The organism is Ahrensia marina (assembly GCF_042140245.1).
In the GTDB taxonomy this organism is placed as follows: Bacteria; Pseudomonadota; Alphaproteobacteria; order Rhizobiales; family MH13; genus MH13.
The window spans coordinates 1,683,037-1,740,171 of the sequence record NZ_CP159483.1 but is presented as its reverse complement, the minus strand read 5'-3'; the positions used below and the strand labels follow the sequence as shown (position 1 = coordinate 1,740,171).

The window sequence follows — 57,135 nt, the reverse complement described above, 5'->3', positions numbered from 1 at the left end:
GGCCACCGCGAGAGCGGCGATCGTGCCGAGGATCAAGAAGGGGCGTAAAAGACTTTCCGGCAATTGCGCTTTGGGTTGCTTGTGAAAGCCGGTCAGCACACCGGCCGAAAAAGCCAACACAGCCCCAGCAATCGCAACAATGGATGTTGCCAACAAAAGTGGACCACTGAGATCCAGGCCGATCACGGATAAGACACCCAACCACTCTGCGATCAGCAGCAGTCCTACCAAGATGATTGTCAGTCCGAGGCAGGCCAAGCCTCCAGCCAGCACAAAACCGCGAAGATAGCCGTGTTGCTCAGTTTTGTTGTACTCAGCGATAAGGATCGGAGAGAACGCTTGCAGCCCCGCAAGACTGATCGTTGTGATGGTGGCGGCCAACGCCATACAAACGGCAAATCCAGCAGCAATCTCAGCGCCAAAATGGCGTGTCAGAATCAACGTCAAGACCAGCGTTGCCATAGCACCTAAAAGGCGGGCGCCTGTGAGCAACGATGATACAGAGACAAGCCGCAACATCGGCGATCAGGCTCTGTTGCTTTGTGTCAACCGAGCAACGATGTCGAGATCAACGTCTTGCCACCACCACCGCAATCGAGCAACGGAGGTTCCAACCAGCGCTGCATATGCTGATCCGGCTCGGACAAAAGCCTCCGGCTCATCAATCGTCAGACCGGTCTTGCCGGTCAAACCACGCTTAAACTGATGAAGACTGCAACTGGATGATGAGCCGCCGCCCAGCCCATACCAGTGGATATCTGGCATGCGTGAAAGGTGCTCGACCACTTTCCACTGCATGAAGTAGCCGGCGTTGAGTGGAAGGGCTTTATCATCGGTTGCACCGTAGAGATAGTTGGCCTGCTCTCCCGAGACATCGATCACAGCGCCCGCCACCTCATCGCCGCCGTGGCTGACAATGAAGACAAGCGGTCGCAGACTTGGTTGCTCAGCGGCCATCACATCAGACAATGTGTCGATGGGCCCAGTTTCAGTGAAGCGCTTTCGCTCCATCATGGCGGTGTGCATTGCTTTGAATTGCCCTAAGGCGCTTTCGTCAGCTAAAACCTCTACGGAAAGATCGTTCTTTTCTGATTTCCGCAAATTGTAACGCCACTTCTGTGAGAGGCTGGATCGCAGCGCATCCGACCCTTGGGACACGTCCACGAAGTAGCGCGTTTTGGAGGACCGGCTTTGCAGCAGTTTAAACCCTAGTCGAGAAAGGCGAGTGGGTGCTTCGTCATTCGCAACAGGATCACAGCGCGGCGTCAGTAAAAGACAGTCACGTGCTCCACTAGCATAGCGTTGAACAAGGTGCCGATAAACGTCATCCAAGGTTTCAGCCGATGCGGTTTGGCCTGTTGGGCGCCAAAGAGGCCCCCAACGCACCATGGTCAGATGAACACCAGTGCCGCGTACAGAAAGACGTCGCAAGGTTGTGGCCGCGGCCAGGCGCGTGTCATCCCAGTAGGCCAACCGTTGGATCTGGTCTTCCGGCCATCGGCTTTTGCTGAAGCATTGTGTCTGCTCGTAGACGATATCATCAAACCGCAAAACAAGATCGTCCCACGCATCCATGGGCACAGTCTCCGAACGCAGCCGAGATTGGCTGTTCAGAGCTTCCTTGCCTCTTTGATCGGCAAAAACAGCGGCGTTGGCCGCAATCGACGTCATGGCTTGAACAGCTCCGTTGAAGATGAGGTGTGCACAGTGGGGTTGTGATCAAGGGCTGCAAGCTGATGCTTGCGACCAGCACGGCTATGGCGCAACCGGCTGAGATGGCCAACGATAGGAATGACGTCGCAGAGATTGGCGAGTCCTGGCAGCGGATCATCCCACCGAAACATCACATCGAGGTCAGAACGAAACGCTGTTCGTGGAATATCCCACATCCATCGCAAGGCTGCGCAAGGACCAATCATACGCCCCTTGAGCGAACACTTCAGCCCATCAACGTCACCCGCCACCCACGAGTAGCGCACACCGCCACGCCCGTAGGGCAATGGCTGCAGGCCGGTTTCCCGGTTTTGCGCCAAAGCGATGAGAAACCCGGCAAGATCCAAACCGCAATGCTCAGGAACAGCGTGATTGCCAGCAATCCGTGGGTTTATCTCCAAGAAACAAATTGAGCCTGTTTGTTCGTCAACAAGAAACTGAGCACAACCGATGCCGCTGTAGTTAAGGCGCTGAAGGAGTGATGCAGTATGACGAACCAAGTCGTCACTTGCTTCAACGGTTCGCCCTTCAACAGCCAATCCAGATCCATCAGGTCGATCAGTCCTAAGGATAATGGCGTGCAAAAGCCGCCGGATTTCACCATCTTTCGCGGCGAAATAGACATTGTGCCGCTTACCGGCGGCTTGTTTCTGCAGGATGAGGCCACCCCATGCATCATCCCACTCGGTGAAACACTCCTCGAGATCTGCCCCATCGGTAATCGCTACAGTTTTTTCGCCGTCAATCCGCGCAGTGGAAACCATTGGCCTCACAACAAGTGGAAATCCGATGCCAGACGCTTTTCGTGTAAGGTCTTGGACCTTTTGAGCGGTTGTGTAAGGCGCAATTGGTACATCGGCCTCCTGCGCCAATGCCATCATGTGAGGCTTGTTGAGACAGGCATTGACGAGCGAGCGATCCATAGTCGCAAGAGTGACATGGTCTCCTAGACTGGGTGGATTTTCCGCAACAACGCGCACAAACTCTTCAGCAACGGGCATGACGATGCTGATACGCTTATCACTCGCGACAAAGGCCTCTAAAGCGCGAATGAAAACGGTCGGGTTGCCGTCAATGGGCGGACTATCCCAGATATCTGTAACGTACCGTGACAGCTCAGCACCCCGGTCACACCCTTCGCGCACAGCAATTACACGAGCGCCTTGGTGAGCCAGCTGCCGTGCTATCGCCAGTGTCGGACGATAGTTTCCAAGCAGAAGAACAGTTTGATCGCTAAAGGCTTTGCTCATCAACCCAAGCCTCACCGAGCCGCCAAAACAGCATTGCCTTTGAAAGTTAGACTGTCTTTGGCGCCCTCGCCGCAAGAACTAAACAATCCTTTCATCGCCGACAGATGGAAGCATGTCCAACAAACGATACCGACAAACTTGGCGCCATCTTCAGCAAGAAAATGCAGATCTGTCGCGCTGGCATGAAAAACGTCAATGCCAACGCTCGCGGCCAGAAAAAAGCCAGCCAAACCAAACATCAGTGCATCATGAGAGAGTATGATGCGCCAGCAGCGCAGCGCATAAACGATCGCAAAAGCGACGATGAGCAAGAGCATGACCGTTTGTGGGATACCAAGCTTGGGCGCGATGTTTTCATGGATTAAGAACCCATCATCCAAAGCCAACCAAGCGGTCAATAGACCCGCCATGGCAGCGAACTCCCAAAATGAGCGCCGGACTAATTGAGAGTACAACACAAGAGCCGTGAACAAACAGACCGATGCGGTCGCAACCCAAAGAATGATGCCGAACGTTGAGACGATACCCAGATAGGTCTTGCAGCATGCGTCGGTTTCAAGCGCTGCAACAAGTGGGTCCAGAAAAAGAAGTCTAGGCGCAACAAAAGGCTGCAAGTACGCGACCAGACTTACTGCAACTGGAATCGCAACTGCCAAAACGTGCGAGTATTTCAATTTCAGGACAAGCACGACAGGTCTCGCCAGTTTGGTTTTCACAAACCCAAAAACTATCAGCCCTGCAGTTTAGGCTGTCTTAATGTGTCATGTTTGGCCAAGCACACTTGAGAACGTCAGTTAACCAAAGGTTATCTGCGGTCGGCGAAGTCCACAGGATACCTTTTCCGAAGGGCAAAGGTTCAAGGCCCACTGAAAACCCTGAAATCCGTTACGTCACCTTAGAGCGTGTCTGAAAACGCTCCTCGCGCCAGATCTCGTTCTTCAAGATGCTTTCCATAGCATCGACGGCCTTGGAGATGTCATCCTCACCAATGAACAGCGGCGTGATTCCAAACCGCATCACATCAGGCGCGCGGAAGTCACCAATCACCTTCTGCGCGATCAAAGCTTGCATGCAGGCATACCCATGCTCGAAACGGAACGAGACATGGCTGCCACGCGCCTTCGGGTCACGGGGCCCTGCGAAAGTGACACCGGGGCAACGCGCTTCAACCTCGCCGATAAACAACTCGCTAAGCTCGATGGATTTCCGGTGAAGGTCCGCCATGTCGACATCCTCCCAGATGTCCAGCGCAGCCTCCAGCAAAGCAAAGGCTGCAATAGAAGGCGTGCCGATCCGCATCCGCTCAATGGCACCAGGCATGGCTCGGAAATCAGTGTCAAATGCGAACGGTGCCTCATGGGCGTACCAGCCCGATAAGGCGGGCTCCACAACATCCAGAAGTCGGGGGGCAACATGGATGAAGGCCGGGGAGCCTGGTCCGCCATTGAAGTACTTATAGGTGCACCCAACCGCAAAATCGGTATCTAGACCGCCAACATCCACAGGGATCGCGCCAGCCGAATGCGCCAGATCCCAAACAACCACTGCACCATGACGATGGGCCTTCTCGATCACGGCTTGCATGTCGTGTCTGCGGCCGGTGCGATAATCGACCTCCGTCAGCATCACCACGGCGATGTCATCATTGATCTGATCAAGCACCGCTTCCGGGTCCGGGATACGCAGCTCATAGCCGTCATTTTTCAGCTTCATCAGCCCTTCGACCATGTAAAGGTCGGTTGGGAAGTTGCCATTGTCGGAGAGAATAACTTTCCTGTCTGGCACCAGCGAAAGCCCGGCGGCAACGGCCTGAAAGACTCTGATCGACAGCGTGTCACCAACCACCGTGCTGCCAGCCGGCGCGCCGATCAGGCGGCCAACCCGGTCACCCAGCGTGTTGGTCTGCATGAACCAGTTCTTAGTGTTCCAACCCTTGATCAGCTCAGTGCGCCATTCATCGTTGAGAAAGCGCTCCATGGCCTGCGGCGCAGCTTTGGGCATGGGTCCCAGCGAGTTTCCGTTCAAATAGACCATACCCTCCGGGATATCGAACATCGCGCGGGTCTTGGTGAAATCAGTCATTGGATCTCCATGTGCGCAACAGCCGTGCTAGCGGCACGTTTCTGTTCACGCGATGCTGGCAGAGTGCCAAACATTCTTGATGGTCATATAGCTCTCCAGCCCTTCGGTGCCGCCTTCGCGGCCGTAGCCGCTCGATTTGACACCACCAAAAGGCGTTTCGGGCAAAGAGGCTTCCAAGGTATTGATGGAGAAATTGCCCACTTCGACCTCGTCAATCATCCGGTCGATATAGTCGGCACGATTGGTAAAACCGTAGCCAGCAAGACCGTAGGGCACCGCATTGGCCTCTGCGATAGCTTCTTCCAGATTTTTCACAGGGTTGAGAACGGCGATAGGACCGAAAGGTTCCTCCCGCATGATTCTCGCTGCACTGGGCACGTTGGTCATAACCGTCGGTTGGAAGAAGTAGCCTTTCTCACCATGCCGCTGACCGCCAGTGCGAAGCTCGGCGCCGTGTGAAAGGGCATCCTTCACCAAATCCGCTAGAACGGGCACGCGGCGGTCATTGGCCAATGGCCCCATCTCAACACCGTCTTCCACGCCATTGCCGACGACAGTGGCAGCAGCACGCTCAGTGAACCTGTCGGCAAACTCATCGAAAATGCTTTCATGAACGAGGAAGCGCGTTGGCGAGGTGCAGACTTGCCCAGCATTGCGCATCTTGCGCGTTGCGCCGCTCACCGCCGCTTTGCCCACATCGGTGTCCTCGCAGACAATGACCGGTGCATGACCGCCAAGCTCCATCAGCACGCGGGTATCACTTTGCGCGGCGAGCTCTGTCAGATGGCGCCCAACACGTGTTGAACCGGTCAAAGCCACCAGCCGGACGGAAGGTTGCGGGATAAGGAACTGCGAAATCTCCGAAGGCGTGCCGAAAACAAGATTCAACACACCTGCCGGCAACCCAGCTTCCTCAAAAGCACGTGCAATGTGGATCGCACCAGCGGGAGTTTCTTCGGCAGCTTTGAGAATAATCGAACAGCCTGAAGCAAGTGCCCCGGAGATCTTACGAGCCGGTTGGCTCATCGGGAAGTTCCAAGGCGAAAACGCCGCAACCACCCCGATGGGATGATGATGCACGGAGATCTTACTGCCGGGCGCCGAAGGGATCACGCGGCCATACATGCGCATGGCTTCACCAGCATCCCATTCAAAGAACTCAGCCCCGCGGATCACCTCAAGCCTGGCCTGAGCGAGCGGCTTGCCATGCTCGGCCGTGATCGATCGGGCGATTTCTTCCTGCCGCTCGCGCATGATGCTCGCAGCGCGCAGGATAATATCAGCGCGTTCGCGCGGCGGCGTCTTGCTCCAAACCTTGAAGCCTCTCTCCGCCGCGCTCAATGCGTCTTCCAGATCAGAAATCCGCGCGTGAGGAAGCCGTCCAAGCTCCTCCTCGGTGGCCGGATTCACAACGGGCGAGGTTTCAGCGTTTTCGCGCCAACCGCCATCGATGAAGAGTTTCAAGTCTGGGTAGGTGCCCATTGCGGTCTCTTTGCCGTTCATTGAATTGCGCAAAGTGTCCTGCGAGCACGGCATTACGACAACCGAATTGAACAAATACTGGTATCAGAAACTACGATATCAACGGGCTGAGTGCGAGCTATCAATCTGTGATGCGGCGGCGCGCAATGCATCAAGAAACGCACCACCCGCAGGCGATAGGCTTTGTTTGCCTCGGTACGACACACCCACCGGACCTGCTCCAAATGGCGCTGCCCAATCGATACCGGCCAATAGTCCACCCTGTATGTCCAGCGCCGCCACGTGTGCTGGCATAAGCCCTATAAAATCATGCGCCATCAGAAGTGATCGATTGGCCAGATAGGACACCGACTCAATGGCCACCTGCGGCACATACTGTCCCTGCCGAATAAAAAACTGGTCCGTCTGACGGCGCAACGTGGTCTCAACCGGCGGCAATATCCAGCCATAAGGCCGGAGCTGCTTAAACGACACGTTGACCTGTTTGGACAGCGGATGCTGCGTGCCAACAACGGCCAGAACACGCTCATCAAAGAACTTTTCTTGGCTGATGTTTTCGCGATGCCGGTGGCTGGGTAGGCGACCCACCACCATGTCGATTTCACCAGAAAGAAGCGCGGGCATCAGCACCTCATTGGTGCCTTCAACAATCTTGATCGCGACGTTGGGGCGATCCTTCAGCAGCTGTTCCACGGCCATGGGGAGCAAGGAGGGGGACGCGGCGAGCAGGGTTCCCACCACGACACGGCCACTGCTCCCTTCATTGAGATCATCAAGCTCCTGCGCAGCATTGGAAACCTGGGCAAAAATCAGTTTGCCATGACGGATAAGCGACTCGCCAAAAACCGTCGGCACGACACCACGATTGGTCCGGTCGAACAGTTTGACCTCAAAGTCTAATTCAAGATCCTGGATCATCTTGGTCGCCGCTGGCTGCGATATGCTCAGATCATGGGCGGCATTTTGGATACTGCCATGCTGACCAACGGCAACCAGCAGACGCAGTTGCCGCAACTTCAACCGTGTCAGCGCACGTTCAACGATGCGCGTGTGGCGAGTGGCCATGGCAGTTCCTCAGATCGTGATGGGGTCAAGTTCACGCTCAATCGCTGATATAGCGCTCATGGCCGCAAGTGCTGAACTGCGAGGATTGTCGGGTAAGGCCTGCCCCTCAATCTGGAAGGAAAACCGACCAAAGGCGCCGGATGCGTGAATTTCATGAACATTTGCGGTGATGGAAGGATCAGCCACCAGCTTAACCCTCGTTGCATCAAAACCCAAACCGGCCAGCGCAACCGCTGCTGCAACGTTGGCATTTTTTGGATAGGCCAACGCAGCATCCCTAGCGGTTCCTTCAAAGTGCGTTGTCGCGGTCTGCAACCCACCAAGATCGAGTTCTTGTTCTGCCGGCGACCCTTGCCAACTGGGCGGTGGCTTGCGGCCAATATAGGTCACCTCGCTAAGCCCTCCGACCTTTGCAGCCTGCAAACAGTCAAGCGCGCCGATAGCGCCACTGGCCAAATGAAGTTGCGAGCCGCCGCCGCGGGCCGCATCAGCAAGTTTCTGCGCCAAACTTGGCTCGGCCAACGCGCCCAGAGAAATGGTGATTAGATCTATACCGCGCTCAAGGATGGCACAGCCGTGCTCGGCCAGTGCTTCGTGCCCGGCACAATCAACCATCAAGGTCACATCTGGCGGCAACTCCACAACCGATCCGACATGGGGGACGCTGTCACCAAAGCCTTCTGTAAGAGAATGAGATCGCGTTACAATCACGTGCGGCCCCAATCCACGCTCATCGAGAGTCCGCGCCACATATCGCCCGACGGCACCCTCTCCAATGATGCCAATCTTCATCGCATCCTCCTGACTTGAAGACAGTTTATCGGAAATCAACCACGCGTTGATATCAAATTATTGGATATCCAGTTTCCGTCAATGTGATTGGTTTTTCTGCGCTAGACTTGCCTTAGTGCCAGCCAAAGCGCAGCACCTTACGTGCCTTTGGCACCTCCGTTTTCACCGGAACCCAAGCCTATGAAGTACACCAAGAACGAAGCCAAAACCTATGCCCGCGAAACCATGCATGGGATCTGGGCAGCTGCTCTCAATCCGTTTGACAACAACCTGGAACTTGATGAAGTCGGCTTGCGGAGCAATATCCGGCACTGGATTGATGATCTGGAGATTCAAGGGCTTTTCATCGCCGGAAAGCAGGGCGAGTTCTGGTCGATGTCACTGGACGAGCGCAAACGCAACATGACCATTGCCGTAGAAGAGTGCGGCGACAAGGCTGGCACGATCATGTCGATCTCCGACCAGAACGTCGACACCGTGCTGGATTTAGGTCGCCACGCCCAGGAATGTGGCGCGGACTATGTGGTGGTCCACGCGCCGATGCTCAGCTTCTGCCACGACCGCGACGAGGTGCTTTACAGTTACTACAAGCATCTCTGCGACCGGCTGGATATTGGCATCGCGATGTGGAGCCATCCTGATAGCGGCTATCTGATGGAGCCAGAAACCTGCGCCCGCATCGCGGACCTGCCCAACATCATGGCGATCAAATACTCCGTGCCACGGGAGATGTATGCCCGCCTCACCCAGATGGTAGGCGACAAAATCCTGGTCTCGACTTCGGCGGAAGATGATTGGCTTGACAACATCGAGGAACTCGGCTGGCAGCTTTATCTGTGCTCCTCGCCCCCTTACCAGCTGCAGACCAAGAATGATCGTCGGATGCATGAGTACACCCAGCTGGCTTTTGCCGGTGATTTTGCTGCGGCCCGGCGCGTCCGCGATAGCTTGCAGCCCGTACGCGATGCAATCCGCAACACCAAGCCAGGTGGCAAACCAACCGCCCATGGCAAACACTGGCAAGAGCTTTTAGGCCAGGTCGGCGGCCGCGTGCGCCATCCTATGCTCGAGCTTACCGAGGCAGAGAAAGCCGCCACAAGAGCTGCCTTTGAGACCTGTGGCCTTCAACTTTAACAGAATGCCCTTTGTTTGAGGGAAGCGACAGCTCGTTGGCTTTTGCCAGCTCTTTTTGCCGCGCGCGAGTGTCCGCCATGCGGCTGGAGAAGGTACTTATCAGCATAGCTTTGATATCAAGAATACCGATATCCACTTTCCCGGAAACAAATATTGCTTTGCTTCAATTTCTCCTACGCTTCCCCTTCAAACAGCACCTATAGTGGACGAAACAACGCGCTAGGCGGGAGAAACCAATGACCCATCATCCCACATTGAAGCCCTTCAACTTCAAGAAATGGGTGGAGGATCACGCCGACAAGCTGCGCCCACCTGTTGGTAATCAGTTGCTCCACAAAGAGGGTGATATGATCGTCATGGTTGTAGGTGGACCCAATACGCGCGTTGATTTCCACGATGATCCGGTAGAAGAATGGTTCTTTCAGCAGAAGGGCGACATGATGCTGAAAATCGCCGATGGCGGCAAAATCTATGATGTACCGGTGCGTGAGGGTGAGGTTTTCTTGCTTCCGCCGCATGTGCGTCATGCGCCACAGCGGCCACAAGAGGGGTCGGTTGGCATTGTGGTGGAAGCACCGCGTCAACCGGGGATGAAAGAGGGTTTTGAGTGGTACTGCTTCAACTGCCAAGGACGGGTTCATCGCGAGGAAGTTGCGCTGGACGGGCCGGAAGGCATCGTGACGGCATTGCCCAAAATCTATGACGCCTTCCACAACAGCACCGAGGCCCGAACCTGCCCGCATTGCGGCACACTTCATCCGGGCAAAGGCAAGCCGCCTGAGGGCTGGGTGCAGCTCTGAGACCAAGCAAACAGAACAAGGATCAGACCAATGAATGCTCTCACAAAAGCACTGACAGGGGCAGCGCTTGCGTTGGCCTCAACCGGGCCAGCCTTCGCTGAGGAATTCCGTCTCGGCCTTATCACACCGCCACCGCACATCTGGACAGTTGCAGCCGAAGCTTTTGGTGCTGAGTTGGCCGAAGCCAGCGGCGGCGCTCACACTGTAACAGTCTTTCCTGCACGACAGCTCGGCAACGAGGCTGAGATGCTGCAGCAATTGCAAACCGGTGCGCTTGATATGGCCTTTATGACGGTGGCTGAAGTGTCCAATCGTGCCCCTGACTTTGGTGCCCTCTACGCACCGTATCTTGCCAATGATATCGCACATGCTGGGCGCATCCTGCGCAGTGAAACAGCACAGGCGATGCTCGAGCAGCTACCAGCGCAGGTTGGTGTTGTTGGGACGGGTTATGGCATGGCTGGCCTGCGTCAGATTGTAAGCCGAGGCGATATCACGTCGGCAGATGATCTGGCAGGGCTTAAGCTTCGCATCACGCCGTTTGAGCCAATCCTTGATTTCTACAACGCCGTGGGAGCCGCGCCAACGCCAATGCCCCTCCCCTCCGTCTATGACGCGCTGGCCAACGGCCAGGTCGATGCGATTGATATGGATGCTGAGTTGATTTGGGTGCTCAAATACTACGAGCACGCCGACACCATCGTGCAATCAGATCATATGATGTTCCCCATGGTCGGCTTGGTTTCGGCACGGGTCTGGGCAGGTCTATCGGAAGAGGACCGGGCAATGATTGGCGATTTGATGGCCCATCACGTCGACAGCACCATCGACACCTATGTTGCCAGAGAGCAAGATTGGCTTGATCAGATCCGTGAGACAGGACGCACCTATGTTGAAGTCGATGAGAGTTTTTTCAACGACGCCATCGACGCTTGGAACGACATTTGGTCGGAACGCTCACAGTCCCTGGATGCGTTGCGAGACGTTGCCACAGCAACGGCTGAGTGATCGCCTTAATCTAATATGCAGGGCACGCGCTTTGGTGCGCGCCCTGCACATGGTGGGCATATGATCGGACGCCTCTCCGCGCGTTGGGCGCGTGTTGAACTCACAGTCGCGGCGCTCCTGGCGCTCTCGATCACAGCTCTTATCCTCCTCAATGTCATCACACGCAGCATCGGGTCAGCTCTTTTTTGGGTGGATGAACTGGCCATCTATGCCATGGCGTGGATGACCTTTCTTGGGGCGTCAGCCGCTCTGCATTTCGGCCACACAGTCGCCATCACGATCCTAACCGACAGCCTGCCCCCATTGCTCCGTCGCATCACAGCCAAACTGGTGGATGTGGTGGTGCTCATCTTCGCCCTTTTCATGATCTGGTTCTGCTGGCGCTGGTACTCACCGTTGGAACTGGCGCGCCAAGGCTTCGATACCCAAGCTTTCCAGGGCGCGACGTTCAACTTCATCTATGCCGAACCGACAAGCACACTGGGGATTAGAAAGTTTTGGGTCTGGATGGTCATGTGGGCTTTTGCCATTGGAGCCACCCTGCACAGCGTTGCCAATCTGCTCGACCAAGGCACCAAAGATGAGACTGCATCCTCATGACGCCGCTAATTTTTGCCTTCAAGCTGCTGATCGCCGTTCCAGTCGCTCTGGTGCTCGCACTGACCGCGATCTGGTACATTTGGGAGAGTGGAAACACGGTTCTCTATGACAGCTTCGCTCAAAAAATGTTCTCCGGCCTGGAGAACTATGGGCTGCTAGCCATCCCCCTTTTCATGCTTACCGGCGAGATGATGAACGAGGGCGGAATGACTCGTCGGCTGATCAATGCCGCGCGGGTCTTCGTTGGCGGGTTTCGCGGCGGGCTGGCCTACATAAACTTGCTCGCCAACATGTTCATGGCCGCCATCATTGGCTCCGCAACCGCTCAGATCGCTGTTATGGCCCGCGCGATGCCGCCAGAGATGGAGAAAGAAGGATACGACAAGGGGTTTGCGGCGGCGACAACCGCAGCCGGCGGATTGCTAGCGCCTGTTATTCCACCCTCCATGATGTTCGTTATCTATGGGGTGCTTGCCCAAATCCCTATCGCCGACATGTTCTTGGCCGGCATCCTACCGGGACTCCTGCTGGCGGCCTCGTTTGCTGCGGTGATTTTTGTCGTCGGCCTCTCAGCAGACTTTCCCAAAGGTGATTGGTTCGACAAAAAAGAAGCCTTCTCGGCGCTTTTTCAATGCTTGCCAGCCGCGCTTATTCCTTTTGCGATCATCGGCGGCATTTTGTTCGGCATTGCAACACCTACCGAGAGCGCTGCCATTGCCTCTCTGATCGCCTTCCTGATTGGTTGGCTGGTGTATCGCGAAATGAAGCCGTCGGCGATTTTTGAGATGTTCAAGCGCACAGCCATGAACGCCTCGATGATCATTTTCATGATTGCCGCGGCCAATGTCTTTGGCTGGGTCATCATTTATGAGGCCCTGCCCCAAAAGCTGGCGGTGCTAATCACCTCAATCACCAGCAATCCCTTCTTGTTCTTGCTGATCGTCAACGTGATCTTGCTCTTTATTGGCATGCTGATCGATGGCATCGCCGCTGTCATTCTCATCTCGCCGATCCTGCTGCCGATTGCGATGAACAATTACGACATCAGCCCCTATCAGTTCGGCGTTGTGATGTGCCTCAACCTCGTGCTTGGCTTGTTGACACCACCTGTGGGCGTTGGGCTCTACATCACATCATCAGCCAGCGGCGTAACGCCAGGACGGATCCTAAAATCGCTTTGGCCGTTTCTACTCGCGGTGGCGTGCGTCCTTGTGCTTCTCAGCCGCTTCCCTGCCATATCAACCGCTCTTCTTTAGGTGTGGCAGCAGAGGTCGCATAGCCAAAAGCTCAATCATGCTGTCAGAGAAACAGTCACCTCAGGGCTTTGCACTTCCATGACAGACCAAGTATTTTTCTAGCGGCACAAGACCAGGGAGCTGTCTTGTCAGCACTGCTAAAAAGGTGTTTGCGTGGAGAAAAATAGTAGTGGAGGAGAGACTTGAACCCCCTACACGCGAATTAAAAACAAAGACAAAGATACCAGTCACTTGATCTCAAACCAACGCAACTTGTGTCATGGGACGTTTCATCGGCATAGCGAATAAGCCTCTGACATGCTTCAAGCTTTTCCATCCCGTTGCATTCAAACCCAGCAGCACTTGCACCCCAATTGAGACCCGGGAGCCCTACGACACCTCGACGGTTCGAAAGGTGAGTGAGAGGCGGCGCGATCGCGGCACTCGTTGACCATCGATTGGGTCTGATTTGCGAGCTGGTATTTCATGGGTCCAATCACTGCGCGCCGGACCAGCAATAAGAAGTGCAGATCGAGGCTCGAGCACAACCGCCCGCCTTTGATCTGTACCGCGCTCCTTGAATACCATCTCACATGCGGAAAGCAGGCTGATCGACACGATCACGTCGCCAAAGCAGGGCACGCAATCCACATGCGCCGAAATGCCTTGTCCGGGCAGATACTCGTTGACAATCAGCTGATCCGGAGGCTTTTCGAACCAGCCATTGCTGACAAGCCTGCCCGCCAGATCGGAAGCCCATTGTGGCAAAAGCCCGAGATAGGCATCGGGCGTTACGGTTCGAGCCCGATAGTCGTACCGGTAGCCATAATGCTGAACGCGACGCTTAAGATCCTCGATCCATGGTCGCTGGTCAACAGCCGCGATCAGCACATCCTGCATGGACAAATCGATGAACCCAGCCAAATAGCGCGCACCTGGCGGCAGTCGGAGCTCTTCAGTTGTCGCGATCTTACTCTTCAAAGACATATGTTTGAAGCTTGTCCTGTCTGACCAGCGCACTTTCGTTTTCGTCTTGCGTATTTGAATGCGTATAGCTTGGATGGTCTCCAGTCCAAAAAGGGTGAATCCGCGGCGGAGACAGTCCAGCCCACGCAGCGGCCTCGTGCATAGAGAAGGTACCATCATAGTGTGGACTATCGATGACTGTGATAGCAACCCGACCATTGTTGGCCAACACATGTCTGGCACTCCGTAGAAAGCGCCTGATGAGCACATGATTTGGGTTCCGTCCATGAAGGGGCCTGCGGCTGGCAACATTCGGAAACTGAAAAACCACAAGCTTGAAGCGCGTCACAGGGAAGCGTTCTTCCAACCTTCTTGCATCGACCCCATGCAGCACAGGTGACCCTAACTTGCTCAACCGAGCAGCATTGTTCTTTGCAACATTTGATATGTTGCTTCGAGTTTCATAGGTCGTCGCCTTTAGCATAGAGGCAGCCGATCCCATCCTCGACGCAAGCGACAGGGCGAAACTCAGGTTGCCCTCCCCAACAAGCAAGGTGGGACCCTCTTTGGCAGCAGATACGAAATCAAACGGCTCGCGCTCTGTAAGCTTGTGTTTGAGATCTAGGAGCCTCGCTTTGAGCCGGGCGTATGCAAGATCACTGCGAAGCCGAAGGAGTTCAGAATTGAGAATTGGATCGCCGAAGAGCATTGGGTCAAAGCCGTCGAGTGATGGAAACGTAGGGAAGCCTACCTGCAACCTGGAATGCGAGGATAAGGTTTTCCGCTATTCACCCGGTCTCTCTGCCCTGACCCTTGGCCCCTTAGAACGCGTGTTGGTCTCACACGCTTGTTCGCTAGCAACTCCGGAACGTTGCTGAAAAGTACACCGCAATGACGTACATTGCTGGCAGATCAGCCTTAAGGAGCAGTGCCATGCGCCTTCACCGACAACACCAAACACATTGACGAGCGCGCCACGGAGCCCACGGGCTTTCGCACCAAGCCGCATATCAAGCAGGTCATCCAGCGCGCCGCTGCGCTCTCCGGCGTCGAAGACAGCGTCTTCACGATGAGCGCGACCTATCAGCCAGCATTGGCAACGATCGCGGCGCATGAACGCACCCATTTGCAACCGGGCGATCATGCTGCCTCCTTCGAGGCTCTGGACACGCCCCCCCAGCCCACCGATGCCCTGCGCAATGCGGTTGCGCGTCATCAGGCCCGATCAAAGCTCTCACCGCTAGAAGCCTACTTCGATTCCTCTGGGCCAGAAGAGATTCCAAACTACAACCGAGTAGCAGACTCCCATGTCGCGTCGAGTAGCCGAGTGCCAGTGAAAACCGTTGAACATCAATGAGAGCCAGTCGCAGCATGAAGGCGACATGATGGGTGATGAGAGCCGGGGACGCCCTCATCTAAATAACTGAAATAATTGAAAAAATGATGGTAGCGGAGGAGGGACTTGAACCCCCGACACGCGGATTATGATTCCGCTGCTCTAACCAGCTGAGCTACTCCGCCCCGAGAAAGGGCAACAGGGCAGTTGTTGTCCCTGTGCGAGAGGGCCGTATAGGGGGCGCTCCCGCCCCCTGTCAACCAAGATCGGCCTGCAACAAGCAAGCAAAACGAACCTTAGGCCGCATCCTTCTCAAAAGTATTGATTGCTCGGGCGATGAAGCCACCACCCAACACGCGAGACCCCGAGCCATCATGGTCATAGAGCACACACGCCTGTCCCGGTGCGACACCCGTCTCGCCCTCGATCAAGTCCACATAAACATGCCCATCGCGCGCAATAAGACTCGCTGGCTTCGGCGGACGGGTTGAACGCACGCGGGCGGCCACCTGTATGCCCCGAGAAAAATCAGCACCCGGCTCACCGATCCAATTGAAGTCACGCAGTGCAACGCGTGCAACACCCAAGGCTTCACGCGGACCAACAATTACCTGCTTGGCTGGCGCATCAATCTTCACGACGTAAAGGGGTTCACCGGCTGCGATGCCAAGACCGCGACGTTGTCCCACCGTGTAGTGGATAATGCCATCGTGCCGCCCCAACACGTTACCTTGAACATCAACAATGTCACCGGGCTCGGCGGCCTCGGGGCGAAGTTTAGCGATGATGTCGGCATAAGAGCCATTGGGCACAAAGCAAATGTCCTGGCTGTCCGGTTTGGCGGCGATCTCCAAGCCCATCCGTTCAGCGTGTGCACGGGTCTCTGCTTTGGTGAGATGGCCGAGCGGAAAGCGCACAAAATCGAGCTGCTCTTGCGTGGTCGCAAACAGGAAATAGCTCTGGTCACGATCAAGGTCAGCCGGGCGATACATCGCCATATGGCCAGATGTTTCATCTAAACGCGTATGCGAGTAGTGCCCCGTCACCAAAGCGGCAGCGCCCAGTTCGCGCGCTGTCTTGAGCAAGTCCACGAATTTGACGCTCTGGTTGCACGACACGCAAGGAATGGGTGTCTCACCGGCCAGATAACTGTCAGCAAAAGTATCGATCACCTGCTCTTTGAAGCGGCTTTCATAGTCCAGAACGTAATGCGGCATACCAAGCGTATCAGCGACATTGCGCGCATCATGGATATCCTGGCCAGCACAGCAAGCGCCCTTGCGATGCATCGCTTCGCCATGATCATAGAGCTGAAGGGTGATGCCGACGGCATCGTATCCAGCCTCTTTCACAAGGCCTGCCGTTACGGATGAATCCACACCCCCGGACATAGCCACAACAATACGCGTGGACGCCGGCTCCGGGTTGCCGGGCAAAAAAAGATCCATTGATTTCGCTTTCATGCAGCAGGGGTCAAGAGCCTGAGATGAGGCCTGCAGTCCTAGTGCATTGCGTTCAGCCCGGCAAGATACGCCACTCACCCGGCAAAGCTTGCCGCACCATTTGTGATCAACCAGCAGTATTCGATATTAAACCATTGATATATATATGTTTTTGAACTTGGCACGGCACTTGAAGCGTCTCGCGCACGTTTATGATGCAAATGAGAGCAAGCCCAGTGTCCACCTTGCCAGACCTTCTCGCGCCGATCGCACCACCAGCAGCGTCCGAGCGCCCTGCCCCAAAACCCCGTAGTGAGGCGCAGGATGATGGGCCGCGTTTTTCCGATCGTTTGGACAGTGAGCGCGCCGATAGCAAACGCTCCGCATCGCGCGAACCGTCAGAAACCAATGAGCGCGCACAGACATCCGAAACAACTGACACCAGCGACACGTCAGAGACGCACGAAAGCGCTGCTGCTGATGACCAGTCGCCAGAACAAGGCAACACGCAAGACGGCAGCCAAGAAGATGTTCCCATAGAGGATGATGCATTTGCCAGTACAGAGAGCACAGATGACGCGCTTGCCGCTCTGATTGACCCATCGCTGATTGCTGAAACCGACACGACCGCCGATGAGATCACAATCACGACCCTCTCCGGCGAGAAGGTGCCGCTCATACCGCCCCAGGCTACGGGTCAAGCTGATCCAGGTGTTCTTGCACGCTGGTTTGCGCAAGCTTCTGGACCTGTCGAGGCGCCACTTGCACAAAGCGCAGGTCTTCTGAACAAACTGGCCACCCAAACCAGCCAACAGGCTCTGGCGGGCGCCACGGATGATGGCGCCGTGAATGGCGCTATTCCCAATGCACCTGCCCAAGGCACTCAGATGCAAGGCGATCAAATGAGCTTTGCTAATGCCATGGCCAACGGTTCCCTGGATGGCGACGCCATGGCCAGCAACACCATGGCGAGCAGCTCTATGGATGCTGAAAGCCTTGATGCACTGGTGACTCAGGCCTTGGCAAAAACCAATGCAGCGCCTGAGCCAGGCAGCACCAACGCCCCAACCGTAACAACAGGTCAAACTGTGGCGGCCGGCGCTCAATCGGCGATGACCGCTGTGCCACAAGCGGCCACGGGGCAAGCCGTACCTGTGACCGCGCTGGCCGTTGAAATCAATCGTCAAGCGATGAACGGCAAAACACAATTTGATATCCGCCTCGATCCACCCGAGCTGGGTCGATTGAATGTGCGCTTGGAAATGGACGCTAGCGGGCAAACCCGCACCCACATGATCGTTGAGCGCGCCGAAACCCTGGACATGCTGGCCACCGATGCTCGCAATCTGGAGCGAGCGCTGCAGCAAGCTGGCCTTAAAACGGAACCAGGGTCGGTGACCTTTGAGCTTGCGCAGGATGCAGCCGATGGTTTCGCCCAAGATCAACAGAGTGCCAATGCCGAGGATCAGTCTTCTGAGGCTGGCACTGGCGATGGCAGTCCAAGTGGCACCGATGAGCCGCTGCTAGCCGATGATATCGCTTCACCTGAAGCCATACGCCAACAGCTCTATGTCACCGGCCATTTGGATGTCCGCATCTAGTAGCCGAGTCAAAGGAACCTGAGCCCATGTCGACACTTGATCAACTTGCCGCTGCATCCAGCGCTTCTGCCCAGCAGGCCAATGCTGCCCGCGATCAACAGCTTTTGGCGGATGATTTCGATACGTTCTTGCAGCTCTTGACCACGCAGTTACGCAATCAAGATCCGCTGGAGCCGATGGACACCAACCAATTCACTCAGCAACTCGTCCAGTTCTCTGGAGTGGAGCAGCAAATTCAGACCAACTCCTATTTGGAGAACCTAATCACCTCCACGGAGGCGCAGTCTGTCAACGCAGCCGTCAACTACCTTGGCTCAACAGTCACCGTTGCTGGTGTCTCCACAAACTTGGCCAACGGACAGGCTTCATGGGAATTGGTTGCTGGAACAAGCGCCTCGGATTCCACGGTCACCATCTATGATGTCAACGGCAACGAGGTGTTTACCACCCGCCACAGCGTGGCTCGCGGTGAAAGCACATTCACATGGGACGGTAAAACCAATGACGGAACCGATGCGCCTGACGGCGTCTATTCCATCCGCGTCATCGGCAACACCCCAGATGGTCAGTCTGTGAATGTTTATGCGGCGGTATCGGGCAAGGTAACCGGCGTCGACTTCACCGGCAGCGAGCCGGTGTTGCAGATCGGCGATGTCCGCGCCCTTTTGAGTTCTGTGATGGAAATCCAGGCACCTGCATCCTAAGGCGCCTTCCCACGCATACATTACCCCCCAACAATGTGGTATTGACGACAACGCGCCTGGCGCTGCCTAAGGCCGATCAGTGCCGCCTCTTAAACTGCCAAGTTTTTCAATGCTTTCGGGCACTCGCCAAAACACTGGTTATTCTCTGTTAACCCTGTCACAGGGCCGCCCCAAAGTCCTAACAAAGCATGAGCACCCCCTTAGGGTGTTTTTAAGGACCGTCCTCTAATCTCTCTCTGGCGTTATCGAGTGTTTTAGTGAGAGTACGATGACCGAGTTCAAGCGTCCGCGCGTTAAATATGTCATTGGGCCAGACGGTAGCCCTTTGACCATTGCGGATTTACCGCCAACCTCAACCCGCCGGTGGGTCATCCGCCGTAAGGCTGAAGTTGTTGCTGCCGTACGCGGTGGTTTGCTGTCGTTGGAAGAAGCGTGTGAGCGCTATCGGCTAACGGTGGAAGAGTTCCTGTCCTGGCAGATGTCGATTGATCAACATGGCTTGGCCGGACTTCGCACAACGCGCATCCAGCAATACCGGGCATAGAGCCCAACCGGTTCATCGGTAACAAGGCTCATCCGCGTCTTGTTCACCTCAACCGAACTTTAAAGACCAATCAGCCGGTCCGGGATCAGTCCCAGGGGCCGGCTTTTTGCGTTTATCCTCTTTTTTCATGCTGAAACAGTCTTGGTCGTCGAGAGTTAACGTCCTGTTTACCATCTACCGGGCAATTCTTGCCTATCTGCTTTTCCGCACGCCGATACGCGCGCAGACTAAGCAATCCAGATGGGCAAATGGGCATTCATGGTTGCATTCTTTCAAAACTTGGGGCCTGCACGTTTAGGCGCGATGGGCATCGTCGCCGCCCTTCTCATCGGGTTTTTTGCCTTCATCACCATGCGTGTTACCGCACCGGTGATGGTGCCTCTGTTCACTGAGCTGACGTTCGAAGACTCGTCAGAGGTGCTTCGTCAACTCGACAGCACCGGCGTCAATTACGAGCTACGCAACGACGGCACCACCGTCCTTGTTCCGCAAGAGCGCGTGCTACGACTGCGTATGGAGATGGCTGAGCAAGGCCTGCCATCCGGGGGCACAGTTGGCTACGAGATTTTCGACAACTCCTCGACACTGGGCGCGACCAGTTTCGTCCAGAACGTCAACCAGCTACGCGCATTGGAAGGCGAGATATCGCGCACCATCCAGTCGCTCAATCGTGTGTCTGCGGCCCGGGTGCATCTGGTTCTTCCCGAGCGCGAACTCTTTCAGCGCAATCAACGCGAAGCCACGGCTTCCATTGTCCTGCGCGTGCGCGGTGATCTAGAACCGGGTCAAATCCGCGCCATCCAACACCTAACGGCTTCTGCTGTTGATGGGCTGTCCGCCAGCCACGTTTCGATCGTCGATGAAGCCGGCCAGCTTCTTGCCTCGGGCGCTGGAGACGAAGATGAATCGATGATGGCCGCATCGCTCGATGAGCGATCCATATCAATGCAAAGCCGCATCCGAACACAGGTTGAAGACATCCTGTCAGAAGTGGTTGGGCCAGGCCGCGCGCGGGTCAATGTTGCTGTTGAACTCAACCACAACCGTATCTCCGAAACCTCGGAGATTTTTGACCCCGATGGCCAAGTCATTCGGTCCAGCCAAGTGCGTGAGGAAACGGGCTCAACCAACGATACCACCGCAGGGGAAGTGACAGTTGGCAATGAGTTGCCAGGTGGCGATCCAGGAACAACAGCCGGTGGCATTCAAGAAGCACGCGAGACGCTGGAAGAGGTCACCAACTTTGAAATCTCCTCGACCAATCGCACCGAGATTCTTGAGGCCGGACGTCTAGAACGCCTGTCTGTCGCCGTTCTGGTGGATGGCATCTACACTCAGGATGAAAACGGCGCGCCCATTTACGCACCGCGCACCCAGGAGCAGTTGGACCAGATCGCCATGTTGGTGCGCTCAGCCGTTGGGTTCGATCAGACACGTGGCGATGTGGTTGAGGTGGTCAACCTTCAGTTCGCGGCACGGCCAGACCTTACACTTCCACCCGAAGAAGGCCTGTTCTCCTTCACCCGCGATGACATTTATCGCGCGGCGGAATTGGCGATCATCGCCGTTCTCACCTTGATTGTTCTTTTCTTTGTTGTCCGCCCACTGCTCTCCCGTGTCTTCGAAGATGACAGCGCCAACCTTGAGTCGCTGCCTGCCGGTGGTCCCAATGCTGAAGGCGTTGTGATCGGGCCAAATGGCGAGGTTTTGGAATCGCCCATGCCCAACGTCCCTGCCATAGCGCTGGAAAACACCACGGTGAAAGCATTCGAGAACGCCGTCGCTCTGGGTGCCTTGCAGAAAAAATCACTCGAGCAAGTTGGTGAACTGATCAAAGAGCGACCCGAAGATTCCGTTGGCGTACTGCGCTCATGGCTCTCTGAGACGGCAAAGGCGTAGTCGATGTCCGCAGCAGCTGCAGCCGCACCAGCCACAAACTCTGCCCCACCCGCCGTTGGCAATGGCCAAGGTCTTACGCTTGCCCAACAAACGGCAGGTGGTGACCAATCGGCGGTCAAACTGGAGGATCTTTCCGGGGCTGAGAAAGCAGCCGTTTTGCTGCTCGCACTGGGCGATAAGCACGGCGAGCCCCTTTGGCGCGGACTTGATGAACTGGAACTGCGCGACGTCTCTCAGTCAATGGCCGTCGTTGGTCGTCTCTCAACCGAAGTCATTGAAGGCGTCATGATCGAATTCATCGACAACGTCACCACCAACAAAGCCCTTTCTGGCGGATATGAGGCTACCGAGCGACTTCTTGGCTCCTTCATGGAGTCCGACAAAGTTGCGGCCATCATGGAAGAAATTCGCGGCCCTGCTGGTCGCAACATGTGGGAAAAGCTCTCCAACGTGCAGGAGAACGTGCTCGCCAGTTACCTGAAGAACGAATATCCCCAGACGACCGCTGTGGTGCTTTCAAAAATTCGCTCAGACCACGCCGCCAAAGTGCTCTCGCTCCTGCCCGAAGAGCTCTCACTGGAGGTCATTCAGCGCATGCTGAAGATGCAGAGCGTCCAGAAGGAAATCCTAGACAAGGTGGAGGAAACACTGCGCGTTGAGTTCATGTCGAATCTTTCGACAACGCGGCGGCGCGACAGCCACGAAACGATGGCGGAAATCTTCAACAACTTCGACCGTCAGACCGAAGCGAAGTTCCTGGCGACGTTGGAAGAAGACAACCGAGAATCTGCCGAGAAGATCAAAGCGCTCATGTTCACCTTCGAGGATCTGGGCAAAGTCGACGCATCGTCGATCCAAATCCTTCTGCGCAGCGCCGACACAACCAAACTGCCGATTGCACTCAAAGGCGCCAACGAAACTCTACGCGAGTTCTTCTTGGGCAATATGTCGGCACGCCAGGCCACTGGCATCCGCGAAGAAATGGAAATTCTTGGCCCCGTACGGCTGCGAGATGTCGATGAAGCGCAGATGGCAATGGTGAACCTCGCCAAGGACCTGGCCGCCAAAGGTGAGATGGTGATCTCCAAAAACTCCGGCGATGACGAGGTGATCTACTGATGAACACCTCCTCCGCCTCCACAGCAAGCTCGCGCTACCTGTTTGACCTCGATTTCGATGCGGAAAATCGCGTCAAAGAAGAGGTCGAGGTTGAGCCAATGATCAGCCTTTATGAACACGAAGCCCAAATGGCAGCGCTGGAGCGCAAAGTGCGCACCGAAGCGCATGAAGCCGGGCGCCAAGAGGCCATCGAACAAGGCGCCAACGCTCTAACCGAAGAGACCCAACGCCTGACAAGCGTTGTCCAAACCATGCTGTCTCGGCTCGACACCGAGATTGGCTTACGGGAAGAAGGTGCCGTTCGGATCGCTGTCTCCGCCGCAAAGAAGCTGGCGCGTCGCTTGCTGAACCAAGAGCCGGTTGGCGAGGTGGAGAACCTCTTCCGGTCATGCTTGGCACCAATGTTTGATGCGTCTCACCTCGTGGTTCGCATGAACGCCGACCATGTGGATGATGTGCGCGAGCGCTTGGAAGCCATCGCTGCCGCGCAAGGGTTCGATGGACGGCTGATTTTCATGGGCGAGGAAGACTTCGCCCCCGGGGACACCCGCATTGAATGGGCTGATGGCGGCCTTGCACGCAGCCAAGTCGAAATCGAGAAAAGCATTGATGATCTGGTTGCCGGATATCTGGCAGCGCGCGGTCGATCATCAACACCACAACCAACGGACCAATCCCAGGCCATGAAGGCCTCTATGGAGGGCGCACTCGATGAGTGATGACGATGAACTGGCCACCAAACAGGGCGTCGAGCTCGATCAGTTGGAAGGGCCCGGCACCGAAGCCGACGAGGATATCGATCCCAATAGCTCCAAGGACGCAAGCGATCTGGAAGCCGTCTTCGACGTGCCGGTGCGCGTTTCGGCCATTCTGGGCCGATCCGGCATGCAGGTTTCAGAGCTGCTGAACCTCGGGCCGGGCACGGTGGTCGAACTGGACCGCCGCGTCGGTGAAGCGATCGACATTTTCGTCAACGACCGACTGGTTGCCCGCGGTGAGGTTGTACTCGTTGAAGACAAGCTCGGCGTGACCATGACTGAAATCATCAAAAGCGACAAATAAGACCAAGCGGCAGGACTGAACCCATGCGACTTCTCATCTTCGGCAATCTCGGCGGACAAATGGCCAGCGCGACGCGCATGGCGATGGAGCGCGGTGCCAAAGTCATCCATGCCGACGATCAGGCCACTGCGCTTGATGCGTTGCGTGGTGGGCAAGCCATCGACTTGGTGATGGTCGATGTTGCGGAGAACATCAAAACGCTGATCCAAGCGATGGAACGCGAGCATATCTCCGCACCTGTTATTGCCTGCGGTGTGAAAAACGACGCCGACGCGGCGGTCAAAGCCATCAAAGATGGCGCTCGCGAGTACATTCCGCTGCCGCCAGACCCTGCGCTTATCGCTGCTGTTCTGGCCGCTGTTACCACCGAAGAGCTGGATATGGTGTCAACCGATCCGGCGATGGTGAAAGTGGTCCGCCTTGCCGAACAAATCGCCCCATCTGATGCTTCCATCATGATCACCGGCGAGTCGGGCACCGGTAAAGAGGTCATGGCCCGCTACGTGCACACCAAATCGAACCGCGCAATCATGCCGTTTGTTTCCGTCAACTGCGCGGCGATCCCAGAAAACTTGCTGGAGTCTGAGCTTTTCGGTCACGAGAAAGGTGCCTTCACTGGCGCACTGGCCCGCCGCATCGGCAAGTTTGAAGAGGCCTCCGGTGGCACACTTTTGCTGGATGAGATTTCCGAAATGGACGTTCGCCTGCAAGCCAAACTGCTGCGGGCTTTGCAAGAACGCGTCATCGACAGGGTTGGCGGATCGAAGCCAGTGCCGGTGGACTTGCGCATCATTGCAACCTCCAACCGCAATTTGGCTGACGCTGTCAAAGAGGGCACGTTCCGCGAAGATTTGTTGTTCCGCCTCAACGTTGTGAATCTTGCCCTACCAGCACTGCGTGATCGTCCGGCCGACATTCTTGCGCTCTCTGATCACTTTGCGAAGAAGTACGCCAAGGCCAACGGCTTTCCACTACGCCCGATTTCTGAACCAGCGCGCACACGCCTGATGTCGGCGCACTGGCAAGGCAATGTGCGCGAGCTGGAGAACACCATCCACCGTGCCGTGCTTTTGGCTTCCGGGCCGGAGATCGGCCCCGAAGCGTTGATCACCCCTGACGGAGCGGACTTTGCCGCCCAAGCAGCACCATCATCAAGCGCGGTCCAAAAAGCAGCCATGACTGCCGAAGCGGTCACCCGCGCATTGGTCGGCCGCACTGTAGCAGAGGTTGAGCAAGAGCTGATCCTCGACACGCTGGATCATTGCCTGGGCAACCGCACCCATGCGGCCAACATATTGGGCATCTCTATCCGCACATTGCGCAACAAGCTGAACGACTACGCATCGCAAGGCGTCTCTGTGCCCCAGCCTGGTCAAGCACGGGTGATGCAGGCGGGTTAGGTTCACCCTAAAACGGTGTCAGGTTGATTTGCGCTTGCGCCTTGATCGCCTCGGTCAACGGCGCAAGCGGCTCCGCAACCAGCCGGCTCACTTGCCAAAACAGCGGCGTTGAAAGCGGCTGAGCCGACAAAGCAACCAATGATCCGCTCTCAATCAAATCGCGCACCAAAACGACTGGGTTCAACCCCCAGCCAAGCCCCAAGCGGCAGGCGGACACAAAGGCCTCGGTGCTGGCGATGTGATGGACAGGCAACGCAATCCTTTTGCCGATCTCACGGCGAACAAAGTCTGCTTGAAGCCTGTCTTTGGCGTTGAAGGCCAGTGATGGCGCCCCGCGCAAACTGGCCTCCGTCAACCCGACAGAGAAGTGCTGCGCCGCAAATGCAGGACTTGCCGTTGCCAGGTAATCAAGTCCACCAAGCGCATACACATCACACCCATGGACAGGCTCGGCGCGGCTGCAAATGGTGGCTGCGACCCCTCCAGTTCGCAGCCAGTCCGCCGAATGATCCTGATCGTCGATCACGATGTCAAACAACTTATCATCAACGCTGGCAAACGCCGGTAGAACCCATGTCGCCAGACTGTCGGCATTGAGCGCGATGCGAACCGTGGGTCGTTCAGAGGACTGACCGATATCGCGCAGCGTTGCACTTTCCATCAACGCAACATCTTGAGCATGACGAATGAGTCGACGGCCAATGTCCGTCGCAGTGCAAGGTTGGCCACGTATCAACACGGGTGCGCCAAGACGATCTTCCAACGCTTTGATCCGCTGCGATACAGCTGATTGCGTGACACTGAGCTCCTCAGCCGCCCTCTCAAACGTTCCGGTCTGAGCAACAGCGACGAGCGCTTTGAGATGGAGCGGATCAATCATTAGTCATACTAATTCAAATCAAGAAATCTTAATTTGTCTAATGATACTGCGCCTCCTACACAAGCGGCATGATTGTTCCCTTTCTTGCCGGCTTCAGCCTGAGCGCTTCACTCATCATCGCCATTGGCGCCCAGAATGCCTTCGTTTTGCGCCAGGGGCTGCGGCGCGAACATGTTCTGCCCATCGTCATCCTGTGCGGTTTATCCGACACGGCGCTGATCGCAGCAGGCGTGCTCGGTTTTTCCGCCATGACAGAAGCCGCACCTTGGGTGGAACCAGCACTCACCTTTGGCGGGGCTGCTTTTCTGTTTTGGTATGGAGCACGCAGCTTCTGGTCTGCCTGGCAGGGTGGCGAAAGCCTGAAGCCAAGCGAGGCGGGCGCCAGCTCTCTCAAAGTTGTCATGCTTACCTGCCTGGCGCTCACCTGGCTCAACCCCCATGTCTATTTGGACACGGTCGTGCTGCTTGGCAGTGTTAGCGCCCAATATGATGGCAAGGCCGCCTTTGGCATTGGCGCGGCCCTGGCAAGCTTTCTTTTCTTCTTCGCTTTGGGCTATGGCGCGCGGGCTTTGGTGGGCCTTTTTGCAAGCCCGCGCAGTTGGCAGATTCTCGATTGCGTTATCGGTGTGGTCATGTGGACCATCGCTGTGAAACTAATCCTCAGCTGAACGCCTGCGCCGATCACTTTGTTAACCACCTGTTTACCCTAAAAGCGGCAAAAACTGCCTAGTCGCACTTTCCAATCGCGAAAGTGCAAAAGGGGCGCCGCGCATGGCCGACACATCGGCATCATCACCAGCAAAATCCAGCCTTCCCTTCGCACTGCCATCCATGGAGCAGTTGAAGGGCGCGCTGGTCCGCGGTGACTTGGCACTCGCTTTCGGCGTGATGACGATTCTTGTCGTCCTCATCATGCCAATGCCGCCTTTCATGTTGGACTTGTTTCTGGCGGTCTCCATCATCTTCTCGGTGCTCGTTTTGATGACGGCACTGTTCATCCACAAGCCGCTGGAATTTTCCGCCTTCCCGACCGTCCTCTTGATCGCCACCATGATGCGATTGGCGCTCAATCTCGCTTCCACGCGCCTCATCCTGGCCGATGGGCACACGGGTGGTGACGCCGCCGGCGAGGTCATCGAAGCGTTCGGCTCCTTCGTCATGGGCGGTAACTTCGTTATCGGCCTTATCGTTTTCGGCATTCTGGTGATCGTAAACTTCGTGGTCATCACGAAGGGTTCTGGCCGCATCGCTGAGGTCGCTGCCCGTTTCACGCTTGATGCCATGCCCGGCAAGCAGATGGCCATTGATGCTGATCTGTCTGCTGGCTTGATCGACGAAGAGACAGCTAAGACTTCGCCGCAAGGAACTGGAAGACGAAAGCTCGTTCTTCGGCGCGATGGATGGTGCCTCAAAATTCGTCCGCGGTGATGCCATCGCTGGGCTGATGATCACTTTCATCAACATCATCGGCGGCATTGTCATCGGCGTGGCGCAGATGGACATGTCGTTCGGGGATGCCGGTCGCGCTTACACACTGCTCACAGTCGGCGACGGTTTGGTCAGCCAAATTCCAGCACTCATCGTCTCCACTGCTGCCGGTCTTCTTGTTTCCAAGGCTGGCGTATCGGGCGCAGCCGACAAAGCGCTGATGACGCAACTCTCCGGCTATCCCAAAGCGCTCGGCATGTCGTCCTTTGTGATGGTGGTGTTGGCGATGCTTCCCGGCATTCCGGTGATCCCCTTCCTCGCCCTGGCAGGAGGCGCAGGATATCTTGCCTGGCGATCGGCCAAACAAGCCAAGGAAGTAGAAACCGAGGCCAAAGCCCAGGAGGTTCTGGCCAAAGCAACCGCCGAAGCTCCGCCTGCTGAAGAACCCATTTCCAAAGCGCTGCGCATTGACGATCTGCGTATTGAGCTTGGCTATGGTCTTTTGAACCTGATTGACGATGGCGAAGGCGCTGACCGCCTGACAGAGCAAATCAAAGCATTGCGCCGCTCTTTGGCCAGCGAGCTTGGCTTCGTCATGCCCTCGGTGCGCCTGCTCGACAATATGCAGATTGGCGCCAACACCTATGTGGTGAAAGTCAAAGAGGTCGAGGCTGGCACCGGCGAAGTGTTCTCTGGCCAATTCATGACCATGAACCCAACCGGTGGCGCCGTTGATCTGCCAGGCCGAGAAACCACTGAACCGACCTTCGGACTACCCGCCACGTGGATTGAGGGCAAGCTGCGCGATCAAGCTGAGATCAAAGGCTACACCGTCGTTGATCCAGCAACCGTGATCTCCACCCATCTCACTGAGATCATCAAGTCATCAACGGCTGATCTGCTCTCTTACGCCGACACGCAAAACCTCATCAACGAGTTGCCTGCTGCCCAACAAAAACTGGTTGATGATATCGTACCCGGACAGATCTCGGTTTCCGGCATTCAACGCGTGCTGCAAAGCTTGCTGGCCGAGCGCATCTCGATCCGCGATCTGCCCACCATTTTGGAGGGTATCGCTGAGTCCAGCGCTTTTGCCCGCACGCCACAAGCGATCACCGAGCACGTGCGCACCCGTTTGGCATTGCAAATCTGCGCCGCCCACCAATCGCCCGCAGGGTATCTGCCCCTGTTGCCGCTTTCACCAACCTGGGAGCAGGCTTTCGCCGATGCGTTGGTTGGCGAAGGTGATGAGAAACACTTGGCCATGGCGCCAACCAAATTGCAGGAGTTCATCGCCTCGGTGAACACCGCCTTCAACACGGCAGCCGAACAGGGCGAAGTGCCAGTGATGCTGGTGTCGCCAGGCGTACGCCGTCATATTCGTGCAATCATTGAGCGTTTCCGTCCGCAGACCGCCATTCTCAGCCAGGCCGAGATCCATCCGCGCGCCAAGCTGAAAACCTTTGGACAGATCGCCTGATGCCGGACACCCGACCCCAAGAACACCCAATGCCAACCTCTCTAGCCCTAGAGAATGGGTTCGCCGTCGTTCCGGCGGGCCTACTGGCCACCATCGAAACCAGTCTTGAAAGGACAACACCGCCAAGCACTGATGATTTCCCTTTGCCACCGGGCTACGCTTTCGTTCAGCCAGACCCGGTCAACCTTGATGACTTCAAAAAGCTATACCGCGCCGTGGGCGACCCTTGGCTCTGGTTCGGTCGCTTGCAGAAGAGCGATGAGGCTATTCGTTCTATCCTCACCGCCCCCACCACAGTCTTGCGTTATCTGCTCGATCCATCCGCTCGCCCCGTCGGATTGTTCGAAGCCGAAGTGCAAGACACAGACACTTTGGAGGTCACCTATTTCGGACTGGTGCCGGAAGCGACGGGCAAGAAACTTGGGCCGGTCCTCATGGAACACGGCATCGCTTCAGCCTGGACAACGAGCATCAGACGCGTCTGGTTACACACCTGTACTTTTGACTCCCCTGCCGCTCTTTCGTTCTATAGGCGGCAAGGCTTCAAACCCTTTAGACAACGCCTTGAATTGAGTCCTGACCCTCGCTTGACGGGCGTGCTTCCGCGCCAAACAGCGCCGCAAATTCCCTTGGCGGACTTCTCAGACCCCTAAAGGATCGCACCTATGGAAAAGCCATCGCCGGACATGACCATCACCCACCAGGAGGAGGGGTCGAAAGGCATTTACAAAGCACTTGTTGAAGGGAAACCCCATGCCGAGATGACCTATTCACGGGCAAGCGACACGCTGATCATCATCGATCATACAGGCGTGCCCGATGAGCTACGTGGCATGGGCGTGGGTGTGAAGCTGGTTGAGCGGGCTGTTATGGACGCCCGGGCCTCGGGCACAAAAATCATGCCGCTTTGCCCTTTCGCCAAGGCGCAGCTGCAACGCCATAAAGAATGGCAGGATGTGCTGAGTTAGCTTTTAGGCTTCAACAACCGCCGTGGAAGTCATCGATTTAAGACTCAAAAACCAGCCGTCCATCAGGTCCGGCTTCTCGTCCGCGCGCGGGCTGATCAGTCCACGACTTGACCAGTTCGTTGGCAACGGCTGTCGGTACGGGTTTGAAGAACCAATAGCCTTGCGCGATATCACAACCAAGCTTCTGCAAAGCGACAGCTTCCTCTTTTCGCTCAACACCTTCCCCCACTGTTTTGAGGTTCAAACTGGCGCATAGATTGATGATCGATTCCACGATGGCATGCCCGCTGTGAACCTTGTCGCAATCTGTGACGAAAGACTTATCGATTTTCACGCTATCAAAAGGCAACTGGCTCAAATAGGTCAGCGACGAATACCCTGTCCCGAAATCGTCTAGAGCGAACCGGATTCCGCAGGCCCGCAAGCGCTTCATCGCATCGCTCGCAGCGTTCATATCGCGTACCACTGCATTCTCAGTGATCTCAAGCACCAGGCGATCGGGATCGAAATCATAAAGCCGCAACGACTCCAGCATCTTGTCGACAAACTGATCATCCGACAGCTGAACGGGTGAGACATTTACAGACACTCTGATCTTGGATGGCCAAGCGAGCGCAGCAACACAGACTTTCTTCAACACGCTTTCAAACAGGTCGCCGATCACCCCCATCTCTTCAGCTGCCGTGATGAACGCTCCAGGGCCAACAACACCGCGATCGGGATGCACCCAACGTGCCAAGGCTTCAAACCCAACCAAATGCCCCGTTTTCAAGGAAATCAAAGGTTGGAAGTAAGGCTCAAACTGCTTCGCCTCTAGGGCAGTCCTGATATCCGCCGTGAGCGCCACAAATTTGCGCTGCTCTTCATCCAGCGCCGGATCATAATAGACGGCGGCGTTATCGTCGGTTCTCCCCGCCCGATGCAGAGCGACACCTGCACACCGCAAAAGGGACTCTGGCGATACGCCGTCTTTCGGGCATGTAGCGATACCGAAGTGCGCCGTGAGAGCGGTTGGAAACCCTTCACTGGTCTCCAACCTGGTAGCGATATCGGTGATCGGCCCCACAATCCGCTCAGCAATACGCGTTTGCTCATGCATCGCAATCACCAAGGCAAACGAGCCATCACGCATCCTTGCAACCAGGGGACGACCACCCTCACCCTGTCTCTCAACAAGCTGAACAAGGCGCTGGCCAAACTCTTTGAGCAGTTGATCACCTGTCGCTTGTCCAAACAGGTCAAGAACACGTTCAAAACCGGACAGGCGGACAAGGACAAGAGCAAAGCTTCTATCTCTATTGGAGAGACCACTGGTACTCTGCAGCAACTCTTCATTGAGCTGAATCTGATTGGGAAGAGACGTCACGATATCGCATCGCACCAAACAATGCAGGCGATCCTGCTCAAGCCTACGCTGCTTAGCCTCGCGACAGACCCGCACAATCAAGACAGCGATGAGCGCAAGCAATGTCGAGAAGGATGCGACGACGATTTCGTCAGCTTCCCAGGCCTCATAGGCCCGGGTCAGGTAGTATAGCTGTTCAAATGCATCAAAAACGGCAAGGATCAGTGCAAGAAGGACACCGGCACATAAAATAAAAAGATAAGGCATTGCATCAAAGATGCGGGAATAGTGCTTAGACAACAGACGAATGCTCGCTTGTACCGCGATGTTATTTATTAGATTGCCGTCTAAATAACAAGGGCCAAACAGCCCAGCATGCGCAAAAAGTGCGAAGGGTGCGGAACCTAGGAAGCGCCAAGCACCGTGCCACAGCAGGCGGCGCCACGTTTTCGGGGCACTCCAGCACCAGGCCAATACCGGTCAGTGCGTGCAACACAGAACCCGTTCGGTATTGCCTAGCTCCTCAAAAGTGCCGTTTCGAGGCGGCACAAATCGGCGTCTTGGTCTGGATGCACGGTGTCTTTGGTGGATGATGCGGATTAGCCAGCGACAACATCTGGTGCGCTGGCTGCACCGACCGGCTGAGCAGAGACTTTGCGCGCCAGATCATGATTGATCAAACCGCGTAGCGCGATGTCGATCTGGTCCTCGCGCGCAAGCAGAGCTTTGAGTGGACCAATGCGCCACGCCAAATAGGTGCTGCCAGGCGCTATCAGCACGTCAGCGGTGGCAACACCATCGCTGACAAAGGCAATCTCACCGAGAAAAGCACCTGATTGAACGTCTATTGGACGACCATCTTTGACCACGGTCGCCTTGCCTTCGAGGAGATAAAAAAGCTCGTCAGGTTGAGTACCTTGACTGAGAATACAGCGCTCAGCTTCCGCCACGCGCAACTCACCGACGCGGAAAAGCTTCTCAATCTGACCAGGATTCAAAAGTCGCAGCTCTTTGGCCAAGGGGCGCAGCTCTGATGCAAATTGCCGCCCCATACGCTCGCGCAACAGCACCACCATAAAACCGAAGGCAGCGCTGGCCATAAGAACTTTCCAAAAAACCCCCGACATGATGGGTCCGGTGCTGATGAAGGCATAAAACAAAGCCTGCATCCCGGTGCCGACCACCGCAAAGACACGCAACAGGATTGGTCCACGCAGAACAAAGGCCAGAACGGCGAGCAGATTGCCAAGGTTGAAAAGGATGATGAGAGTTTCATCGAGCCCAAAACTGGACCAACTGAAATCGGCGAACATGCTCTCACCCACGCCATAGAAAGCTTAGGGGTAGTCTGAACAGATTGGTCGGGTCAAGAAAAAGGCCCAGCACATGGCCGGGCCTTGTACTCTCTCAATTCGGCATTCTTGATCAGCCGATCATGCCACCGCGCGAGCGGCGGGCTTGGCTTAACTCTTCAAGCTCAGCTTGTTCGCGGGTTGCCATCGTCACGCGCTGGGCTTCCTGATCGCGCTCTTCAAGCAGTTCCACCTTTTTCAGGTCTTCCACCGCTTCGGCCAGCTCATCTTGAGCAGCTTCAAGCTGACCACGCAGATTGTCAGCGGACTCGCGCAGGTTATCGCGGCGCTGGGCTGCGGCCTTGGCATAGTTTGGATAGGCGTAGTGGCCCGTATCTGTAATACCGGCCTTCTCTTGCTCGATCGACACTTCTCGATCCAGCTCGCTCGCCATGCGCTCGAAATCAGCCATCATGGCTTCGATCTGGCTCACCTGGCGGCGCTTTTCATCAACTTGATACCGCTTCAGGCGGATCAGGCTTTCACGCGACTTCATGACTCAATACTCCCAATCACGCGTCAGGCTCTCCATCCAAAATGCGGGCGAGAGCCTCATATCCTTCGTCTAGCGATGTTGCTTCACCCTTTTGCTGGCTCAAAAACGCCTCCAGCTGCGGGTTGAGGGCAATGGCCTCATCAACAACGCTGTCCGACCCTTGGCGATAAGCGCCCAAACGGATCAGTTCTTCCATATCGCCGAAAGAGCTTAACAAAGCGCGAGCACGGCGAACCGTTTCGCGCGCACGTTCCGGCACACACCCAGGCATTGTGCGTGAAACTGATTTAAGAATGTTGATGGCCGGATACCGGCCGCGTTCCGCAATGGCACGCTCCATGACAATATGACCATCAAGAATTGACCTAACGGCATCTGCCACAGGCTCATTGTGGTCATCACCCTCCACCAGCACCGTGAAGAGCCCCGTCGTGGTGCCCTCGCCCTTGAGACCTGGACCCGCACGCTCCAGAAGGCGGGGTAGTTCGGTGAACACCGTCGGCGTGTACCCTTTGGTGGTCGGCGGCTCACCACCAGCCAAGCCGATCTCACGTTGCGCCATGGCAAAACGGGTCACGCTGTCCATCATCAGCAAGACATTCTTCCCCTGCGAGCGGAAAAACTCTGAAACTGTCATCGCCATGTAGGCCGCTTGACGGCGCATCAGCGCGCTTTCATCCGATGTTGCGACGACAACAACAGCGCGTTTCATGCCCGCAGGACCGAGGTCGTCTTCAATGAACTCTTGCAACTCTCGGCCACGCTCACCGATCAAGCCGATCACCGCCACATCAGCCTTAGTGTTGGTGGCAAGCATCGACATCAACACCGATTTTCCGACACCGGAGCCTGCAAAAATGCCAAGGCGCTGGCCCTCGCAGCAGGTGACGAAGGTGTTAAGTGCCCGCACACCCAGGTCCAGTGGGCCGCCAACACGGGAGCGACTGGCCGGTGGTGGTGGTGCAGCGCGCAAGTCAAAGGCGTTGGCGCCAGCGGGCAACAAACCTTTGCCATCGATGGGGCGACCCAGGGCGTCCACCACCCTACCAAGCCAAGCTTGCGAAGGCTTGGCTTGCGCCTCCGAAGCCACCAACACTGCACGGCACCCAAGGCGCATGCCATCGAGCGGATCATAGGGCAGACAAAGCGCACGCTCCGGCTTGAAGCCAACAATTTCAACCAAGACCGAGCGGTCCTCGCTGATCTCAACGGAGAGACGTGAACCAACCGCCAACAGATGAAGGGGGCCAGCGATTTCCACCAACAGCCCCTGGATACCGGTCACACGACCGAACACCTCGCGATCGAGAACATCGTCGATCTGATCGGCTAGATCGTGCATGGAACGCCTGTTTGTACCGTAATAGGCTCGCTAACCATCACTTGCCCTTCAAAAGCAGTTGCATCGCTGATTCGCCGTCTGGTAAATCTTAACGCAACGCGGGCAAATCACCCCGCATACTTTCTAAAGTGTTGCGTAAATCAGTCCTGTGGAAGGTCTTCTTAACCTTTCGCTTACCACTCACGGTTAGCGTTAACGACGGGGCAGAACGAAGCCCTTCGTTGTTTGGCGTTTTCGAGCGGCGAAAACCTAGGATAGGGCAAAAGGGGATTGGCATGCGTGTATTGCTAATCGAGGATGACATGGCGACCTCTGAAAGCATCGAACTGATGCTGAAATCAGAGGCCTTTAATGTCTACACGACGGACCTTGGTGAAGAAGGCGTCGACCTCGGAAAACTTTACGATTACGATATCATTCTCCTCGATTTGAACCTCCCGGACATGTCAGGGTACGAAGTGCTTCGCACGCTTCGCCTGGCAAAGGTTAAGACACCGATCTTGATCCTGTCCGGTCTGGCAGGCATCGAGGACAAGGTTCGCGGTCTCGGCTTCGGTGCCGATGACTATCTGACCAAACCATTTCATAAAGACGAGCTGGTTGCCCGCATCCACGCCATTGTGCGCCGGTCCAAGGGTCATGCTCAGTCGGTCATCACCACGGGTGATGTTACGGTCAATCTGGACACCAAAACCGTTGAAGTTGACGGCCAGCGTGTTCACCTGACCGGCAAAGAATACCAGATGCTGGAGCTGCTCTCGCTTCGCAAAGGCACCACGCTCACCAAGGAAATGTTCCTCAACCACCTTTATGGCGGTATGGATGAGCCAGAACTCAAAATCATCGACGTGTTCATCTGTAAACTTCGCAAGAAGCTGGCAGCTGCCACTGGCGGTTCGAATTACATCGAGACCGTTTGGGGCCGCGGTTATGTGCTGCGCGATCCTGATGAATCAACGATGAAGCAAAGCGCTTAAAGGCGGCTCTGCCCAGAATCCTTTTGCCAAGCAGTTTTGAAAACGCCGTCCCTTTTTTCGGGGCGGCGTTTTTTGTTTGCGCGCGCATAAGCCCTAATTGCGGCGCTGACGAAAACCAGCAATCCAAACCAACCACCCTGTCAGGTTGACCCCAGCACAACGTTAGAAATCAAAAGCCCAACAAAAAACCCGGCCAAAGGCCGGGTTTTTTGTGCGCCAAAGCGTCGTATAAATCTTGATCAAAGGCCTAAGCTGTTTTGCGGGCGCCAAACGGTGAAACAGAACCAGCCACGAAATCGGGATTGGGTTGGTAAAGACCGCGACTACCAGGCACAGCCTTGAAAGCATCGGTCAAACCAACCACCGTCTCAGCAGCACCCAGAACCATGTAAGCATCGGGCGCCATTTGCTTGGCAACACGCTCAAGAATGGCAACCTTCGCCTCTTGCTCAAAATAGATCAGCACGTTGCGGATAAACACCACATCAAACGTGCCAAGCGCGGTGAAGCTATCGAATAGGTTCAATGGGCGATACTGCACCATTTGCCGAATGGCAGGCGAGATTTCCCACGTTTCACCCTTTTGGGTGAAATGGTTCAGCAGCATCTGGATAGGCAGACCACGCTGAACCTCAAACTGCGAGTAGGTGCCAACCTTGGCACGCTCAAGCACCTCTCGCGAGATGTCCGTGCCAATAATGTCGAAGCGGTAGGCCGACGTCTTCAGCCCCATATCTTTGATGATCATGGCCAAAGAGTACGGCTCTTGACCCGTTGAGGCAGCCGCACACCAGATCCGAATTTTCCGCTGCGTACGACGGGCTTCCATCATCTGGGGAAGCATCACGTTGGAAAAATGATCGAACGGCGTTTTGTCCCGGAAAAAGAAGCTTTCATTGGTGGTCATCGCTTCTACGACAGCCTCACCTGCAACACGGCCAAGCGGTGTTTTGAGCTTGGCAACGAGCGCGGTGATAGTGTCCAGGCCCTCTTGCCGAGCAACCGGCATCAAACGGCTCTCGATCAGATACTGCTTATCGTTCGACAGGATCAGGCCCGAGCGCTCTTTCAAGAAAGACCGCAGAAAATCATAGTCTGCCGGTGTCATGGGCGCTCCCCTTTCAACAGTTTGGCAACTTTGCCAGCAAGCAAGTCCAATGGCAGGACTGCACAACACGCTTTGTTCTGAACAACGGCCTGCGGCATGCCCCAAACGACGGATGTCGCTTCATCCTGAGCAACAACGCTACCGCCTGCATCACTGATCCGCACCGCGCCTTTGCCACCATCATTGCCCATGCCTGTCAGCACAGCAGCCAAGACGGCTGGGCCGAAAACCTCGGCAAGGGAGTCAAACAACGGGTCAACGGCCGGCTTACAAAAATTGACCGGCGGACCATCGGTGAGCGCAATTTTCGCACCCTCAGCTGCCGATTTGACGATCATGTGCTTGCCGCCAGGGGCCACATAGATGTGTCCGGGCTTCAAGACATCACCGTCACGACCTTCAGCGGAGGGAAGGCCGGCAGCTTTGCCAAGATTTTCAGCCAAAATAGCAGTGAACGTTGCCGGCATGTGCTGTGTAACCACGATCGGCACACGCGTTGCCGATGGGCCAACGGTTTCAAAAAACTTTGTCAGCGCTTGCGGGCCACCAGTTGATGAACCAATCGCCAAGATGCGCGGCACACTGGATGACCAACGGCGCATATCACCGGCGGAAACGGTCGCTTTCGTCACCAAGGAAGGCGCAGCTTTGCTGACGACTTTGACCGGCGCATCAGGACGGGAAATCTGTGGTGAACGGGCGGTGGTCTGGCCGCGCGCACCAAGGGCAATCACCTTGGCAACAAGATCCCGTTTGAACTCTGGGCTGGTCGATACACCTGAGTTGCTTTCCGGTTTGGGTACGTAGTCAGCAGCACCAAGCGACAAAGCTTTCAGGGAGATTTCAGCATTACGCCGCGTGAGCGTCGAAGCCATGACAACCTGAACACCAGGGCGCGCCTTGAGCAGCAATGGCAAGGCCGTCAGCCCATCCATCTCAGGCATCTCGATATCGAGCACCACCACATCGGGCTCAAGCTTTTCAATCTGCTCAACAGCCAGTTTGCCGGTGCGCAACGTACCGACCACGGCAAGCGCTGGGTCTTCATCAATCCAACGGGCCATCAACCCACGCGCGACGACAGAGTCATCGACGACCATCACCCGAACAGGGTCGGTGATTGGTTTTTGTTGATGGGCGGTAGCTGCGGACATAAGCGTCACTCTAGCAAGAGGGTCCGCGCGCATGGGCGCGGTTGGAAACTAGTAAATTCGAGACAGACGTCGAGGCCGACACCTAAAGCCTAGGTCAAGCCAACTTCAGCGAACTTCGCTTCGACAATTTCACGGTCAAACGGCTTCATGATGTACTCGTTGGCACCGGCGCGCATCGCTTTGGCGATGTGAGCAACATCATTTTCGGTGGTGCAGAACACCACTTTTGGCTCGTTGCCGCCATCTTCCGCACGCAGCAACTTAAGAAACTCAAGTCCATCCATCACCGGCATGTTCCAGTCCAAGAAGATGGAGTCCGGCATGGCTTCGCGGCACTTCTCAAGCGCCTCCTGGCCATCCACAGCCTCCCAAACTTCGAACTGAAGGTCTTCCAAAATGCGTCGCGCGACTTTTCGGATGACACTGGAATCATCAACAACCAGGCAGGTTTTCATTGCGAACTGTCCTTTCAAGAACCGGTCTTAAGTCCCGCATCGGGGAATCGCTTATGCAGCGGCGCTGACACTCATCGACTGCAGCACGCTGTCTACATCCAGGATTACCATCAGCGTTCCTTCCAAACGGTGAACGCCTGCAGAAATCGCAGACCAACGTGGATCAAGGTTCACCGGATTGGGCTCGCGTTCACCCATCGGTAGATTGAGCACCTCACCAACCCGATCGATGATCAGGCCGTAGCTTTCGCCTTTGTAGTCAATGCCAACCGCCATACGGTTCATCGTCTCGTCGGGCTGCGGCAGATCAAGCTTCCAGCGCATATCAATCGCGGTGACGATCCGGCCACGCAGGTTTAAGACGCCTGCGACTTCTTTGTCGGACAGCGGTACCGGCGTCATCGCATCGGGTGTGAACACATCGTGCACACGGCTGATAGGAAGACCGAACAGCTGATCGGCAATATAAACCGTCACATATTGGGTGACATCTTTTGACAGCACATCGAGGCCAGAGGCGATCCGGCTGTCATCGTTGTTTGCATCACGAATGGCGCTCATGCCGCCAACTCCACTTCACTGGTTTGTTCTTTAATCGCGGCAATCAGACCGGTGCGGTCGAACTTAGCCACATAGTCGGAGAAGCCCGCTTCACGGCCCTTTTCAATGGCCGCTGGCGTGGCGTGCGCCGACATCGCGATGATCGGGGTGTCAGCGTAGCGCGCATCCTTGCGCACTTGCGTTGTGAATTCGTAACCGGACAGGCCAGGCATCTCGATATCGGAGACGATAGCGTCAAACCGGCGCCCATCTTCGAGCAACTCAAGCGCTTCTTGTGCGTCCTCACAGGTGGTCACACTGTAACCAGCTGATCGCAGAACCGGCCCCAACATGTTGCGGAAGAAGGTGGAATCATCGACCAGCAGAACATCAAAGTTCTCTTGAGCTGAGCCAACATCCTTCATCATGAACCAGTCATCGAACGCCAGCGGCATGAAGTAGCCAACGTCGATCACTTCTGTGGCCTTACCTTTGATGACGGCAGAGCCAAGAACACCCGGTTTGTCAGACGTCACTTCGATATCGAGAACCTCTTCAACGATATCGACAATCTCATCGACCATCAGCCCCATGGAGCGATGCTCGTCGGCAAACACCAGCATCGGCTGGGTGCCCTTATCGCGAAGCTGCATATCATCATGCACCTTCACCAACGGCATCAGGCTGCCGCGATACTGAACCAGGTCACGATCATTGGCATGCTCGATGGCTTCGGTCTGGATGTCTTCAAGACGTGTGACCAGCGACAACATAACGGCCTTGGGTTCCTCACCCCCGGCGCGGAAGACCAGCAACGACACCGGATCAGCTTCGTTGGATGTGACGATCTTCTCTTCGGTCTTGGCCTGCTCGGCCACTTCGCTGTCAATGGCAGACCCGATGGCGTTCGCGATGCCGTTGGGGTCGAGGATCATGATCACCGAACCGTCACCCAGAATGGTGTTGCCGGAGAACATTGCCAGATGCCGCAGCATCGAAGACATCGGTTTGACCACGATCTCTTCGGTGTGGAACACCGCATCAACCACAAGGCCAAACGTCTGATTGCCAACCTGCATGACGACGATGAAGCCTTCTTCACCGATTGCGTCGCTATCGTTGGAGCTTTCCGCACCCAGCAGATGCGAGAGCGGGGAGAGCGGCAACAGCTTGTCACGCAGACGCAGAACCGGCGTGTTGCGGATTGTCTCGATCTTGTGTTCGGAGTCTTTTTGCGCTCGGACCAGCTCAACAACGGCGAGCTGCGGAATGGCAAAGCGTTCGCCTGAAGACTCCACAATCAATGTTGATACAATCGCCAGCGTCAGCGGGATCTTGATCATCACGACCGTTCCAGAGCCTTCCTTGCTCTTCAGGTCGATGGTGCCACCGATCGCTTCAATGTTTGTGCGCACAACATCCATGCCCACACCGCGACCGGAGACATTGGTCACCTTAGCAGCTGTTGAAAGGCCTGGATGGAAGATGAGTTTGTGAATCTGCGCTTCCGACATGCGCTCGATTTCAGCTTCGGTGTAAAGCTCATTGTCGATCGCTTTGTTTTTCAGAAGCTCGGTCGGCAACCCCTTACCATCATCGGCAATCTCGATGATGATGTGGCCGCCTTCATGATAGGCTGAAAGCTTAATGGTGCCTTTTTCGGGCTTGCCGATGGCCGCACGGTCGGCGGGCATCTCAAGTCCGTGATCGGCCGAGTTGCGCACCATGTGGGTCAGCGGGTCTTTGATGAGATCGAGAACCTGACGGTCGAGCTCGGTTTCCGCGCCAACCATTTCCAGTTCGATGTCTTTGCCAAGTTCACCGGCCAGATCGCGGACAATACGAGGCAACTTCTGCCACGCATTCCCAATCGGCTGCATACGCGTCTTCATGACGCCTTCTTGCAGCTCGGCTGTCACGTTCGACAGGCGCTGCAATGGCACTTTGAATTCAGAGTCCTCGTGACGGCGCACGATTTCCAGAAGCTGGTTGCGCGTGAGCACCAGTTCCGAAACCATCGTCATCAGGTTTTCCAACGTGTCCACCGATACACGGATGGACTGGGCAGCAAGAGATTTTTCACCAGCAGGTTTGGCTTCTGCGGCAGAACCTGGCTTAGCCTCAGCCTTCTTGGCTGCTGGCTTGGCAGGTGCTGATTTTGCGTCCGCTTTAGGCGCTTCCGCCTTCACTGGCTCGGGGGCTTTGTCTTCCTCAGTAGGAGCGGAGGCTTCAGCTGGTGCACCGCCAGCGGCTTTCACCTCAGCCAGCGCCTCTTCCATCTGCTGCTTGGCAGCAGCCTCAGCGTCATAGTCGCTTTCGGTCTCATTGAAGATGCGATCCAGCTCATCCAGCGGGACCTCGCCGACGCGCACTTCACGTTCTTCTTCAGGTTCTGGCTCGGGCTCAGGCTCCGGCTCAGCAGCCACCTCTTCAGCAGCGGCCGCTTCAGGATTGTCCGCCGCAATCGCCATCCGTTCCAACTCGCTGATCAAGTCCTGATCATCGCCAGATGGCTCACTGCCGCTGGCCTCAAGATCAGCCAAGATGGCTTTCAGGCGATCAATGGAGAGAAGAATAAGGCTGACGCCCTCAGTCGTGACGGGGCAACCATCACGGTATTTGCCCATTAGGGTTTCAGCGGCGTGGGCCAGGCTTTCCAATCGTGGCAAGCCCAAGAAGCCACAGGTGCCTTTGATGGTGTGAACAAGACGGAAAATATTGTCCAAGATCTGCGCATTGTTCGGATCTTGTTCAAACTTGACCAGCTCAACGTCGACCACGTCGAGGCTTTCATTGGTTTCGGTCAAGAATTCTAGAAGTAGGTCATCCATACTCACACCCCGGTTAGACGCCCTGGCAAGCACAGGGCGAACACGTCTATCCCTGCCCGACACGCTTCAGGTGCCCTCCCAGGAACTTTCATGCAGAGTGTGAAATGGAACGGTTAATTTTGACTGAAACCAACGATTGTGGAGTCAGCACCCACAAGTTGCTCGAGGCCAAGCAGAGCAAGCTAAAATCGCATCACACAGCGAACGATCAACTTGCCCTTAGGGTTTCCTAGCCTTCAATTAGGCTGGAACAGTTTTAAAGGTCACGGATGTCTCGTCCATTTCCGGCTCGATACGAACGCCAACCTCATCAGCAAGATACATTAGATGATAGAGATGCACGTTCCGCGCGTGGATGCCGCTTTCGAAACGTCGCGACAGAGCATCTTCAGCGCCCTGCGGAATAATGACCTTCTTGGCCTCACCGCGCACAGTCAACTGCGCCTTGCCAGTAAGATCGGTGCCATCAATGGTGATGGCACCACCGCGCGGAACAGCATCTTTACAAAGTGACAAAAGCCCCATCGCCAGTTTGGCAACAGCCTTTGGCGCAATCACACGCTCCAAATTCCAGGCAAGTGTGGTGCGATCATCGGTGATGTAAGGCATCGTGGCATCCATCGCCTCGCCCAAATCAACATCGCCACCAACATCACCATAGGCGCCATAGGCAAGACGCACGAAAGACAGTTTGTGAACCGCTTGCACAGCTGACTTCTGCATCAACGTCTGCGCAACCTCGCGGGTGGAATCATCCTTAGCCGTCGTCCACATCTCCATCGCACTGGATGACGCTCCCACTGGCGAGATAATGTCATGGCACGTCTTGCTCACAATCAAGGACGCCAACTCCATCGGGGTTGGTTGTGGAAATGCGGACATGCTTGTGTTCCTTCGCGCGGCGCAGAGCAGAGTAATGACGAGCGGACCAGGGCATCAATCGCCACTGGTTTTCGCTGTGCTTTCGAATCGAACCTAGTTTAGCAGGCTAGACGACCTGCAAGACAAGTCGTTTGGTCCACGGCGCGTTAATTCACGCCGTCAAGGCGACAGGGTTTCGCGAAGCTCAGGCCAAGCGGTATCGGCTTGCCGGATTTGAGCGGCAGCTTCGAGCAAAAAAGCGTAGCGCGAGGCAGCGTCGCGGAAGAAGAACACGCGTCCGCCAACTGACCACCAGATGGTTGGTTGCCCGACAGTCACCGCACCACGCGCAACCATCAACGCACCATGACCACCATAGGCAGGTACAAAACGGTCTGGATCATCGACGAAAGCCAGCATGTTCCCCTCATTGGCGAACCGCCAAACCAACCGCTCGTAAATCACTTCAAACTCAGCCACGCCACGACGCGACTCTCCGTCAGCAAGATAGGCGACGGGATCGTAACCAAACAGAGCAAGCAGATGGTTAGGGTCAGAAATGATGCGTTCATTGGCCTGAGCAACAGAAATCAATGAGCTCAGCAGCAGCAACAGTCCCAGCACCGCCACACCCATGCGCGCGCGTCGTCGTCCTATGCCCATGATGGCGCTCTGAACCATTTGTTCACCATATTCCAATTACTCTGCCGGAAAGCTTGTGGTCCGGCGGTTTGAACCGCCGCCCAAGCCGGTCCGGCCTTAGAATGGTCAAACCTTAGCGGTGATCCTTAAGCGGTCCGTTAAGCCAGGCCAGAAAAGCCAAAAGCTGCGGTAAAGGATCCGTCTGCGCAGCAAGGTGACCGCACCATTTTTGGGATTGTCTTTGGAAGGAACCGATCATGTCCCTCGCCATCACATTATCATCGCGTGCCCCACATGCGTGGCGCCGCCTGCAAGGCTCACTGATTGCCTGCCTGATTGCGGCGGCTCTCACACTGGTGTCGCCGCTGCTCGTCCATGCCCAGCAGCAACAAGGTTCTGGCAACACATTCTCCTCACAGGAGCTGGTGGATTCCGGCCATGTGTTCTTCGGCAACATGGCACGCGGCATGGCCGATGTCGTGGAAAGCCTGACAGCCCAATACGGCCAACCCAATGGCTACATCCTTGGAGAGGAAGCCAGCGCGGCCTTTTTTGGCGGCCTGCGCTACGGCGAGGGCGTGCTTTACACCCGCAACGCGGGCAATCACCGTGTCTATTGGCAAGGCCCGTCCATCGGTTTTGACATGGGCGGAGATGGCACCCGCACCATGATCCTGGTCTACAATCTACCGTCGGTCGATACGATGTATCAGCGCTTTCCTGGCGTTAGCGGCTCAGCCTTCTTGGTCGGCGGCCTGTCAGCATCGGCCAACCAATCAGCGCAGGTTGTTGTCGCTCCAATCCGGGCAGGCATCGGCGCACGCCTGGGCATCAATGTTGGGTATTTGAAATTTACCCGTCAGCCGACCTGGAACCCATTTTAGACCGCGCTAAATGGCATTGTGGGCAAGCCGTTTGGACGGCACGCTTGGCGCAACGTCACCCTGATTGCGCACAAATCGCTAAAATGTGACTGCTGTCACGTCCCCTCCAAGCTGTTTTGTTAAGCTTGTTGGCCAGTCAACCCTTGCGTAAATTTCGGCCATGGTTGACAGTCAATTAACAGCGTGTGCCAGGTGGATTTCCAGTGACAGTAGCCGATATCGTCGTCTTTTTGCTCGGGTTTTTCAGCGCGTGTCTGCTGGGGCTAATAGCCTGTAGGCTCGTTTGGGTTCGCGCTGTTCGACTGACCCGCGCGCGCCTCGAACGCGATCGGCCAGAAACATTGCGTGCTTTCGAAGCGCGTATTGCTGGCGCTCAAGCCCGCGCTGCCATCAGCATTCGTGAGCTGGAACGCGCCCTTGACCGTGAACGTCAGATGTCAGCGCAAGCGCGCTTGATGGCCGATCAGATGACATCCTCGTCGGCACTTGCTTTGGCCGAACGCGATGACACCCAATCCTCACTGGTGAACCTTAGCGACACGCTCAACACGACACGCGAACGCCTGCGCGAACATGAAGAGACGCTGATGCGCCGCAGCGCCGATCTGGCGGACATGCGCCGCGATCTTTCCGACGTGCGCCAAGAGCTGGCGATGCGCGATGATGATGTGAGCCGCCTGACCCAGGAAGCCGAAAGCCTGAGGGCTGAGCTTGCAGCCCATCTGGCCGGTGATGGCGACCCAACTGTTGCCTCACAACTTGCTGAAAGCGGCGACGCAGCTTCCATGGCGCGCGCCCAGATCGAGAATTTGCGTGAGACGGTGCGCCAACTGCGTTCAGATAAGAACGCTGCTGAAGCGTCCGCTGCCCGCGCCCGCCTTTTGCTTGACGCACGCGATGACAATCAGGCTGTTGCTGCCGCCAAAGCCGACTTTGAAGCCGACCGTGAGCGCATGATGGCCAAAATTGTTGAGCTGGAAACCGAGCTACGCAACGCACCGCGCCCCGGCCCTCAGCTTATCAGCGTCGATGGCGAAGAGTTGCCTATTCCAACAACCGCCAGCACCAAAGACGCCATCCCGACGGATCCAGAAACGCTCCGCGCATCCATCGATGAGATGACAGCCGCTCTCACAGCCAATGCTGCAGTTGAGCTCGACAACAATGACCGCATCAACGCGCTGCTGGATGAAGCCGAGCAAGACGGTTCAGACAGCAACCTGGTGACTTCACTGGTTGAGGCCCGTGATCGTCTTCGCTCCAAGAAAAAGACAACCACGCGTCGCAAGGCACCAGCAAAGTCGACTGCCAAGTCTGCGTCCAAAACAGCCAGCAAAGCATCGGGCGCGCGCAAGTCCAGCAAGACAGCATCAGAAACGTCCACCTCTTCAACGTCTGGTGGAAAGATTGCAGCCGCGACCGCATCAGGCACACCGGCAGAGAAACCAAGCGGTATGCCGCGCGCCAGCGAGAATGACCTTAAGGTCATCTAGCAACGCTCAGCCGCGGGCGCAGCATCGCGCGCCCTTTGGTCTAAGACAGTAGCTCAATTTTACTTGACACAACTGCACCTGCCTTAGACGAAGGCTTGTAAGCAACTGCACGAATGGGTTTCACCCGACTTCCAAAGGTTTGGATAAAGTGGAACACTATTTGTATTGGCAATTCATTGATGTGCCAACGATGCCCCGGCATCCATTCCTCCCTTGAATCTCCTCCAGGTGCCACTCGGCACCTTTTTTTTGCTCAATTGAGCGAAAGCTAGAGAGGAACCAAAGAAAGCGGCTAGCCAGCCTGTTCCAGCGGCATGCCATTCTCGTCCAGAGCAACACCGATCTGCGTGCGCAACTGGCCTTCATTTTGGCTGCGTGGCTCGGGCCCGAAATACTCTTCGGTGCTCACAAACCGGCGCGGATAGAGAATGCAATCAGCCATACGATTGTAGAGCGCTTTGGCCGAGACGGGCTTGGAGAGGAAATGGTTCACACCAAGCTTTGACGAGGCCAGAACACGGCTGCGCTCAGTGTGCCCTGTCAACATGATGATCGGAACGTAAGCGCACACAAAATTCGGCTGGCGGATCAGCTTTACCAATTCGGCACCGTCCAAAACCGGCATCACCCAATCGACAATGATCATGTCGGGCGGTTGCATCTCGATTTTTTCAAGCGCATCAGCACCATCTTCGGCCTCATGAATGCGCCGCGCGCCGAACCCGCGCAGCATGGCAGAGACGATCCGGCGCATATAAGCCGAGTCGTCGATCACCATAATGTCCAGAGGTGCCACATCGATATACATGGGCGTAGGTTACCCGACGCGCCTTAAACCAAGTGTAAACGAGCCGAGGCATGTGCTTACGTTTTTTTGCGTTTACGGCAACTGCACGCAGAAGACCTTCAACGCACAGGAAAAGATGCATCCATGCCGCATTGCATTGACGGCGGCCACAGGACGTCTAGGTTCCCGCCAGACATAGTGCCGACGGAGATCTCAATGGCTCAAACACATTCCTACTCTTACGTTTCTCGAGCCGGATTGCAGGTTGATGAAAGCCTCTGTGCCCTGATCGAAGATGGCGCTCTGCCAGACACTGGCATCACCGCTGACCGTTTCTGGCAGGCGCTCTCAGCGCTGGTGAAGGACTTCGGCGGTCGCAACAGCGAACTTCTGGCCCGCCGCGACCAGCTACAAACGCAGATCGATGCCTGGCACCGTGAGCGCAAAGGCCAGCCGCTAGATATGGCGGCCTACAAAGCCTTCCTCGAAGAGATCGGGTACCTGGTGCCCATTGGCGAAGATTTCAGCGTTGAAACCAGCAATGTTGACCCCGAAATCAGCTCCACGCCAGGTCCGCAGCTTGTCGTGCCGATCATGAATGCACGCTACGCCCTCAACGCTGCCAATGCGCGCTGGGGTGCGCTTTACGATGCCCTTTACGGCACCGATGCCATGGGTGACTTGCCAAAGGGCAAAGACTATGACCCGGAACGCGGCGCACGGGTGATCGCTTGGGGTCGCAAGTTCCTAGATCAGGCCATCCCGCTGGAAGTGGGCAGCCACGCCGATGTCACCACCTATGTCGTGGCTCATGACCGGCTGGTGCCGACGTTGGAAGATGGCACCGTAACGGAGTTGAAAGAGCCGAACAAGTTCAAGGGCTATCACGGCGACCCGATGGCGCCCTCCATGCTGCTCTTCCAGAACAACAGCCTCTATTTCGAAATGTGGTTCGATGCCGAGAACCCCATCGGCAAGACCGACAAGGCGGGCATCGCCGGCATCAATCTGGAAGCGGCTATTTCCACGATCATGGACTGCGAAGACTCCGTTGCTGCAGTGGATGGTGAAGACAAGGCGCTAGCCTACCGCAACTGGCTTGGCCTGATGAAGGGTGACCTGGAAGAGACGCTGGAGAAGAACGGCAAAACCATTACCCGCAAACTCTATGGCGACTTTGAGTACAAGGCGCCCAATGGCGAACCCTTCATGGTGAAGACCCGCTCGCTGATGCTGGTGCGCAACGTCGGCCACCTGATGACCACGCCCGCCGTGCTGGATGGGGACGGCAACGAAATGCCCGAAGGCATTCTGGATGGCCTGTGCACTTCTATGATCGCCATGCATGACCTGGCCAAGGACGCGAGCCACAAAAAGCGCAACTCCACCACCGGCTCGGTCTACATCGTGAAGCCGAAAATGCATGGACCGGAAGAGGTGACGTTCGCCAATGATCTCTTCGGCGCCATCGAAGAGCATCTTGGCCTGCCGCAATTCACGCTCAAAATGGGCATCATGGATGAGGAACGCCGCACCACGGTGAACCTGAAAGAGTGCATTCGCGCCGCCAAAAACCGCGTCGTATTCATCAACACCGGGTTCTTGGATCGGACCGGCGATGAAATGCACACCTCCATGGAAGCCGGACCCATGCTGCGCAAGGGTGACATGAAGTCCACGCCTTGGATCGCCGCTTATGAGGATCGCAATGTGGATGTCGGCCTTGCCTGCGGGCTGGTCGGCAAAGCGCAGATCGGCAAAGGCATGTGGGCCATGCCCGACCTGATGCAAGCCATGCTGGAGCAGAAAATCGGCCATCCGAATGCTGGCGCTACATGTGCCTGGGTCCCCTCACCCACCGCCGCGACGCTGCACGCCACGCACTACCATCAGGTGGATGTGAAGGCTCGCCAGGAGGAACTGAAAAGCCGCCCGATGGCAAACCTTGATGACATTCTGACGATCCCGCTTGCCGACCGGCCGAACTGGCAGCCTGATGAAATCAAGGCGGAGCTAGAAAACAACGCGCAGGGCATTCTGGGCTACGTGGTGCGCTGGGTGGACCAGGGCGTGGGCTGCTCCAAAGTGCCGGACATCAACGATGTTGGCCTGATGGAAGATCGCGCCACGCTGCGTATCTCCTCCCAGCACATGGCCAACTGGCTGCACCATGGTGTTGTCAGCGAAGATGAGGTGATGGATGTGATGAAACGCATGGCTACCGTCGTCGACCAACAGAACGCCGGCGATCCAGCCTACACGCCCATGGCGCCTGCTTATGATGGCATCGCTTTCAAGGCGGCTTGCGATCTGGTGTTCAAAGGCAAAAACCAGCCATCAGGCTACACCGAACCGCTGCTGCACGAGGCACGCTTGGCGCTAAAGACTGCCTCTTAGCCTACCAAAGTCCCGGCCTTGAGCCGGGACCCCGCTTCATCAAGTCATCGAGGCCTCGGATCGCTCGCACGCGTGTGCCCGGGGCTTCCACCAACACCTAAATCGCCTCACTCTTGCCATTCCAGGGCAGCTTCCCCTCAATCTCCACCTGAAGGGCAAAGCTGAGGAAGGTGCGGATAAGCACGATCCCACCAAGCAGCAACACATTCTCAAGCGTCAGCTCAAACGCGACCGTCTTGATGATGTCGGCGGCCACCAAAAACTCTAGGCCCAGCAAGATAGAGCGGCCAAGATTGGCCCGCAGCGCTTTAAAACACTCGTCATGCGGCACCTTGCCCAGCCAGCCGCACAGATAAATGCCAAGCGACACAACCGCACCAATGACGATGGCGCCGATGCCCGCGATCTCAAGCGCCAGAACGATAAAATCAAGAGCGTGTTCGATCATGCGTATGTTCCCTTTTGCATTTGCGCAGCGCTTGCGCTACATCGGCTGCCCGCCAAGAGGAGCGCCCTGACAGTGACCAACTAATCCATCGCCCAACACCTGCACCAGCATACTGGTGCGCGATAGATTGACCTGTTTCAGGAGTGCTTCATGCAACCCCTTGTCTATGACGTGGCCGTCTCCATTGACGGCTTCATCGCTGGCCCTGTTGTCGGCGGCCACCCTGACGTGTCCCGCTTTCCCCATGAAGGCAGCATCGTTGACGACTACCAAGCCCGCCTTAGCACCTATGCTGTCGCCCTGATGGGCCGTGCGACCTATGAGTTTGGCTACGCGTTCGGCCTGCCGCCCGGCGGCAACCCCTACCCATCCATGCGCTCGGTGGTGATCTCAGAAAGCATCGACTTACCAGCCGATGCAGATGTGTCAGTGATCCGCGACAATGCCATTGCCGCGGTGCGCACGCTGAAAGCTGAGGCGACGGGTGCCCTTTACCTCTGTGGTGGCGGTGTTTTGGCCGGATCGCTACTGGCGGCGCGCCTGATTGATCGCCTTCGCTTGAAACGAGCCCCTACTGTGCTGGGCAGCGGCGTGCCACTGTTTTCCGGGATCGGTGACGCGCCAATGCTGAAACTGCTGGAAGAAAAGGCGCACGACAACGGCACACTGTTTCAGGAGTTTGCGGTGGAACATCCGAACGCTTGAGGGGCGCGCGATCCGGCCACTTGGCTCTATTGCCTTGCCCACCCAGATGGTGTCACCCTCGGACTAGCCCCGAGGGTCCAGTCAGCGGCGATTAAGGAATGGACCTCCACGACAAGCACAGGGAGACCACACCTTCTTATCATGGCCGGGCTTGACCCGGCCATCCAGCTCCAAAGGTCCTATTGAGCACTATCATTCATTCTGAAGCACGCGAGGCTCGATCACCGGCTCAAGGCCGGTGATGACGATTGTGCTTGATGAGAGAAGGAAGACTTACCGCTCCAGAATGCCCCTGATCTCGCTCATATTCGTGCGGGCGCGGAGAATATTCTCACTCATAATGCTCAAATGATCGGGCATCAGCACGCCATCCTCACGGCCATTGGAGATGACCAGCGGAGAAAGAGCGGCGGCTTCGGCGATGTGCTGCTCCATCCGGTCCCAGACGCCACCCAGATTGCGTGATTGAACCACATCGGCGAAGTCTTCCCGCGCCGCCTGAAGCAGGCCGTGATAGGCAAACATCTGGCCTGAGGCTTCCATGAACAAATTGTCCGCCCGGAAGTCGAACCAGCCACGGTCATTACCCTCACCCGGCACAAAAATGTCGAGGTCGGCGTCATACTGGCGGCCCGTTGAGCGGCGTGACAGCTGGTCCACCGAGGAGCCGATGTCACGGGCAACACGATCCAGGAATTGGATCAGATTGTCGGCGCGCGCATCAAACAGCGCATCGCACGCCTCCAGCCGATCATTGTAATCCTGGTAGAGCGGGATGGCGCCGGCAAACAGGCGCGAGGATGGCTGCACCGGGCCAAAGGGACGGCGCTCGTCAAACGGGTTGAACCACCAAATCTGCTCGTCCGATTGCAGACGTCCGCGCGCGGTATCTAGGTCCTCGTCGGCACCCGATGTGCCGCGCTCACGGCCAAGCACATCCACAAGCTCCACCGCCGTGCGGCGCAGCGCGATCAACACGCCGGTCTGGAAAGCTGCTTTGTTGTCAAAGAAAGGCGTTGCTTCCCATTCAACCAGCCCCAAAATGCCGACCTTGTATTGCGGCATGGAGGGTACCCACTCGTTTTGATTGACCATCAGGTCGAGCAAATAAATCTGCATGTCGACGATCTGCGAACGGTCACAGGTGCGCGTGTCAGATGGCGATCCATCCACGGTGGCTGTCTCTTCGGTCGCCACCATCGCGTTGGCGCGCAGCACATCCTGCGGATAGGTCAGTGTGTCGCCGCGCGTCCACAGCACATTCCAGAAAAACGAGATGTTCCAGATAAGGAACAGAACGATGAAGATCAGCAGCCCGCCGCGCCAAAAGATACGGCCCGTGGCGCGCACACCGCGCATCCTTTCTGGCCCGCCGTCTTCAGGCTTGGGTAGCCGCAGGCGGAACAGCGCGATAAACCCGCGCCACATGGCTTTGATCCAGTCGATAAGAGGGTCAAGCATCACTGTTTTCCTTTAATGCAGCCCGAAAAACGCTTCGCGCACTTTTGCACGCATGCGCCAGCGGTCATGGGTGTTGGGCGCGTAATGGGTGGTAAGATAATCCACCGCAAAAGCCTTTTGCCGCTGCGTGTATGTCTCATAGATCGCATAAAAACGCCGCTTGTTGAGAATAAACGTTGAGAGCAGATCAAACGGCATGTGCTCCACGATGATGCGATTGATGTCTGCCGCGCCGGGTGCATCCGGCACAGCCCGACGAAAATAGAACCGCTGCTCAGCTGACAGGCGGCGCTCATAGGCCGCCGCTTCAGCAGGCGTGTCGAGCAGCCCACGCATCTGGCTGATCACGCGGAACCGGCGGTCCGGGTTGAGCTTGGCCATATTGTCGGCGATCCAGCGCGAGAGATACGCATCATCAATCATCGGTGTGGCGTCAAAATCATGATCGCCCAGCATCAAAAGCTCCGCCACCAGCAGCCGCAAACGATGCTCCAAAATGCCCGACTCTTTCAGCCAGCGTGGGTTGAACGGCTCCAACAGCCGTTCTTCGTCCAAATAGGAGAAAAGCACGGGCGTTTCGTGCAACGCGATGATCGAGGCCCCAAAGGGTTTGGGCTGAAGCTGATCGGGATCGCCAATCATCACAGCGCCATCGCGAGATGAGTCTCCGTTGCTGATCACATAGGCGCCGCCGAAATGGCTGGTCCAAAAGACATTCGGCCACTGGAAGGAGAGCTTCTGCGGCAAGAAACCGTTGCGGCGCACGTCGCCCACACGGCTCGCACCGGAGACAATGGCATCGAGCAGTTTTTGATCGGCCCAAGCGTTTGGTTCCGTCAGAAACCGATCCATCTGCGCCTTCAGCGTCTGCGCTTCTTCCAAGAGACCCGTCGGCGTGCGCACCAAAAAGCGCACATCGCGGATGCCAAGCACATCAGCAGGACGCTCCACATCGAACACAAGGTTCTCGATTTCGCCGTAGACCGCATCCTTCAGCGTCACCGCGCGGATCATCCGATCATTGGCGGCAAAGAAAGCTCGGATCACCTGCCCGTCGGCAGAAAAACTGGTGCGGATCAGTGGCAGATCGGCCTGATCGGGCGAGAGAATGATGAAGCGCCGATTGATCCCTTCCGGGTCCAGATAGCTGGCGTTCTGCATCTCCAGCGCGACTTCATACGAGTAGCCCGACGCATCAATGTAAAAGTCGGTCAGCTCCGTTTCCGGCAGCCCAAGCGCCTTCAGTGCCGCGTTGTACCGGGCCACCAGATGGGCATGATCGACATGCAAAAGCCCGCCAAAGCGCAGGCCTTCTTCGATGAGGCGTTGCATCAGTCGTCCTCAAGATCGTCGAGGCGTTCGGCGGCTTTCTGGCGCACACGGTGGTCGCGCAACAGCTCTTGGATGGCCGCCTCATCGGACTTGTCGGAGTAGCGGAACTCTGAGTCAGCGTAGCGGTTGATCTCCTGCAAAATGAAATCCATCGAAATCGGCTTTTGCAGATCTTCGATCATCGCCAGCTTGTCATCATACCCCTTCTGCAAGAAAGCTTCGGGGTTCTCAAACCATTCGTCCGGCAGTTCAACATCCATCGCACGGTATTTAATCCCATCCGTGACGTTCTTGATCGCCCGCCCGGTGAAACGTGGCTCCGCCTCTTTGATCGCGTGAAGGTAAAGCCCGACATCGCGGATCGTCTTTGGCTCCCCATGCTCATCGGTAAACCGCTCCCACACCACCATCAGGCCATCTTCCTGTGGTCGGTTGTGCTGGGCGTAACTTTTGGCCACCGCTTGCTTCAAAGCCTGATCGGCAAAGAAGTCATCTTGGCCCAAGGGCACGTCATGTTTCTTGCCGAGCAGCAGGTGGAAGATGTCGATATAATCGTTCTCGGTTTGCGGCCCATCCACCAGCCAACGCGCACCAGCGCGCTGGCGCAAAGCATCGTCCACCTTCTCCGGATAATTGGAAAACATACCGAAACTGGCATTACCACGCACAACGGTTTCCGCACCAGAGAATGCGGCCATCAGAACACCTGTAACCTCTTGTTGTCCTGAGGAACTTTGCCGATCATCGCGCTTGCCAGCCACCTGATCGATGTCGTCAATCGTGCCAAAACCAATGGCTTGAGGGTCCAGAACCCGATCAATGAACGCGCGGCAGTTCTGACCTGATTTTCCCTGGTACTCACTGATCTGGTCGATGCCAAAATTCTCGTAAACGAACGGATATCCGGCCAGGTCGCAATACTCTTTCACCAGACCAGCGGTCATTTGGATCAGCGTCGTTTTGCCGGTGCCCGGAAAGCCATCACCGACGAAGGTGAAGAGGAAACCGCCCAGCTCCACAAATGGGTTTTTCTGACGTTCAAAATCGTACGCCACAAGCATCTTGGCGAGCTTGATGGCCTGCGCCTTGGCGATGTGATTGCCGACCACCTCGTGCACTTGCTTGAACTGCATGACGAGAGGCTTACGGCCCTTGGTCGAGGCCGAGCGCTCAAACCCGCGCACATGGAAGTCATCGACTTCCACGGCATAGGTGCGCGCCAGAAAAGCCTGAAGACTGTCACCCATAATCCGGTGGGCATCGCCTTCCACACGGTCGATCACATCGGCCATAGCACGAGCAATACGCGGACCAAGGTCTTCGTTGTCCACGGCGTCGGTGGCAGCCTTGGCGACCTGCGCCACGACGAAACTCAACGCGTCATTGGCCGTGTCATAGCCGGGTTCGCCCAGCGCTGTCGGTTCACCAGTGGGGCTATCACCCAACGCGTGCAGGAAGTGCGAGGCGGTCACCAATGCGGCCACCAGCGCCCTCGCCCGCACAAGCGAACGAAACTGCGTTTCATCCGTTGCCGAGAGGCCAGAGGAGCGTTTCTTCTCTCCAAGATCGAGATAACCAAGCGGCTCAATGAAGAATTCGGAGACGGTCATCCCGACAGCCAAGGCGCGGCGAAGCGATACCAAAATCCCGTGTTCACGCGTGGAAAGCAGTGGATCATCACCACCGGACTTGCGCAGCGCCGCTTCCAGGTTGGCACGCACCATGCGTCGTGGCGCCGACGCACCGGCGATTGGCGAGACGAAACGGGTCCTGCCCGGCGCATCGGCGGGGCGAGGCAGCGCCTCTTCCACTTGCGCATTTTCCATCAAGCCGAGCGCTGCTGGATAAGCTTCGACAATCCGCGCTTCGGGAATGCGAACGGAACTGGCCTCTATCATTTAGATATCCTCAAACAGCTCACCGCCGGGCGACAGCGAGTGCACGCGCATGCCACGCATCAACGTGTCGATACCGCCATCATAGCCAGCAAGTTTCTGGTGAGCGCGATGCGGCAACAGGGCATGGGCGCGCGAGGCGCTGGCCCCGCGTTCGGTCGCCAAACCATCGGTCGTGTCCACCGCATAGGTTTCACGGTAGCGGGTCGGCGCCAAAAACCAGCTCTTGGTTTCTTCGGTGCCCACCGAGATCACCTCATCCACATGCCAGACAAACATCCAGGCATCCTCAATGGGCAAATCGGCAAACAGCGGCTCGAAGGCCGGCGGTACATCCATGAAGATGGGCGAATAAAACGGCCCCAACGTCCACCGCTTTAACCGCTTCAGTGCGATGGTATCGAAGGCGTCATCGAACTCGATTGCACTCGCCAGTGGCGTAAAGCCTGTGCCAGAAAACTTGCGCGCCAAAGCCTGCATCTCGGTGTGAGGGAAGGCCTGCGGCTGGCGATATTCAAGCCAGGCATGGGTGAAAACAGGCCGGTTGGTGCCGCCATCCCAATGATCCCAGGAAATCTGCTTCAGACGCCCGTCATCTTGCGGGTTCAGCGAACGCCCTTCTGGCCAGAAGATCGGCAACGCACCGCGAACAGCCTCTTGATAGATGGCTCTACCAATCTCTTGCAGTTGCAAGGCACGCGGCACGCGGCGGCGCTCCATCATCTGATCGAGCAGGCGCTCGCGCAGGCTTGCCGAGCTTTGCTCTGGCTCTTTGCGCTCCTTTACGTCCCGCGCCAGCGCGATCACATCGGCAAGAATTGGCAGACCGCTATCGTTGCGATCGACCCGCGCAGGCAATCCGCCTGCGTCACGCTTGTCCAATAGGCCGAACGAGGCATCAAGGCGCGCCGCAAGGTCCACCAACACCGTGTCGGAGGATTGCAATAGCCCTGCGGTTACCCGCGCCAGCGTCTGAAAATAAACCCGCCGAACATCGGGGGTTGTTTGGTGGATCGCATTCAAGATCAAGCAGACCTATTCGACATATTTGCCGGATTCGACCTGATCGACGATCTTGCCAAAACGCCGGGCAAACTCTGCGTTGGCCAGATCGGCCTTCTGACGAATGTCGGCGGTGCGCTTCATGTAAATCTCATGCGCTTCCATCATGGAAACGATGCGATTTTCAGAGCTGATGCCAATCTGCGTGATCATCGCCTCAGCCTGCGCATCGGTTTCACGGCCCACATCATCGATCCGGTGACCAATGTTTTGTTGCGCCGATGTCCGCAGGGATTCCACCAGTGCATCGTACATGATCGTGCGTTGCTCAGTGTCGATGTTGAGCTTGGAGATGAGCGTCTGCTGGGCGGCTTTTTGCTTGGCAAGGCTTTCCACATAGTTGGCGTAGATCGAGCCGTAGCGCTCAAAGGACTGTTGGGTCGCAACCAGCTCTTGTTTCTTGGCGGTCGCCTCATTGTACGTGTTGGCCAGCTCAGCCCGGTCGGCCTGAAGGGCCTTCAACTCTTCGCCTGTCGCATCGGCAATCTTGGCATCAATGGCAGAAATCTTCGGTGCCAATTCATCGAGCTGCGCATCGGTTTCTTCGATCTGGCGCGCCGTTGTCTGCGCACGCTCCAAAACATCGGCCTGCGCGGTCTTGGATTTGTCCAACCGGTCATCAATCACCGCCAACTGCTCTTCCAGAAGGCCGCGGATCACTTCGGACTTTTCAATCAGATTGTTGAGATTGGAGCGAATATCAGCATTGCGGATGCGGCTGGTCTTCATCTCTTCGGAGCGACGCTTGGAGAAGATGCCGGTCAGCTTTTCCATAAATGTCGACTCACTCATCGACTTGAATTCAGAGCCGAATGTCTGAGTTATCTCATCTAGGCCGTAGACAAGCGAGGCGATGTTGCCCTGCAACTTGTCTTCGTTTTCCACCACAGCTTTGAAGTCTTGATCATCAATGTTGACGTCGATCGTCTGCATCTGGCTGTCACCGAGCACAGTGCCCAATCGCTCATCGATCTTGGCTTGCGTGGAGTTGATCTCCTGCACCTGGCTTCGCGTTTCGGCGATGCCGCGCTCCAACTCATCAAATTTTGCGCGTGCCATAGTCTCTCAATCCCTCAAAAAGTCGCGTACTGCGGTGTGGTAAATCATACTTGGTGACGTTTTGCCGGTTTTCACCGATCTTCTTGCGACTTAAGACCAAAGTTGAGCCACATGCTAGACCTGCAATCGTTGGCAGAGGTTGAGTGAGGGATCAGAGGCTATGAACACAGCACACGATGAGCGAACGCCCCAAGCCGTGGATGTGTGCGTCATCGGCGGCGGCATCAATGGCGCAGGGGTTGCACGCGATGCCGTTGGGCGTGGCTATTCGGTGTTGCTTGTCGAGATGGGCGATATCGCTAGCGCGACCTCCAGCTGGTCCACCAAGCTCATCCACGGTGGCCTGCGTTACCTTGAACACAATGAGTTTGCTCTTGTGCGCGACTCGTTGATTGAACGCGCCCGCCTACTTTCCGTTGCCTCACATCTCGTCACGCCGCTGCGGTTCGTGCTGCCGCACGGCTCGGGCATGCGCCCGGCCTGGCTGATCCGGCTTGGCCTTTTTCTCTATGACAATCT

At 56.4% G+C, this 57,135-nt stretch carries 53 protein-coding genes, 1 tRNA gene and 1 pseudogene (2 of these 55 cut by a window edge); 24 read left to right on the top strand and 31 right to left on the bottom strand.

The genetic code is table 11. The annotated features are described in order from the left end of the window. The 8 genes from ABWH92_RS08550 to ABWH92_RS08515 form a co-directional block, all read right to left on the bottom strand. Positions 1-447, bottom strand: the 5' portion of a protein-coding gene (locus ABWH92_RS08550) for a lipopolysaccharide biosynthesis protein (protein WP_375573919.1). It extends 819 nt beyond the left edge of the window; the window shows 447 of its 1,266 coding nt (coding positions 1-447); its start codon is at positions 445-447; its stop codon lies beyond the left edge, outside the window. Positions 448-525: 78 nt separating this feature from the next. Beyond that, positions 526-1,671 (bottom strand): GNAT family N-acetyltransferase, encoded by a 1,146-nt coding sequence (locus tag ABWH92_RS08545; RefSeq protein ID WP_375573917.1) that lies wholly within the window; start codon positions 1,669-1,671, stop codon positions 526-528. Further along, entirely contained in the window at positions 1,668-2,963 is a 1,296-nt protein-coding gene (locus ABWH92_RS08540; protein WP_375573915.1) for a hypothetical protein, read from the bottom strand. Before ABWH92_RS08540 ends, ABWH92_RS08545 begins: the two co-directional genes overlap by 4 nt. An 11-nt stretch (positions 2,964-2,974) precedes the next feature. Then, complete coding sequence (locus ABWH92_RS08535) at positions 2,975-3,373, bottom strand: hypothetical protein (protein WP_375573914.1); 399 nt, start codon at positions 3,371-3,373, stop codon at positions 2,975-2,977. A 475-nt stretch (positions 3,374-3,848) separates the two neighbouring features. Further along, positions 3,849-5,045 (bottom strand): kynureninase, encoded by a 1,197-nt coding sequence (gene kynU / locus ABWH92_RS08530; protein ID WP_375573912.1) that lies wholly within the window; start codon positions 5,043-5,045, stop codon positions 3,849-3,851. 45 nt (positions 5,046-5,090) lie between these two features. After that, positions 5,091-6,527, bottom strand: coding sequence for an NAD-dependent succinate-semialdehyde dehydrogenase (locus ABWH92_RS08525; protein ID WP_375573910.1), 1,437 nt, complete (start codon positions 6,525-6,527; stop codon positions 5,091-5,093). A 99-nt stretch (positions 6,528-6,626) separates the two neighbouring features. After that, entirely contained in the window at positions 6,627-7,592 is a 966-nt protein-coding gene (locus ABWH92_RS08520; RefSeq protein ID WP_375573908.1) for a LysR substrate-binding domain-containing protein, read from the bottom strand. Positions 7,593-7,601: 9 nt separating this feature from the next. After that, positions 7,602-8,384 (bottom strand): aspartate dehydrogenase, encoded by a 783-nt coding sequence (locus ABWH92_RS08515; protein ID WP_375573906.1) that lies wholly within the window; start codon positions 8,382-8,384, stop codon positions 7,602-7,604. A gap of 180 nt (positions 8,385-8,564) precedes the next feature. On the opposite strand from ABWH92_RS08515, the gene ABWH92_RS08510 reads away from it, so the two are divergent. The 5 genes from ABWH92_RS08510 (at position 8,565) to ABWH92_RS08490 (ending at position 13,182) form a co-directional block, all read left to right on the top strand. Then, positions 8,565-9,518 carry a dihydrodipicolinate synthase family protein gene (locus ABWH92_RS08510; RefSeq protein ID WP_375573904.1) on the top strand — a complete coding sequence of 318 codons (954 nt, stop codon included), beginning with the start codon at positions 8,565-8,567 and terminating at the stop codon, positions 9,516-9,518. A gap of 236 nt (positions 9,519-9,754) precedes the next feature. Beyond that, positions 9,755-10,318: a 3-hydroxyanthranilate 3,4-dioxygenase gene (locus ABWH92_RS08505; RefSeq protein ID WP_375573902.1), complete on the top strand. Its 564-nt coding sequence runs from the start codon at positions 9,755-9,757 to the stop codon at positions 10,316-10,318. 30 nt (positions 10,319-10,348) lie between these two features. Further along, positions 10,349-11,326 carry a TRAP transporter substrate-binding protein gene (locus tag ABWH92_RS08500; protein WP_375573900.1) on the top strand — a complete coding sequence of 326 codons (978 nt, stop codon included), beginning with the start codon at positions 10,349-10,351 and terminating at the stop codon, positions 11,324-11,326. Positions 11,327-11,386: 60 nt separating this feature from the next. Then, a complete protein-coding gene (locus ABWH92_RS08495) occupies positions 11,387-11,926 on the top strand; it encodes a TRAP transporter small permease (protein WP_375573898.1) in 540 nt (179 codons plus the stop codon). Then, the gene (locus ABWH92_RS08490) at positions 11,923-13,182 is read left to right on the top strand and encodes a TRAP transporter large permease (protein ID WP_375573896.1); all 1,260 of its coding nucleotides are present in this window, start codon (positions 11,923-11,925) and stop codon (positions 13,180-13,182) included. The genes ABWH92_RS08495 and ABWH92_RS08490 overlap by 4 nt, the downstream gene beginning before the upstream one ends. A gap of 369 nt (positions 13,183-13,551) precedes the next feature. On the opposite strand, the gene ABWH92_RS08485 is transcribed toward ABWH92_RS08490, so the two are convergent. Beyond that, on the bottom strand, positions 13,552-14,148 hold the full coding sequence (locus ABWH92_RS08485; RefSeq protein ID WP_375573894.1) for an alpha-ketoglutarate-dependent dioxygenase AlkB: 597 nt from the start codon (positions 14,146-14,148) through the stop codon (positions 13,552-13,554). Further along, a complete protein-coding gene (locus tag ABWH92_RS08480; protein ID WP_375573892.1) occupies positions 14,132-14,836 on the bottom strand; it encodes a Rossmann-like fold-containing protein in 705 nt (234 codons plus the stop codon). The genes ABWH92_RS08485 and ABWH92_RS08480 overlap by 17 nt, the downstream gene beginning before the upstream one ends. Positions 14,837-15,055: 219 nt before the next feature. Between ABWH92_RS08480 and ABWH92_RS08475 the strand changes: the two genes are divergently transcribed. Beyond that, entirely contained in the window at positions 15,056-15,484 is a 429-nt protein-coding gene (locus ABWH92_RS08475) for a DUF1778 domain-containing protein (protein WP_375573890.1), read from the top strand. Between the two features lie 87 nt (positions 15,485-15,571). Here the strand turns inward: ABWH92_RS08475 and ABWH92_RS08470 are convergent. Then, positions 15,572-15,648: transfer RNA gene (locus tag ABWH92_RS08470), tRNA-Met, on the bottom strand. A 111-nt stretch (positions 15,649-15,759) separates the two neighbouring features. Continuing rightward, positions 15,760-16,926 carry a tRNA 2-thiouridine(34) synthase MnmA gene (gene mnmA, locus ABWH92_RS08465; protein WP_375573888.1) on the bottom strand — a complete coding sequence of 389 codons (1,167 nt, stop codon included), beginning with the start codon at positions 16,924-16,926 and terminating at the stop codon, positions 15,760-15,762. Positions 16,927-17,141: 215 nt separating this feature from the next. Between mnmA and ABWH92_RS08460 the strand changes: the two genes are divergently transcribed. From ABWH92_RS08460 to ABWH92_RS08425, 8 genes are all read left to right on the top strand, one after another. Then, complete coding sequence (locus tag ABWH92_RS08460; protein ID WP_375573886.1) at positions 17,142-18,506, top strand: flagellar hook-length control protein FliK; 1,365 nt, start codon at positions 17,142-17,144, stop codon at positions 18,504-18,506. A gap of 26 nt (positions 18,507-18,532) precedes the next feature. Then, entirely contained in the window at positions 18,533-19,210 is a 678-nt protein-coding gene (locus ABWH92_RS08455; RefSeq protein WP_375573884.1) for a flagellar hook assembly protein FlgD, read from the top strand. 268 nt (positions 19,211-19,478) lie between these two features. Further along, on the top strand, positions 19,479-19,754 hold the full coding sequence (locus ABWH92_RS08450) for a DUF1153 domain-containing protein (protein WP_375573882.1): 276 nt from the start codon (positions 19,479-19,481) through the stop codon (positions 19,752-19,754). A 258-nt stretch (positions 19,755-20,012) separates the two neighbouring features. After that, positions 20,013-21,653 carry a flagellar basal-body MS-ring/collar protein FliF gene (fliF, locus tag ABWH92_RS08445; RefSeq protein ID WP_375573880.1) on the top strand — a complete coding sequence of 547 codons (1,641 nt, stop codon included), beginning with the start codon at positions 20,013-20,015 and terminating at the stop codon, positions 21,651-21,653. A gap of 3 nt (positions 21,654-21,656) precedes the next feature. Beyond that, a complete protein-coding gene (fliG, locus tag ABWH92_RS08440; protein WP_375573878.1) occupies positions 21,657-22,772 on the top strand; it encodes a flagellar motor switch protein FliG in 1,116 nt (371 codons plus the stop codon). Continuing rightward, on the top strand, positions 22,772-23,491 hold the full coding sequence (locus tag ABWH92_RS08435) for a hypothetical protein (protein WP_375573876.1): 720 nt from the start codon (positions 22,772-22,774) through the stop codon (positions 23,489-23,491). Before fliG ends, ABWH92_RS08435 begins: the two co-directional genes overlap by 1 nt. Continuing rightward, positions 23,484-23,834, top strand: coding sequence for a flagellar motor switch protein FliN (gene fliN, locus ABWH92_RS08430; protein WP_375573874.1), 351 nt, complete (start codon positions 23,484-23,486; stop codon positions 23,832-23,834). The genes ABWH92_RS08435 and fliN overlap by 8 nt, the downstream gene beginning before the upstream one ends. A gap of 23 nt (positions 23,835-23,857) precedes the next feature. Continuing rightward, a complete protein-coding gene (locus tag ABWH92_RS08425; RefSeq protein WP_375573872.1) occupies positions 23,858-25,234 on the top strand; it encodes a sigma-54-dependent transcriptional regulator in 1,377 nt (458 codons plus the stop codon). A gap of 7 nt (positions 25,235-25,241) precedes the next feature. Here the strand turns inward: ABWH92_RS08425 and ABWH92_RS08420 are convergent, their stop codons facing one another. Continuing rightward, the gene (locus ABWH92_RS08420; RefSeq protein ID WP_375573870.1) at positions 25,242-26,114 is read right to left on the bottom strand and encodes a LysR family transcriptional regulator ArgP; all 873 of its coding nucleotides are present in this window, start codon (positions 26,112-26,114) and stop codon (positions 25,242-25,244) included. Between the two features lie 68 nt (positions 26,115-26,182). Between ABWH92_RS08420 and ABWH92_RS08415 the strand changes: the two genes are divergently transcribed. The 4 genes and pseudogenes from ABWH92_RS08415 to ABWH92_RS08400 all read left to right on the top strand — a co-directional run bounded on the left by ABWH92_RS08415 (position 26,183) and on the right by ABWH92_RS08400 (position 29,990). Continuing rightward, positions 26,183-26,782 carry a LysE/ArgO family amino acid transporter gene (locus ABWH92_RS08415; RefSeq protein ID WP_375573868.1) on the top strand — a complete coding sequence of 200 codons (600 nt, stop codon included), beginning with the start codon at positions 26,183-26,185 and terminating at the stop codon, positions 26,780-26,782. A 103-nt stretch (positions 26,783-26,885) separates the two neighbouring features. After that, positions 26,886-29,022 (top strand): annotated as a pseudogene (gene flhA, locus ABWH92_RS08410) (flagellar biosynthesis protein FlhA). Positions 29,023-29,051: 29 nt separating this feature from the next. Continuing rightward, positions 29,052-29,675 carry a GNAT family N-acetyltransferase gene (locus ABWH92_RS08405; RefSeq protein WP_375573866.1) on the top strand — a complete coding sequence of 208 codons (624 nt, stop codon included), beginning with the start codon at positions 29,052-29,054 and terminating at the stop codon, positions 29,673-29,675. A 33-nt stretch (positions 29,676-29,708) separates the two neighbouring features. Beyond that, entirely contained in the window at positions 29,709-29,990 is a 282-nt protein-coding gene (locus ABWH92_RS08400) for a GNAT family N-acetyltransferase (protein ID WP_375574217.1), read from the top strand. Positions 29,991-30,027: 37 nt separating this feature from the next. On the opposite strand, the gene ABWH92_RS08395 is transcribed toward ABWH92_RS08400, so the two are convergent. The 4 genes from ABWH92_RS08395 to fliI form a co-directional block, all read right to left on the bottom strand. Further along, positions 30,028-31,635, bottom strand: a complete 1,608-nt coding sequence (locus ABWH92_RS08395; protein ID WP_375573864.1) for a putative bifunctional diguanylate cyclase/phosphodiesterase — start codon at positions 31,633-31,635, stop codon at positions 30,028-30,030. Between the two features lie 299 nt (positions 31,636-31,934). Then, positions 31,935-32,648, bottom strand: coding sequence for a cyclic nucleotide-binding domain-containing protein (locus tag ABWH92_RS08390; protein ID WP_375573862.1), 714 nt, complete (start codon positions 32,646-32,648; stop codon positions 31,935-31,937). A 112-nt stretch (positions 32,649-32,760) separates the two neighbouring features. After that, on the bottom strand, positions 32,761-33,183 hold the full coding sequence (gene fliJ / locus ABWH92_RS08385) for a flagellar export protein FliJ (RefSeq protein ID WP_375573860.1): 423 nt from the start codon (positions 33,181-33,183) through the stop codon (positions 32,761-32,763). 16 nt (positions 33,184-33,199) lie between these two features. Next, entirely contained in the window at positions 33,200-34,525 is a 1,326-nt protein-coding gene (fliI, locus tag ABWH92_RS08380; RefSeq protein ID WP_375573858.1) for a flagellar protein export ATPase FliI, read from the bottom strand. A 275-nt stretch (positions 34,526-34,800) separates the two neighbouring features. Here fliI and ctrA point away from each other — a divergent pair, with 275 nt between their 5' ends. Next, on the top strand, positions 34,801-35,502 hold the full coding sequence (gene ctrA / locus ABWH92_RS08375; RefSeq protein ID WP_375573856.1) for a response regulator transcription factor CtrA: 702 nt from the start codon (positions 34,801-34,803) through the stop codon (positions 35,500-35,502). Positions 35,503-35,749: 247 nt separating this feature from the next. On the opposite strand, the gene ABWH92_RS08370 is transcribed toward ctrA, so the two are convergent. The 7 genes from ABWH92_RS08370 to ABWH92_RS08340 form a co-directional block, all read right to left on the bottom strand. Continuing rightward, positions 35,750-36,610: a CheR family methyltransferase gene (locus ABWH92_RS08370; RefSeq protein WP_375573854.1), complete on the bottom strand. Its 861-nt coding sequence runs from the start codon at positions 36,608-36,610 to the stop codon at positions 35,750-35,752. Then, a complete protein-coding gene (locus ABWH92_RS08365; protein WP_375573853.1) occupies positions 36,607-37,764 on the bottom strand; it encodes a chemotaxis response regulator protein-glutamate methylesterase in 1,158 nt (385 codons plus the stop codon). The genes ABWH92_RS08370 and ABWH92_RS08365 overlap by 4 nt, the downstream gene beginning before the upstream one ends. Positions 37,765-37,853: 89 nt before the next feature. Continuing rightward, on the bottom strand, positions 37,854-38,219 hold the full coding sequence (locus ABWH92_RS08360) for a PleD family two-component system response regulator (protein WP_375573851.1): 366 nt from the start codon (positions 38,217-38,219) through the stop codon (positions 37,854-37,856). 51 nt (positions 38,220-38,270) lie between these two features. After that, positions 38,271-38,780 (bottom strand): chemotaxis protein CheW, encoded by a 510-nt coding sequence (locus ABWH92_RS08355; protein WP_375573849.1) that lies wholly within the window; start codon positions 38,778-38,780, stop codon positions 38,271-38,273. After that, entirely contained in the window at positions 38,777-41,590 is a 2,814-nt protein-coding gene (locus ABWH92_RS08350) for a chemotaxis protein CheW (protein ID WP_375573847.1), read from the bottom strand. The genes ABWH92_RS08355 and ABWH92_RS08350 overlap by 4 nt, the downstream gene beginning before the upstream one ends. 240 nt (positions 41,591-41,830) lie before the next feature. After that, positions 41,831-42,472 carry a histidine phosphotransferase family protein gene (locus tag ABWH92_RS08345; protein WP_375573845.1) on the bottom strand — a complete coding sequence of 214 codons (642 nt, stop codon included), beginning with the start codon at positions 42,470-42,472 and terminating at the stop codon, positions 41,831-41,833. 159 nt (positions 42,473-42,631) lie between these two features. Continuing rightward, positions 42,632-43,132, bottom strand: a complete 501-nt coding sequence (locus tag ABWH92_RS08340; RefSeq protein WP_375573843.1) for a YHS domain-containing (seleno)protein — start codon at positions 43,130-43,132, stop codon at positions 42,632-42,634. 218 nt (positions 43,133-43,350) lie between these two features. Here ABWH92_RS08340 and ABWH92_RS08335 point away from each other — a divergent pair, with 218 nt between their 5' ends. Continuing rightward, a complete protein-coding gene (locus ABWH92_RS08335; RefSeq protein ID WP_375573841.1) occupies positions 43,351-43,977 on the top strand; it encodes a DUF1134 domain-containing protein in 627 nt (208 codons plus the stop codon). A gap of 203 nt (positions 43,978-44,180) precedes the next feature. Next, entirely contained in the window at positions 44,181-45,470 is a 1,290-nt protein-coding gene (locus ABWH92_RS08330) for a hypothetical protein (protein ID WP_375573839.1), read from the top strand. 292 nt (positions 45,471-45,762) lie between these two features. On the opposite strand, the gene ABWH92_RS08325 is transcribed toward ABWH92_RS08330, so the two are convergent. After that, the gene (locus ABWH92_RS08325; RefSeq protein WP_375573837.1) at positions 45,763-46,278 is read right to left on the bottom strand and encodes a response regulator; all 516 of its coding nucleotides are present in this window, start codon (positions 46,276-46,278) and stop codon (positions 45,763-45,765) included. Positions 46,279-46,473: 195 nt separating this feature from the next. Between ABWH92_RS08325 and ABWH92_RS08320 the strand changes: the two genes are divergently transcribed. After that, positions 46,474-48,654, top strand: a complete 2,181-nt coding sequence (locus tag ABWH92_RS08320) for a malate synthase G (protein ID WP_375573836.1) — start codon at positions 46,474-46,476, stop codon at positions 48,652-48,654. A gap of 97 nt (positions 48,655-48,751) precedes the next feature. Here the strand turns inward: ABWH92_RS08320 and ABWH92_RS08315 are convergent, their stop codons facing one another. After that, complete coding sequence (locus ABWH92_RS08315; RefSeq protein ID WP_375573834.1) at positions 48,752-49,102, bottom strand: DUF1622 domain-containing protein; 351 nt, start codon at positions 49,100-49,102, stop codon at positions 48,752-48,754. A gap of 150 nt (positions 49,103-49,252) precedes the next feature. Between ABWH92_RS08315 and ABWH92_RS08310 the strand changes: the two genes are divergently transcribed. Next, complete coding sequence (locus tag ABWH92_RS08310; RefSeq protein WP_375573832.1) at positions 49,253-49,807, top strand: dihydrofolate reductase family protein; 555 nt, start codon at positions 49,253-49,255, stop codon at positions 49,805-49,807. 273 nt (positions 49,808-50,080) lie between these two features. On the opposite strand, the gene ABWH92_RS08305 is transcribed toward ABWH92_RS08310, so the two are convergent. From ABWH92_RS08305 to ABWH92_RS08285, 5 genes are read right to left on the bottom strand one after another with little or no spacing between them, the layout of a single operon-like run. Beyond that, positions 50,081-51,268, bottom strand: coding sequence for a DUF2333 family protein (locus tag ABWH92_RS08305; protein WP_375573830.1), 1,188 nt, complete (start codon positions 51,266-51,268; stop codon positions 50,081-50,083). A gap of 12 nt (positions 51,269-51,280) precedes the next feature. Next, on the bottom strand, positions 51,281-52,600 hold the full coding sequence (locus ABWH92_RS08300) for a DUF6638 family protein (protein ID WP_375573828.1): 1,320 nt from the start codon (positions 52,598-52,600) through the stop codon (positions 51,281-51,283). Continuing rightward, positions 52,600-54,498, bottom strand: a complete 1,899-nt coding sequence (locus ABWH92_RS08295; protein WP_375573826.1) for an AAA family ATPase — start codon at positions 54,496-54,498, stop codon at positions 52,600-52,602. The genes ABWH92_RS08300 and ABWH92_RS08295 overlap by 1 nt, the downstream gene beginning before the upstream one ends. After that, entirely contained in the window at positions 54,499-55,518 is a 1,020-nt protein-coding gene (locus ABWH92_RS08290) for a hypothetical protein (RefSeq protein ID WP_375573825.1), read from the bottom strand. Between the two features lie 12 nt (positions 55,519-55,530). Beyond that, positions 55,531-56,616 carry a hypothetical protein gene (locus tag ABWH92_RS08285; RefSeq protein ID WP_375573823.1) on the bottom strand — a complete coding sequence of 362 codons (1,086 nt, stop codon included), beginning with the start codon at positions 56,614-56,616 and terminating at the stop codon, positions 55,531-55,533. Between the two features lie 160 nt (positions 56,617-56,776). Here ABWH92_RS08285 and glpD point away from each other — a divergent pair, with 160 nt between their 5' ends. Beyond that, positions 56,777-57,135, top strand: partial view of a glycerol-3-phosphate dehydrogenase gene (gene glpD, locus ABWH92_RS08280; protein WP_375573821.1) — the start only. The gene runs 1,198 nt beyond the window's last position; 359 of the gene's 1,557 nt are visible here — the first part of the coding sequence; its start codon is at positions 56,777-56,779; its stop codon lies off the right edge, out of view.

Excerpts from the sequence above, each read along its gene's own strand:
- ABWH92_RS08545 (WP_375573917.1), bottom strand. The coding sequence starts at position 1,671 with ATGACGTCGATTGCGGCCAACGCCGCTGTTTTTGCCGATCAAAGAGGC.
- ABWH92_RS08540 (WP_375573915.1), bottom strand. The coding sequence starts at position 2,963 with ATGAGCAAAGCCTTTAGCGATCAAACTGTTCTTCTGCTTGGAAACTAT.
- ABWH92_RS08535 (WP_375573914.1), bottom strand. The coding sequence starts at position 3,373 with ATGGCGGGTCTATTGACCGCTTGGTTGGCTTTGGATGATGGGTTCTTA.
- kynU (WP_375573912.1), bottom strand. The coding sequence starts at position 5,045 with ATGACTGATTTCACCAAGACCCGCGCGATGTTCGATATCCCGGAGGGT.
- ABWH92_RS08525 (WP_375573910.1), bottom strand. The coding sequence starts at position 6,527 with ATGGGCACCTACCCAGACTTGAAACTCTTCATCGATGGCGGTTGGCGC.
- ABWH92_RS08520 (WP_375573908.1), bottom strand. The coding sequence starts at position 7,592 with ATGGCCACTCGCCACACGCGCATCGTTGAACGTGCGCTGACACGGTTG.
- ABWH92_RS08515 (WP_375573906.1), bottom strand. The coding sequence starts at position 8,384 with ATGAAGATTGGCATCATTGGAGAGGGTGCCGTCGGGCGATATGTGGCG.
- ABWH92_RS08510 (WP_375573904.1), top strand. The coding sequence starts at position 8,565 with ATGAAGTACACCAAGAACGAAGCCAAAACCTATGCCCGCGAAACCATG.
- ABWH92_RS08505 (WP_375573902.1), top strand. The coding sequence starts at position 9,755 with ATGACCCATCATCCCACATTGAAGCCCTTCAACTTCAAGAAATGGGTG.
- ABWH92_RS08500 (WP_375573900.1), top strand. The coding sequence starts at position 10,349 with ATGAATGCTCTCACAAAAGCACTGACAGGGGCAGCGCTTGCGTTGGCC.
- ABWH92_RS08495 (WP_375573898.1), top strand. The coding sequence starts at position 11,387 with ATGATCGGACGCCTCTCCGCGCGTTGGGCGCGTGTTGAACTCACAGTC.
- ABWH92_RS08490 (WP_375573896.1), top strand. The coding sequence starts at position 11,923 with ATGACGCCGCTAATTTTTGCCTTCAAGCTGCTGATCGCCGTTCCAGTC.
- ABWH92_RS08485 (WP_375573894.1), bottom strand. The coding sequence starts at position 14,148 with ATGTCTTTGAAGAGTAAGATCGCGACAACTGAAGAGCTCCGACTGCCG.
- ABWH92_RS08480 (WP_375573892.1), bottom strand. The coding sequence starts at position 14,836 with ATGCTCTTCGGCGATCCAATTCTCAATTCTGAACTCCTTCGGCTTCGC.
- mnmA (WP_375573888.1), bottom strand. The coding sequence starts at position 16,926 with ATGAAAGCGAAATCAATGGATCTTTTTTTGCCCGGCAACCCGGAGCCG.
- ABWH92_RS08455 (WP_375573884.1), top strand. The coding sequence starts at position 18,533 with ATGTCGACACTTGATCAACTTGCCGCTGCATCCAGCGCTTCTGCCCAG.
- ABWH92_RS08450 (WP_375573882.1), top strand. The coding sequence starts at position 19,479 with ATGACCGAGTTCAAGCGTCCGCGCGTTAAATATGTCATTGGGCCAGAC.
- fliF (WP_375573880.1), top strand. The coding sequence starts at position 20,013 with ATGGTTGCATTCTTTCAAAACTTGGGGCCTGCACGTTTAGGCGCGATG.
- fliG (WP_375573878.1), top strand. The coding sequence starts at position 21,657 with ATGTCCGCAGCAGCTGCAGCCGCACCAGCCACAAACTCTGCCCCACCC.
- ABWH92_RS08435 (WP_375573876.1), top strand. The coding sequence starts at position 22,772 with ATGAACACCTCCTCCGCCTCCACAGCAAGCTCGCGCTACCTGTTTGAC.
- fliN (WP_375573874.1), top strand. The coding sequence starts at position 23,484 with ATGAGTGATGACGATGAACTGGCCACCAAACAGGGCGTCGAGCTCGAT.
- ABWH92_RS08425 (WP_375573872.1), top strand. The coding sequence starts at position 23,858 with ATGCGACTTCTCATCTTCGGCAATCTCGGCGGACAAATGGCCAGCGCG.
- ABWH92_RS08420 (WP_375573870.1), bottom strand. The coding sequence starts at position 26,114 with ATGATTGATCCGCTCCATCTCAAAGCGCTCGTCGCTGTTGCTCAGACC.
- ABWH92_RS08415 (WP_375573868.1), top strand. The coding sequence starts at position 26,183 with ATGATTGTTCCCTTTCTTGCCGGCTTCAGCCTGAGCGCTTCACTCATC.
- ABWH92_RS08405 (WP_375573866.1), top strand. The coding sequence starts at position 29,052 with ATGCCAACCTCTCTAGCCCTAGAGAATGGGTTCGCCGTCGTTCCGGCG.
- ABWH92_RS08400 (WP_375574217.1), top strand. The coding sequence starts at position 29,709 with ATGACCATCACCCACCAGGAGGAGGGGTCGAAAGGCATTTACAAAGCA.
- ABWH92_RS08390 (WP_375573862.1), bottom strand. The coding sequence starts at position 32,648 with ATGTTCGCCGATTTCAGTTGGTCCAGTTTTGGGCTCGATGAAACTCTC.
- fliJ (WP_375573860.1), bottom strand. The coding sequence starts at position 33,183 with ATGAAGTCGCGTGAAAGCCTGATCCGCCTGAAGCGGTATCAAGTTGAT.
- fliI (WP_375573858.1), bottom strand. The coding sequence starts at position 34,525 with ATGCACGATCTAGCCGATCAGATCGACGATGTTCTCGATCGCGAGGTG.
- ctrA (WP_375573856.1), top strand. The coding sequence starts at position 34,801 with ATGCGTGTATTGCTAATCGAGGATGACATGGCGACCTCTGAAAGCATC.
- ABWH92_RS08370 (WP_375573854.1), bottom strand. The coding sequence starts at position 36,610 with ATGACACCGGCAGACTATGATTTTCTGCGGTCTTTCTTGAAAGAGCGC.
- ABWH92_RS08365 (WP_375573853.1), bottom strand. The coding sequence starts at position 37,764 with ATGTCCGCAGCTACCGCCCATCAACAAAAACCAATCACCGACCCTGTT.
- ABWH92_RS08360 (WP_375573851.1), bottom strand. The coding sequence starts at position 38,219 with ATGAAAACCTGCCTGGTTGTTGATGATTCCAGTGTCATCCGAAAAGTC.
- ABWH92_RS08355 (WP_375573849.1), bottom strand. The coding sequence starts at position 38,780 with ATGAGCGCCATTCGTGATGCAAACAACGATGACAGCCGGATCGCCTCT.
- ABWH92_RS08350 (WP_375573847.1), bottom strand. The coding sequence starts at position 41,590 with ATGGATGACCTACTTCTAGAATTCTTGACCGAAACCAATGAAAGCCTC.
- ABWH92_RS08345 (WP_375573845.1), bottom strand. The coding sequence starts at position 42,472 with ATGTCCGCATTTCCACAACCAACCCCGATGGAGTTGGCGTCCTTGATT.
- ABWH92_RS08340 (WP_375573843.1), bottom strand. The coding sequence starts at position 43,132 with ATGGTTCAGAGCGCCATCATGGGCATAGGACGACGACGCGCGCGCATG.
- ABWH92_RS08335 (WP_375573841.1), top strand. The coding sequence starts at position 43,351 with ATGTCCCTCGCCATCACATTATCATCGCGTGCCCCACATGCGTGGCGC.
- ABWH92_RS08325 (WP_375573837.1), bottom strand. The coding sequence starts at position 46,278 with ATGTATATCGATGTGGCACCTCTGGACATTATGGTGATCGACGACTCG.
- ABWH92_RS08320 (WP_375573836.1), top strand. The coding sequence starts at position 46,474 with ATGGCTCAAACACATTCCTACTCTTACGTTTCTCGAGCCGGATTGCAG.
- ABWH92_RS08315 (WP_375573834.1), bottom strand. The coding sequence starts at position 49,102 with ATGATCGAACACGCTCTTGATTTTATCGTTCTGGCGCTTGAGATCGCG.
- ABWH92_RS08310 (WP_375573832.1), top strand. The coding sequence starts at position 49,253 with ATGCAACCCCTTGTCTATGACGTGGCCGTCTCCATTGACGGCTTCATC.
- ABWH92_RS08305 (WP_375573830.1), bottom strand. The coding sequence starts at position 51,268 with ATGCTTGACCCTCTTATCGACTGGATCAAAGCCATGTGGCGCGGGTTT.
- ABWH92_RS08300 (WP_375573828.1), bottom strand. The coding sequence starts at position 52,600 with ATGCAACGCCTCATCGAAGAAGGCCTGCGCTTTGGCGGGCTTTTGCAT.
- ABWH92_RS08295 (WP_375573826.1), bottom strand. The coding sequence starts at position 54,498 with ATGATAGAGGCCAGTTCCGTTCGCATTCCCGAAGCGCGGATTGTCGAA.
- ABWH92_RS08285 (WP_375573823.1), bottom strand. The coding sequence starts at position 56,616 with ATGGCACGCGCAAAATTTGATGAGTTGGAGCGCGGCATCGCCGAAACG.